Raw genomic sequence first — 54876 nt, forward strand, 5'->3', positions numbered from 1 at the left:
ACGCCACGCTGCGCTTCGTGCAGGATGGCGACAATGCCACAACGGCGGCCAAAATCGCCCTCGCGCGGGCCGTCGGCGTTGCGATCGCGGCGGGCCTGGGTATCCTCGGCGTGACTCCGGCACGAGAAATGCGCTGAACCAACAGCCGTCCGTCCGGGGTGCGAGCAGTCACGAAAAACCGGGTCAACCGGCAGGAAGCAGGCAGGCAGCGATGACAGTGATCGATTTCCGTTCCGGCGGCTATGACGACGGCTATGGCGAGCAGGGTTATGCGCAGGGCCATGCCGCCTGGGAGGCGCAGGACGACGCCCGCTATCCGCAGGACCGCGACGATCTGCACCGCTACGCCACCGACCCCGCGCCGGCCGGCCTCAGTTTCGCGGGCCGTGTTGCGCGGCTGCTGAATTATCTGGGCGCGCTGGTTTCCGTCGCGCTGATGGTGGGCCTCGCCGTCTGGGGCTACCGGCTCGTGACCCGCGACGTCTCGGGCGTGCCGGTAATCGTCGCGCTCGAGGGCGAGGCGCGGGTCGCGCCGGAAAATCCCGGCGGCGACATGGGCGACGGCAAGGGCCTCGCCGTCAACGCCGTGGCTGCCGGGACCGGCCCGGCCGAGGTCGGGCAGGTGGCGATCGCGCCGCCCTCGGCCAGCCTGACCGACGAGGACGTGGCGATGGGCGAGCTTGGCGCGACCGAGCGCGCGCCCGGCGTGCTGTCCGAACTCGCGCCCGAGGCGCCCTTCACCCCGGTCGTGGCGCTCGCCGATGCCGAGGCCGCGCGGCTGGCAGCGGAAGCTGAAGCGGAGGCGGTTGCCCTCACCGAAACCGCGCCGATCGACGCCGACGAGACCGGGGCGCTCGCCCTTCTCGGGCCGGATGGCGAGCCGCTGACCGAGACCCCGACCCAGGCCGAGGCGATCGAGCTGGCGGTGGCCGAGGCCGCGACGCCGGTGGTCGCCGCCTCGCCGCGCCCGGTGCCGCGCCCGATGCGCATGACCCGCGTGGCCTCGGCCGATCCCGCCGTGGCGCTCGCCGCTTCCACGCCGCCGCCGCCGCCGGCCGCCGCCGCCGAGCCCGCGCCCGCCGCTGCCCCCGCCGCCGCGCCGGTGATCCGCCAGTCGGATCTCCCCTCCGGCGCCATGGTGGTCCAGATCGGCGCCTTCGACAGCGACGCCATCGCGCGCAGCGAATGGGATCGCGTTGCCGGACGCAACGGCGGGCTCTTCTCCGGCAAGAGCCAGCTGGTCCAGCAGACCGAGAAGGGCGGCCGCACCTTCTGGCGCCTGCGCGTGGCCGGGTTCGACACCCCTGCGGATGCGCGCGGCTTCTGCGAGAGCCTGAAGGCCGCCGGCACCGACTGCATCCCGACGCAGGCCAACTGACCCCATGCCCGCCGGGGCCACGATCCTCGGCGGCATCGCCGGGCCCGTCCTCACGCCGGACGAGCGCGCCTTCTTCCGCGAGGCCGACCCCTGGGGCTTCATCCTCTTCGGCCGCAACGTCGCCGATCCCGATCAGCTGCGCCGCCTGACCGCGGGCCTGCGCGAGGCGGTCGGCCGCGACGCCGTGGTGATGGTGGACCAGGAGGGCGGCCGGGTGCAGCGCCTGCGCGGCCCGCACTGGACCGACTGGACGCCGCCGCTGACCGCTGCCGCTGCGGGACCGCGCGCCACCTTCCTGCGCTACCGACTGATCGGCGCGGAACTGGCGGCGGTCGGCATCGACGGCAACTGCGCGCCGACGCTGGACCTGCGGGGCGAGACGACGCACCCCTTCCTGCGCGACCGCTGCTTCGGGTCTGACGTTGCGTCCGTCGCCGCCCACGGCCGCGCTTGCGCCGAGGGGCTGCTGGCCTCGGGCGTGCTGCCGGTGATGAAGCACATGCCGGGGCATGGGCGGGCGAACGCCGACACGCACCTGAACCTGCCGGTGGTGGAGGCCGCGCTTCAGGAGTTGGAGGCCACCGATTTCGCCCCGTTTCGCGCCCTCGCCAACCTGCCGATCGGCATGACCGCGCATATCGTCTTCACCGCCCTCGACCCCGTCCGCCCCGCGACCCAGTCGCCCGCCGCGATCCGCGCCATCCGCGAGCGGATCGGCTTCGACGGGCTGCTGACGACCGACGACATCACCATGGAGGCGCTGCCCGGCACCCATGCCGAGCGTGCCGCCGCGGCCATCGCGGCGGGCTGCGACGTGGTGATGCACTGCAACGGCGACATCGCGGCGATGGCGCCGGTGGCCGAGGCCGCGGGCCGCCTGACCGCGGCGGCCGAGGCCCGCGCCGTCCGCGCCCTCGCCGCGCGGCACGCGCCCGAGGCGGCCGATCTCGCCGCGCTCCGGGCTGAATACGCGAGCCTCACCGCCTGAACCCGCCTTGCCGCACCGGCCCCGCTGTGGTCCATTCCGCGCGGCCGCGAGGGGCCGGAGGGGTCGGCATGACATCGAAACGCATCCGGGCGATGATCGCCGCCGTCGGCAGCCCGCGCGAACTGAACTACACCACTCATGTCTCGCCCGAACTCGGCTTCATCTACTTCGCGACCCCCATCGTCGCCTGCTCGACCATCAAGGCCACGCTGAACCTCGCCGTGGCACGGCGCCTCGGCTTGGCCGTCCCCGGGGCGGACTTCCGCACCATCCACAACCGCGACGCTAACCCCCTTAAGCGCCCGCGGGATATCGGCATGGACCGCTTCGAGGCGATGCTGGCCGACCCCGCGGTGGTGAAGTTCGCGTTGGTCCGCGATCCGGCCGACCGGCTGGTCTCGGCCTTCGCCAAGAAGCTGCGCGGGCAGGGGCCCTTCGTGCGAAAGCTCCTCGCCCATCTCGGCCTGCCGCCCCAGGGGCCATCGCCCTTCGCCACGCCCGACGACTTCGCCGCCGCCCTCGCCGCCGATCCGGCCCTGCTGATGCTGGACGAGCACTGGCGGCCACAGCGGCGGCAGGTGTTCTTCGACCACATTCCCGACCTTCGCGTGGTGCTGCTGGATGACCTCGAGGCGGAGTTGCCGAACCTGCTCGATCCGATCTTCGGCGGGGGGCGGTGGCACCTGGTGGACAGCGTCGCGCTGAAGCCGGGCAACAGCGCCGCGAACCGCCGTCCGGCGACGTTGACCGAGGCCGGGCGGGAGGCCGTAGCGCAGGCCTATACCGAGGATGTGGCGATGCTGTCCGAGGTCCGCGACCGTCAGACCGCACCCGCGCCCGTTCCGGCGGCGAAGCCTCGCGCGGCGGACGGCACCCGCCCGCAGCTGATCCTCCATATCGGCATGGGCAAGACCGGCACGAGCGCCGTTCAGGCCGCGCTTGCGGAGGGCGGCGCCGCACTTGCCGCGCAGGGTGCGGCCTATCTCGGCATGTGGTTCGCGCTGCCGGGCGAGGACCGCGCCGGATGGGAGGACAATGCCGCCTTTCTGCGCCAGCCTCTCGAGGCGCTCGCCCGGTTCGGGGCCGCCTGGCGCGATGCGCTGCTGGCTCGGGTTCGTTCCGAAGGACTGCAGAGCCTCGTTCTCTCCAACGAAAGCCTCGTGGGAGCCCCCGCGGCGCTGCAGGCGCTGCTCGGCCCAGTCCGCGAGGCGTTCGATGTCCGCGCCATCTGCTACGCCCGCGATCCCTTCGCCTGGCTGCCCTCGGCCTATGCCCAATGGGGGCTGCGCGACCGCCACAAGGGCGGCGAGCCGGACGACTACGCCACCGGCGCGCGACGCGTGGTGCGGCACTATCGCGGGGTGGTGGAGTGGGCCGAGCGGATGCCGGAACTGCTGGAACTGCGCCCCTACGACGGCGTGACCGACATCGTCGCCGACTTCGCCGCCGCCGCCGGGCTGGAGCTCCCGCCGCTGACGGACCGCGTCTGGCCCTCGCCCGAGCCGGCCGAGCTGATCGCCCGCGCCCGCTACTCGGCCGGCTTCCCCGAGCGGATCGAGGCCGACCGCTTCGACCGCCGGGTGCTGGCGGAAGGCCGCGCAGTGCCGAGCATCGAGGCCCTCGCCGCGCGCCATCTCGACACCTCCGCCACCGCGGCAATCGTGGCCGAGAACGCCGCGATCTTCGACCGCATCGCGCGCGACTGCGGGCTCGAGCTGCGCGGCGCCGCGGGGCCGCGTTCGGGTGCGCCCGACAGGGCCGCCCTGCGCGACCGGCTGCTCGACTACCTGCTGGAACTGACGCTCGATCAGGCGCGGCGGATCGAGGCGCTCGAGGCGCGGCTCGCTGGCGGTTGACAGCCGCCCCGCTGCGTCCTCAGGCTTCCGCCATGACCCTGCCCCACCTGACCCTCGTGGAAGACACTCCCTCGCCAGCCCCGGCGGAGGAGGCGCTGATCCTCGATCTGGACGGGTTCGAGGGGCCGCTGGACCTGCTGCTGACGCTCGCGCGGACGCAGAAGGTGGACCTGATGCAGATCTCGGTCCTGTCGCTGGCCGAGCAATACCTGAGCTTCATCGAGGAGGCCGGCGCGCTTCGCATCGAACTCGCCGCCGACTGGCTGGTCATGGCAGCGTGGCTGGCGTTTCTCAAGTCGCGGCTGCTGCTGCCGCCCGACCCCGAGGCCGAGGGGCCGTCCCCCGACGAGCTGGCCGCCGACCTCGCCTTCCGGCTGGAGCGGCTCGATGCCATGCGCCGCGCCGCGGCCTCGCTGATGGGGCGCGACCGGCTGGGGCAGGACCGCTTCGCCCGCGGCGCGCCGGAGGCGGTGACGGTGGCGCAAGAGGTCCGCTGGACCGCCGGGCTGATGGACTTGATGGCCGCTCATGCCCGGCTGCAGACCCGCGACGAGTTCCGCCCCTTCGCCTTCGACCGCACCGGCATCCTCAGCATGGAGCAGGCGCTCGACCGCCTGCGGCGGCTGGTGGGGTTCGTGCCGGACTGGACCGACCTCTCGCGCTTCCTGCCGGAGGGCTGGGAGGCCGCCCCGGCCCGCCGCCGCTCGGCCACCGCCGCGACCTTCGCGGCGACGCTGGAACTGGCGAAGCAGGGGGTGGTGGAGATCCGGCAGGAGACTAGTTTCGCCCCCATCTCGATCCGGGGCCGCAAGGCGTGAGTGGTGAACCCTTCGCGCCGCCGCCACTGGAGGAGCAGGAGCGGATGGTGGAGGCGATGCTGTTTGCCTCGGCCGAGCCGCTGTCGGTCGCCGCGCTTGCCGCGCGCATGCCGCGGGGCTGCGATGCGGCCGAGGCGGTGGCGCGGCTCAGGCGGCGCTACGAGGGCAGGGGAGTGGAACTGGCCCGCGTCGGCGACGGCTTTGCCTTCCGCACCGCCGCCGACCTCGGCTACCTCATGCAGGACCAGCGCATCGAGACCCGCCGCCTCAGCCGCGCGGCGATCGAGACGCTGGCGATCGTGGCCTATCACCAGCCGGTGACGCGGACCGAGATCGAGGAAATCCGCGGCGTGGCGGTCGGCAAGGGGACGCTGGACCAGCTGATCGAGATCGGCTGGGTGCGCCTCGGCCGGCGGCGGATGACGCCCGGGCGGCCGGTGACCTTCGTGGTGACGGAGGGGTTCCTCGACCACTTCGGGCTGGAGAGCACGCGAGACCTGCCGGGCCTGGCGGAACTGCGGGCCGCGGGGCTGCTCGATCCGCGCAGCGGTCCGGCGGCGGGCCTTGCGGCGGTCCCGGACGCGCCCGATATCGAGGACAATGACGGGCCGGCAGGGGATCTGTTCGGCGCCGATTGACGGAAAACACGGGGGAGTAACGCATGAACATCATGAACATGCTCACGCGGCTGCTGATGCGGCAGGCGATGAACTGGGCGACGCGGAAGGGCAGCTCGGCCAGGGCGCGCCGCGGCGGCGTGGTCGCGGGCGGGGCGGCGAAGCCGAAATCCGCAGCCGAGCGCAAGGTTCAGACGGACAACCGCAAGAACGTCAAGCGCGCGCGGATGGCCGCCCGCATGGCGCGGCGGATGATGCGGTAGCCTGCTCATCGAAACTTCTGCGAAGTTTCGGATCGATCCTTCGCAGAAGAATCGGGTTCAGGCGCGGAACTGCTTGGCGAGCTTCAGGCCCTGCCCCTGGTAGTTGGACGCGATTCCGGCGCCGTAGAGGCGGCGCGGGGGTGAGGCCATGCGCTCATAGACCAGCCGGCCGACCGACTGTCCGTGTTCGAGCGCGAAGGGCGCCTCGTGGCAGCGGACCTCCAGCACGCCGCGCGCGCCGCGGCCCTCGGCGCCGATGCCGAAGCCGGGGTCGAAGAAGCCCGCGTAATGCACCCGGAACTCACCCACCATCGCCAGGTAGGGCGACATCTCGGCCGCGTGGGTGGCGGGGATCGCCACCGCCTCGCGGCTGACGAGGATGTAGAAGGCGCCGGGGTCGAGGATCAGCCGGCCCGCCTCGGCCTCGAGCGGGTCCCAGAAGTCGCGCGCCGGATAGGCGCCGATGCGGTCGAGGTCCACGACGCCCGCATGGGGCCGCGCGCGCCAGCCGACGAGGCCCGCGCCGCTGAGGTCAACCGAGAAGCCGAGGCCGCCGTCGATCAGCGCCTCGCCATCCACGAGGCCCTCGCGCGCGTGCAGGGCGGCAAGCTCGGCATCGTCCAGCGGTGCACCCGCCCCCTTCAGCCTCAGCTGGTTCAGCCGCATGCCCGGCCGCACGAGGACCGAGAAGCTGCGCGGGCAGATCTCGGCAAAGAGGGGGCCGTCGTAGCCCTCGGGCAGGCGGTCGAACTCGGTCCCGTCATCGGTCACGAGTCGGGTCAGGAGGTCGAGGCGGCCGGTGGAGCTTTTCGCATTGGCGACGCCCTCGAGGCCGGCGGGCAGGCGCACCCGTTCCATCAGCGGGACGAGATAGACGCAGCCCTTCTCCAGCACCGCGCCCTGCGTAAGGTCCATGCGGTGCATCTGGAAATCGGCGAGGCGGTCCTCGACCCGGTGGCCGCGCCCGGCGAGGAACGAAGCCCGCAGCCGCGCGGCCCAGGGGCCGAGGCGGAGGTCTAGGCTCGCGGGCTGGATCTGGTCAGGGGCGATCGGCGCGGCCGCCGTCAGCGCCCCCGACGCCACGAGCCTTTCGAGCGCATGGTCGGGCAGCACGCCGGTCGGTTCGTCCTGCGCCATCGCCGCCTCCTCAATGACGAACGCCCGCCCCCGGGAAGGAGCGGGCGTTTCGATGATGGTCGGGCCGGCGAGATTCGAACTCGCGACCTTCCGCCCCCCAGACGGACGCGCTAACCAGACTGCGCCACGGCCCGACGCCGGCCATATAGAGGGGTCCGGCGGCCCAGCACAAGGGCGGTTCTGCGCGAAATCGGGGCGTCAGACGCGGGGTTCCAGCAGCCGCCGCAACTCGCCCGTGAGACGGTGAAGCGCAGCCGGCGGGAGCGCGCGCCCGCTGCCGTCGCGGAGGCTGCCGGAGAGGAGGGCGAGGCGGGTCAGCCATTCGCCGGAGGTGGGGGCAGCAGAGATGTCGCCCTCTGCGATCCCGATGACCTCATCGACGGCGGTGAGCGTCAGGGTGGTTTCCGGCGCGGGCGCTTGCGCGAGCATCTCCGCGTCAGCGACGGCTGTTTCCGCCTGCATCGGTTCGGCAGCCGCGTCAGGGCCGTCGAACAGCGGCAACTCGCGCCCGTCCGTTCCGGTCGCCGCTGCCTCTCGCCCCCGCCGCGCGGGCGTCGTCCTCGGGGCAGCCTCCTGCGCCGGTGCTGTCTCCGGGTCCGGCGCCTCGCCGCCGAAATGCGCCGGCAGCCGCTTCAGCCCGCGCGCGCGCACCGTCGCGCCCTTGTCCTGCGCGATCAGCTTGGCCGCGCCGCGCGTGGTCAGCCCCTCCTCGCGCATCACCTCGGCCAGACCCGCCGCCAGGCGCACGTCTTCCAGCCGGTAATACCGCCGGCCGTCCGCGCGCTTCACCGGCGCGAGTTGCGGGAACTGCGTCTCCCAGTAGCGCAGCACATGGGGGGCCACGCCGATCAGCTTGGCGACCTCGCCGATGGAGCGGTAGGCGTCGGCCGATTTCTTCATCGTCAGCGCCGGTTCCCCGCCGCCACCCGCTCCTTCATCAGGTGCGAGGGACGGAAGGACAGGACGCGCCGGGGGGTGATCGGGACCTCCTCGCCGGTCTTGGGATTGCGGCCCATGCGCTCGTTCTTGTCGCGGACCGAAAAGGTGCCGAAGGACGAGATCTTCACCTGCTCGCCTGCCACGAGCGCGTCGGAAACATGCCGCAGCACGCTCTCGACCAGCTGCGAGGATTCATGGCGCGAAAGGCCGACCTCGCGGAAGACGGCTTCGGACAGATCCATCCGGGTCAGGGTCTTGTCGCTCATGGGCGTTTCCTTCCATAGGAGGCAGGATTGTCCGGCCGGGACGTTGATGTCAACGGCCGCACCGGAGACCGCGTTCCCCGCCCCGGCCCGATTTCCAAGCGGGTGGAAGCGCTTGTGCGGGTCAGTCGGCCTGCCCGGGCGCGGCCGCGTCCGGCGCGGGCGAGGCCGCGGCAGGGGCCGCTGCCGCCGGGGCGGCGTCGGGTGTCACGCGCCAGACCGTGTTGGCGAGGTCGTCGGCCACGATCACGGCGCCGTCGGGCGCCACGGTCACGCCCACCGGGCGGCCGCGCGTCTTCCCGTCCTCCTGCAGGAAGCCGGACACGAAATCCACCGGATCGCCCGCCGGCATCCCGTTCTGGAACGGCACGAAGATCACCCGGTAGCCGACCGGCGGATCGCGGTTCCAGCTGCCATGCTCGCCCACGAACACCCCGTCGGCGAAGTCCGGCCCGACGGCGGAGTTGGCGAAGTCCACGCCCAGTGCCGCCACATGCGAGCCGAGCGCGTAATCGGGGACGATGGCCGAGGCCGCCTTCCCGGCGTCGTGCGGCTGCGCGCGCGGGTCGGGGTTGGTGCCCCAGTAGCTGTAGGGCCAGCCGTAGAACTCGCCTTCCTGCACACGCGTCAGGTAGTCCGGCACGAGATTCGCGCCGATCTCGTCGCGCTCGTTCACCACTGCCCAGAGCTGGCCGGTGCCCGGCTGGATCGTCAGCGCGGTCGGGTTCCTGAGGCCGGTCGCGTATTGCCGGTGCATGCCCGACTGGGTGTCGATCTGCCAGATCATCGCCCGATCTTCCTCGGCCTCCATCCCGCGCTCGGTGATGTTGCTGTTCGAGCCGATGCCGACATAGAGGAAGCGGCCGTCCTCGCTGGCCGTCATGGCCTTGGTCCAGTGGTGGTTGATGATCGAGGGCAGCTGCGTCAGCGTCTCGGGCGGGCCGGATGCCTCGGTCTGGCCGTCGGCATAGTCGAAGCGCACCACGGCGTCCTGGTTGGCGACGTAGATCGAGCCGTTGACGAGGGCGAGGCCGTAGGGCGCGTTGAGGTTGTCTGCAAAGACGCCCTGCGCCTCGTAAATGCCGTCGCCGTCCGCATCCCGCAGCAGGGACAGGCGGTTGCCGCCCTCGACCGAACTCGTCCCCAAACCCTTGACGACACCGGCGATGATGTCCTTCGGCCGCAGCGACGGCGCATCGCCGCCGCCGCGGCCCTCGGCCACGAGGATGTCGCCATTCGGCAGCACGATGGTCTGGCGCGGGATCTTCAGGTCGGTGGCGATCGGACGGATCGTGTAGCCCGCCGGCACGGCCGGCAGCGCATCGCCCCAGAGAGCGGGGCGCGGGATGGTCATGACCGGCAGAAGGCCGCGCTGCGGCGCAGGCAGGTCGATGTTGGTGCCGTATTGCGGCGGCGCCGCGCCGCGATCGCCCGAGAGGACCGCCCAAGCGGCCACGCCCGCCAGGACGACGACCGCACCGATGAGGACGGGAGCGCGCTTCATCTCGCGTCTCCCGCGTCAAAGCCCGAATACCCGATCCACGCGGCGATGAAGGCCAGCACCGTGGTGATGGCCGAGAGCCAGATCGCCTCGGGCATGATCGCCCAGGCGTCCCGCGCATGGACGAAGGCGTTGATGAGGCCGAGGACCCACATCGCGAAAAGCGTGATGAAGTAGAGGCCCCGGCGACGCAACAGGTCCGGGCCGCGGAAGAGGTTGACGAGCGCCCAGAGCAGCGCGAGCGCACCGATCGCGAGGCCGCCTGCGTTCAGCCAGGCCGCGAAGTTTGCCCATTGAACCTGAAAGGTCGAGCGGTAGGCGAGGTCGCTGACCAGCCCGCCCAGAAACAGCGGGAAGGGAAAACCGAGGAGGATCGCGTGCAGGGGATGGATCGGCCGGACCAGTCCGGGCGTCGACAGGGCAACCACCGGCATCTCTCCCCTCGTCACGGCATCGAGGCGGAACGCGGCGGCGGCCGATAGGTTTCCGCGCCGGTCGCCGGAAGTTTGCACCGCTGCCCTCGGCTGCCTACATTCCTCGGGAACGGAGACTTTCGGGGAAGGTGGAGATGGCCGGAGGCTGGGCCCAGGACGGGGCCGTGAACGAGCAGATCGAGGTCAGCACGCAGGAGGCGATCGAGCGCATGCGCCGCCGCCGTCCGGGGCAGCGCGACAGCCGCGAGACCTGCGCCGATTGCGACGAGCCGATCCCGCAGGCGCGGCGCGAGGCGATGCCGGGGGTGCAGCTCTGTGTCGAGTGCCAGCAGGGCGCGGACCGGGCGTGGAAGCCGCAGGCCGGGATCAACCGCCGTGGCTCGAAGGACAGCCAGCTGCGCTGAGGCTTACCAGCGAAGGACGACCGAGCCCCAGGCCATGCCGCCGCCGATCGCCTCCGTCACGACCACGTCGCCACGCTCGAACCGGCCCTCGTCATCGGCCGTTGCGAGCGCCAGTGGGATCGAGGCGGCGGAGGTGTTGCCGTGCTCGGCCACGGTCAGCACCACCCGGTCCATCGGCAGCTGCATCTTCTGCGCCGTCGCGGCGATGATCCGCTGGTTGGCCTGATGCGGCACCAGCCAGTCCACATCCGCAGGCGTCAGCCCGGCCCGGTCGAGCGCCGTATGCGCGGTCTGCGCCAGCTTCTCGACCGCCTGGCGGAAGACGAGGTTGCCCTGCATCCGCAGCTTGCCCGCCGTCCCGGTGGTCGAGACGCCGCCGTCCACATAGAGCAGGTCCTTCAGCCGCCCGTCGCTGTTCAGGTCCACCCCGAGGATGCCGCGGTCGTCAGAGGTGCCCTCGCCCTCGGCGGCCTCCAGCAGCACGGCGCCGGCGCCGTCGCCGAAAAGGATGCAGGTGCCGCGGTCGGTCCAGTCCATGATGCGGCTGAAGGTTTCGGCCCCGATCAGCAGCACGCGGTCGGCCTGACCGGCGCGGATCATGGCGTCGGCATTGGCGAGGCCGAAGACGAAGCCGGCGCAGACCGCCTGCAGGTCAAAGGCAAAGCCGCTCGTGTGGCCAAGACCCGCCTGCACCATGGTGGCGACCGAGGGAAAGGTCAGGTCCGGGGTCGAAGTGGCGACGAGGATCGCGTCCACCGCATCGACCCCCATGCCCGCGCGGTCGAGCGCGGCCTGCGCGGCGCGGATCGCAAGGTCGGAGGTGCCCTGTCCCTCGGCCGCGAAATGGCGCTGCCGGATGCCGGTGCGTTCGCGGATCCAGGCATCGGTGGTGTCGAGCGTGGCCTCGAAATGGCTGTTCTCGATGACCCGCTGGGGCAGGTAGGCGCCGGTCGAGACGACGGTGGTGCGGCGGGTCACGAGATGGTCTCCGCGAGGATCACGAGGCAGCCTCCCGTTCGCCCTCGGGCGGGGCAACCGCGGCCACCCGCGCGGCGAGACGTTCGTGGAAGCCCGAGCGCGCGAGCTGAAAGGCGAGCTTCACCGCCGCCGAGACCCCGGTCGCGTCGGCCGAGCCATGCGACTTCACCACCATGCCGTTCAGCCCCAGGAACACGCCGCCGTTCACCCGCCGCGGGTCGATCCGCTTCTGCAACCGCTTGAGCGAGGTCACGGCGAGCAGCGCGGCGAACTTGGACATGACGGAGTTGGCGAAGGCGTCGCGGAGGAAATCGCCGACCATCCGCGCGGTCCCCTCGCCGGTCTTCAGCGCCACGTTGCCGGTGAAGCCGTCGGTCACAATCACGTCGGCGCGGGCAGACATCAGGTCGCCGCCCTCGACAAAGCCGACGAAGTCATAGCGTCCGGTCCCGGCCTGCGCGGCGATCAGCTCGGCCGCCTGCCGTAGCTCGGAGCGGCCCTTGTGCTCCTCGGTCCCGACGTTCAGCAGCCCGATCCGCGGCATCTCGAGGTCGAGACCGTTGCGCGCATAGGCCGCCCCCATCATCGCGTATTGCGCGAGATCCACCGGGTCCGCCTTCACATCCGCGCCCGCGTCGAGCAGGACGTTGAAGCCCTGCGGGTTGCGCGACGGCCAGAGGGCGGCAATGGCGGGGCGGTTGATGCCGGGCAGCTTGCGCAGCCGGATCATGCTCACCGCCATCAGCGCGCCGGTGTTGCCGCAGGAGACGCAGACCGAGGCCTCGCCCGCGCGCACCGCCTCGACCGCCGACCACATCGAGGTGTCCTGCCCGTTGCGCATCACCTGCGCGGGCTTGTCCTGCATGGTCACGACGCCGGGCGCATCGCGGATCTCGCAGCAGCCCGCCAGCTCGCGGCGCTTCGAGACCAGCCGCTCCAGCTCGGCCTTGGGACCGTGCAGGATGAAGCGGATGTCCGGGTTCTTGCGCGCGCTCTCGGCCAGCCCCGCGACCACCGCCGAGGGACCGCGGTCGCCGCCCATCGCGTCGACCGAGATCACCACGGGACCGCCATCGGCGGCAGGGCGCCCCGTCGGCGGCGCGGCCTCGGCTCTGGTCATGGACGCCGTCCTCGCGCGCCTGCGCTCAGGCGGCGTCGTCGTCGAGGTCGATCGCCGGACCCTGCGCCACCACTTCGCGGTCAGCGTAATGGCCGCAGGACGGGCAGACGTGGTGCGGGCGCTTCAGCTCGCCGCAATTGGTGCATTCGTTCGGGTTTCCGGCGACGAGCGAATCATGCGACCGACGCATGTTGCGCTTGGAGCGGGTGACGCGGTTCTGCGGGACGGCCATGAAACAACCTCGGGCTCTCTGGCCGGGCCGCCCGTCGAGGACCCCGGCGCTGTGGGACAGGATCGGCCGGCAGGGGACACCCCAAGGCGAGGCGGGCGGTCGGACCGCCGGTCGATGAACGGCGGAACATAGACGGAAACGCCGCCGGTGCAAGTCGAATGTCGCGCCGATCCCCGGCATGCCGGAGATCGGCGCGACCGCCGCTCAGTTCAGCGCCATGTCGGTGATGGCGTGGGTCCAGGCACCTTCGGGCGCCTTCGTGATGACCGGGTCCGATCCGCCCGACATCAGCGTCTCGACGGTGCGCTCGTAGTCGGCGGGATCAAGCTCGCCGTCCGAGCCCGCGGTCAGCTTGCCGATCTCGGTCACCATCCGGGTCTGGTGCTCGATCGTCTGGGCACCGGTCTCGTCGTTCTCGATCACGATCTCGGCCGCCTCGTCGGGGTTCTCCTCGGCGTATTTCCAGCCCTTCATGCTCGCCCGCACGAAGCGCGCCAGCCGGTCGGCCATTTCGGGATCCGCCAGCGTCGCCTCGAGCGTGTAGAGCCCGTCCTCTAGCGTCGCGACGCCCTGATCCTCGTATTTGAACGTCACCAGATCATCCTCGGCGATGCCCGCGTCCAGGACCTGGCCGTATTCGTTGTAGGTCATGACCGAGATGCAGTCGGCCTGCTTCTGTAGCAGCGGATCGACGTTGAAGCCCTGCTTGAGGACCGTGACGCCCTCCGGCCCGCCCTCGGTCGAGAGGCCGAGATGGTTCATCCAGCTGAGGAAGGGGAACTCGTTCCCGAAGAACCAGACGCCCAGGGTCTTGCCCGCGAAATCCGTCTCGGGGTTGGTGATGCCGCTTTCCTTCAGGCAGGTCAGCATCATGCCCGAGGACTTGAACGGCTGCGCGATGTTGACGATCGGCAGGCCCTTTTCGCGCGCGGCGAGGGCGGCGGGCATCCACTCGACGATCACATCGGCGCCGCCGCCGGCCAGCACCTGCGTCGGCGCGATGTCCGGGCCGCCCGGCTGGATGGTGACGTCGAGGTCTTCCTCGTCGTAGAAGCCCTTGTCCTTTGCGACATAGTAGCCCGCGAACTGGGCCTGCGTGACCCATTTGAGTTGCAGCGTCAGCGGGTCGGCGGCATTCGCGCCGCCCGCGACAAGGGCGGCCAAGGCGGTGCCGAGCATCAGCGTCTTCATTCTTCTCTCCCTGCTGGCCGCCGGGTTCGTCCCGGCGGTCCTTTTCAACTTCGCTGCGACGGGTGCCAGAACGTCGCCCGCCGCTCGATCAGCGACACGATGCCATAGAACAGCGTTCCCGCAATGGCCGCGACGAGGATCTCGGCCCAGACCAGCGGCAGGTCCAGCTGTCCGACGGAGGTCGAGATGCGGAACCCCATGCCCTGCGTCGGGCTGCCGAAGAACTCGGCCACGATGGCGCCGATCAGGGCGAGCGTGGTGGTGATCTTCAGCCCGTTGAAGAGGAACGGCAGGGCGGCGGGCAGGCGCAGCTTCCAGAGTGCCTGCCAGTAGCCCGCGCTCCAGGTCGCCATCTGGTCGCGCTGCAGCGCGTCGGTGGCGGCGAGGCCCGCCATCATGTTCACGAGGATGGGGAAGAACACCATCACCACGACCACGGCGGCCTTGGACTGCCAGTCGAAGCCGAACCACATCACGAGGATCGGCGCGATGCCGACGATCGGCAGGGCCGCGACGAAGTTGCCAATGGGCAGCAGCCCGCGTTGCAGGAAGGGCGAACGGTCGATGGCAACAGCGGTGAGGATGGCGGCGGCCGCGCCCAGCAGCCAGCCGGTCAGCGCGCCCTTGAGGATCGTCTGGACGAAATCGCCGCGCAGGATCGCGCCTTTGGCGATCAGGCTCGACCAGATCGCCGAGGGCGGGGGGAGGATCACCTGCGGCACGTTCAGCGCCCGCACCGCAAGCTCCCAGACCAGCACCACCGTCAGCCCGAAGATCGCGGCCACGACCCACCGCATCCACGGCTCGGTCCGCCCGGCGAGGCGCATGTTGACGGCCATGGCCGCAAGCCAGACGGCAAGCGCGGGCAGCAGCGCGGGCGAGGCGATCCAGGTGAAGCCGAGCAGCAGCACCACGGCCGCGAGCCGCAACAGCCCCGCGCGCCGCCTCATCGCGCCAGCCCCATGCGGCGCAACGTCAGCCGCTCGACCGCGCCGAGCAGCATCACGAGCGCGGCGGCGAGGATCGCGGCGGTGAAGAGCGCGGCCCAGATCTGCACCGTCTGGCCGTAGTAACTGCCCGAGAGCAGCCGCGCGCCGAGGCCCTGCGTGGCGCCGGCGGGCAACTCGCCCACGATGGTGCCGACAAGCGCCGCGGCGATGGCGACCTTCAGCGAGGCGAAGAGCCAGGGCAGCGACGAGGGCAGACGCAGGCGCCAGAAGACATGCGACGGCGAGGCGTTCCACGAGCGCATCAGGTCGAGTTGCATTCCGTCAGGGCTCCTCAGCCCCGCGACCATGCCGACCAGCACCGGGAAGAACGACAGCCAGGCCGAGATCACCGCCTTCGGCAGCAGTCCCTTCACGCCCAGCGAAGCCAGCACCACGATCACCATCGGCGCGATGGCGAGGATCGGGACCGTCTGGCTCGCCACCGCCCAGGGCATCACCGACTGGTCCATCACCCGGCTGTGCACGATCCCGACCGCCAACAGCATCCCCGCCGCGGTGCCGACCCCGAAGCCCGCGAGCGTGGCCGAGAGCGTGACCCATCCGTGCCAGACGAGGCTGCGCCGCGAGGTGACGGCCTGCCCGGCGATCCCGTCCCAGAGGCCAGCCCCGACTTGATGCGGGGCGGGCAGGATCGGGCGCTCCTGGCTCATCGTGCGCGGCACGATCTCGGCCCAGGTGATCGTCTCCCCCGCTCGCGCCGCCTGATCGCGCTCCCACCGCGCGTTCATGCCGATGGCGGCGGCATACCAGATCGCCACGATGACGCCGAGGACCGTCAGGACCGGGACGACATGCCTCATGCCGCGGCGCGCCAGAGGTATTCGACATCCGGCAGCGCCTCGGGATTGTCACCCTCGCTGCGCCGCCCCTCGCGGAAACCCTGGCGCAGGTAGAAGCGCCGGGCGTGAGTGTTGGCCTCAAAGGTCCAGAGCGACAGCGACCCCGCGCGCGCCTTGGCGGCGTCGAGGAGTTGCCGCCCGATTCCGCTGCCGGGGGCGGCAGCATGAAGCGCGTGGACATAACCCGTGGGATCGAGGGCAACGAAGCCCGCGACCTCGCCCTGCACCTCGGCCACCGTCACCTCGCTCCGCGGCCAGATCGCCTGCCGGAACAGCGCGGCGATGCTGCCCGGCGGATGCACCCGCGGCATCCATCGGGACGCCTCGATCCACGCCTCCACGATGGCGGCGCAGGGCGCGGCGTCAAAGGCGCGGGCGGGGCGCAGGATCGCCTCAGTCATAGGAATGCCCGGCGCGCAGCCCCTCGCGGACCCGCTGGGCGATGGCGATGAACTCGGCCGAGTCCCGGATTTCGAGCGGCCGGTGGCGGTGCAGGGGGCTCTCGATCACGTCGGTGATGCGGCCGGGGCGGGGGGACATGACCACGATCCGGGTCGAGAGATAGACCGCCTCCGGAATCGAATGGGTGACGAAGGCGATGGTCTTGCCGGTCTTCTCCCACAGCGCCAGCAGCGCCTCGTTGAGCCGGTCGCGCACGATCTCGTCGAGGGCGCCGAAGGGCTCGTCCATCAGCAGGATGTCGGCGTCGAAAGCGAGCGCGCGGGCGATCGAGGCGCGCTGCTGCATCCCGCCCGAGAGCTGCCACGGATACTTGCCGCCGAAGCCCGTGAGCTCCACAAGATCGAGCACCCGCGCGATCCGCTCGCGCCGGTCGGCCTTGCCGAAACCCATGATCTCGAGCGGAAGCGAGATGTTCCCGGCGATGCTCCGCCACGGGTAGAGGCCCGGCGCCTGGAAGACATAGCCATAGGCGCGGGCGCGGCGGGCCTCGTCGGCGCTCATGCCGTTGACGGTCAGGCTGCCGCCCGTCGGCTGCTCGAGCGCGGCGATGCAGCGCAGGAGCGTCGTCTTGCCGCAACCGGAGGGGCCGATGAAGCTGACGAAATCGCCGCGGCCTATGCTGAGGTCCACGCCCTTGAGCGCCTGCACCGGCCCGTCGCGGGTCTGAAAGGTGAGGTCGAGATTGCGCGCCGCGATCACGGCTGCTGCCGGCGCGGGTGCCGGGGCAGGGTCCATCTGGGCGGCCGTCGCGTTCACAACCCGCGCCCCAGCCCGCCATCGACGCGCAGCACCTGACCCGTGATGTAGGCCGCCTCGTCCGACAGCAGGAAGGCGACCGCCCCGGCGACCTCCTCCACCCGCCCCATCCGCGGGATCGCCGCGCCCGCGATCCGCTCCGGCGGCTGCGGGATCGACTCGATGAAGCCCGGCGCCACGCTGTTGATGCGGATGCCGCGCCCGCCCAGCTTCTCGGCGGCCAGCTTCGCCCAGGCGTGCAGCCCGGCGCGCATCGCCGAAGAGGTCGGGTAGAGCGCCGAGGGGTCCTCGGCCACGTAGCTGGTGATGTTCACGATCGCCCCGCCCGAACCCAAATGCGGCAGCGCGGTGCGGACCGGGCGGATGGCCGAGAGGAAATAGACGTCCATCGCCTTGTGCCAGTCCTCGGGCGAGAGTTGCAGCGCGTCCCCCCGCGGCCCATGCCCGGCCGAGTTCACGAGTGCGTCGATCCGCCCCCAGCGGTCCACCGCCGCCTTCACCAGCCGGGCAATATCCTCGTCGCTGTCATTCGACCCGGTGATGCCGACTCCGCCCAACTCGCGCGCGAGGGCCTCGCCCTTGCCCGAGGGCGACAGGATCGCGACCGCCCAGCCGTCCCCGGCCAGCCGCCGCGCGCAGGCGGCGCCCATGCCGGAGCCGGCGGCGGTGAGAAGCGCGACCTTCATACGCCGCTCGCCGGGATGCCGGTCCGCTCGACCGGTCGCGGCGCGGTCAGCGCCTTCCATTCCGAGAGCGCCCGGTTGACGCTGCCGCGCGGCTCACGGGCGACAAATTCGCCATGCCCCTCGGGCGTCTCGATCCTGCCCTCGCGGAATGCGACCTTGCCGCGGCTGAGGACGACGCGCGGCAGGCCCTTCACCTGATGCCCCTCGAACACGTTGTAGTCGATCGCCGACTGCTGCGTCCCGGCGCTGATCGTCTTTTCGGCCTCCGGGTCCCAGACGACCAGATCGGCGTCCGACCCGACCAGCACCGCACCCTTGCGCGGATAGCAGCCCATGATCTTGGCGACATTGGTCGAGGTCACGGCCACGAACTCGTTCGGCGTCAGCCGGCCGGTGGCGACCCCGTGCGTCCAGAGCATCGGCATCCGGTCCTCGAGGCCACCCGTGCCGTTCGGGATCTTCGTGAAATCGCCGATCCCGGTCCGCTTCTGCTCGGTCGTGAAGGCGCAGTGGTCGGTCGCCACCACCGAGAGCGAGCCCGACATCAGCCCGGCCCAGAGGCTCTCCTGATGCTTGGCGTTGCGGAAGGGCGGCGACATGACCCGGCGGGCGGCGTGGTCCCAGTCCTTGTTGAAGTACTCGCTCTCGTCGAGCGTCAGGTGCTGGATCAGCGGCTCGCCCCAGACCCGCTTGCCCTGCTGGCGCGCGCGGCGGATGGCCTCATGCGAATCCTCGCAGGAGACGTGAACGACATAGAGGGGCACGCCGGCCATGTCGGCGATCATGATGGCGCGGTTGGTGGCCTCGCCCTCCACCTGCGGCGGGCGCGAATAGGCATGCGCTTCGGGGCCGGTGTTGCCCTCGGCCAGCAGCCGGGCCGAGAGGTCGGCCACCACGTCGCCGTTCTCGGCATGGACCATGACGATGCCGCCAAGCTCGCCCACGCGGCGGAACGAGGCGAACATCTCGTCGTCGTTCACCATCAGCGCGCCCTTGTAGGCCATGAAATGCTTGAAGCTGGTGATGCCGCGCTCGATCACCTTCGGCATTTCATCGAAGATCCGCTCGCTCCACGAGGTCACGGCCATGTGGAAGGAGTAGTCGCAATGCGCGCGGGCGGTCTTGTTGTCCCAGATCTTCAGCGCGTCCAGCAGCCCCTGATCGGGCGCGGGCAGGGCGAAGTCGATCACCATGGTCGTGCCGCCGGCGAGCGCGGCGCGGGTCCCGCTCTCGAAATCATCGGCGGAATAGGTGCCCATGAACGGCATCTCGAGATGCGTATGCGGGTCGATCCCGCCCGGCATCACAAAGCAGCCGGTCGCGTCGATGACCTCGTCGCCGGTCAGCCCCTGGCCGATGGCGGCAATGCGGCCGTTCTCGATCAGGACATCGGCCTTCTGGGTGAGGTCGGCGGTGACGATGGTGCCGTTTCGTATGACCGTGCTCATCTCGCGCGCCCTTCCTCTCTTCGCCTTGATCCAAATATCCCGGGGGTGCGGGGGCAGCGCCCCCGCGGCCTGACGCTGAGCTTCACCCGACCACCTCCGCCGTCTCCAGCACCGCATTCAGCAGCACATCCGCCCCCGCCGAGGCCCACTCCTTCGAGATCTCCTCCGCCTCGTTATGCGACAGCCCGTCCACGCAGGGGCACATGATCATGACCGTCGGCGCGACCTTGTTGATCCAGCAGGCGTCGTGGCCCGCTCCGCTGACGATATCCATGTGCGAGTAGCCCAGCCGCTCGGCCGACTCGCGGACGCGCGCGACGAGGGCCTTGTCGAACTCCGGCGGGTCGAACTGGCCGACGATCCCGGTCTCCAGCGTCACCCCGATCTCCTCGCAGAGGCCAAGGCCGCGAGCCTCGAACTCCGCCACCATCGCGGTCAGCACGTCGAGCTGGTGGCTTCGGAAATCTACCGTGAAAACCGCGCGTTCGGGGATGATGTTGCGGCTGTTCGGATGGATCTCGATGTGCCCCACCGCGCCCACGGCGTTCGGCTGGTGCTTCATCGCGATCTCGTGGACCAGCTCGATCAGTCGCGCCATGCCGCGCCCGGCGTTCTTCCGCATCCGCATCGGGGTCGAGCCGGTGTGGCTGGCCTTGCCCGTCACCGTGCATTCGATCCAGCGCAACCCTTGCCCGTGGGTCACGACGCCGATCTGCTTGCCCTCGGCCTCGAGGATCGGGCCCTGCTCGATGTGATACTCGAACATCGCATGCATCGGCCGCCCGCCGACCCTAGCTTCGCCCTTCCAGCCGATCCGCTCCAGCTCGTCGCCGAAGCGCTTGCCCTCGGCGTCCTCGCGGTCGTTGGCGAAGCCCTCCTCGATCGCCCCGGCATAGACGCCGGAGGCGAGCATCGCGGGGGCGAAGCGGGTGCCCTCCTCGTTGGTCCAGTTCACCACCACGATCGGCCGCCGGGTCTTCAGGCCCATGTCCTTGATCGAACGCACCACCTCGAGGCCCGCGAGCACGCCCAGCACCCCGTCATACTTGCCCCCGGTTGGCTGGGTGTCGAGGTGGCTGCCGATATGGACCGGGTCGGCCTCGGGGTCGGCGCCCTCGAAGCGCATGAACATGTTGCCCATGCGGTCGACTTCCATCGCCATGCCCTCGGCCTCGCACCAGGACTGGAACAGCCGCCGCGCCTCGCCGTCCTCGTCCGTCAGGGTCTGGCGGTTGTTGCCGCCGGCGATGCCGGGGCCGATCTTCGCCATTTCCATGAGCGAGTCCCACAGACGGTCGGGGTTGACGCGCATGTTGGCGGCCGGCGCCGGCCCGGTGGCGGGGGTGGTCATGTCGCTCTCCTGTCGGGCCGCCGCCTCTTTTCCGGGCGGTCGGCGGGTGGTCGGTCGTCAGCCCACGGGGGCGGCGTCGGGCAGGGCCTTCAGCTCCACCTCGACGAAGCTCATCGGCGCCGCGCCCGCGTTGATGACGTTGTGTTCGGTCCCCTTCGGCCGCGTGTAGCTCGCGCCCGCGGGGATGGTGCTGTCCCTCGTCTCGCCACCCGGCAGTTCCAGCCTGAGCGGGCAGTCGGTCAGCGTGACGATCACGTATTCCATCTCGTGCACGTGCCAGCCGGTCTCGCCGCCCGGCTCGAAGTCGTAGCGGGTGACGCGCACCCGCTCGTCTTCCATCTGCAGCGTGGCCGTGCAGCCGCGCATCAGGCGATGTCCTTCAGCACCTGTCCCAGCGTGCCCACAAGCTCGTCGATCTGCGCCTCCGAGACAATCAGCGGCGGGCTCATGGCGATGGTGTCGCCGGTGATGCGGATCATGATGCCGGCCTCGAAGGCCTTGACGAAGGCGTCGAAGGCGCGCTTGCCCGGAGCGCCGTCCATCGGCTGCAGCTCCACGGCGCCGATCAGGCCCATGTTGCGGATGTCGATGACATGCGGATGGTCGGCGAGGCCGTGCAGCGCGTCCTCCCAGTGCTGCGCCAGTGTCGAGGCGCGGGTGAGCAGCCCTTCCTCGGCATAGGTTTCGAGCGTGGCGAGACCGGCGGCGGAGGCGATCGGGTTGCCGGAATAGGTGTAGCCGTGGAACAGTTCGATCACGTGCTCCGGGCCCTGCATGAAGGCGTCGTGGATCTCGGCCGTCGCCAGCACCGCGCCCATCGGGATCACGCCGTTGGTGAGACCCTTGGCGCAGGTGATGAGATCGGGCGTCACGCCGAAATGCTGCGCTGCGAAGGGCGAGCCGAGGCGGCCGAAGCCGGTGATGACCTCGTCAAAGATCAGCAGGATGCCGTGCTTGCGGGTGATCTCGCGCAGGCGCTCGAGGTAGCCCTTCGGCGGCAGCAGCACGCCGGTGGAGCCCGCCATCGGCTCGACGATCGCCGCGGCGATGGTCTCGGCCCCGTGCAGCGCCACGATCCGCTCCAGCTCGTCGGCCAGATGCGCGCCGTGCTCGGGCTGGCCGCGGGCCATGCGGTTCTCGGGCAGGTGCGTATGGGGCAGGTGGTCCACGCCGTTCAGCAGGCTGCCGAAGAAGCGACGGTTGTTCACGATCCCGCCGACCGAGATGCCGCCGAACCCGACGCCGTGATAGCCGCGCTCGCGCCCGATCAGCCGCGTCCGCTGCCCCTCGCCGCGTACGCGGTGATAGGCGAGCGCGATCTTCAGCGCCGTGTCCACCGCCTCGGAGCCAGAGTTTGTGTAGAAGACGTGCTCCATCCCCTCGGGGGCGATGTCGACGAGGCGGTTGGCGAATTCGAAGGCCGTGGGATGGCCCATCTGGAACGCGGGCGCGTAGTCGAGCGTCCCGGCCATCTCGCTGATCGCGCGGGTGATCCTGGGCCGGCAATGGCCCGCGTTGCAGCACCACAGGCCCGCGGTCCCGTCCAGCACCTGCCGCCCGTCCGCGGCCGTGTAGTGCATGTCCTTCGCCTCCACGAGCATCCGGGGCTGCGCCTTGAACTGCCGATTCGCGGTGAAGGGCATCCAGAAGGCGCTGAGGTCGTTCGGCGCCGGCTTGCGATCGAGGGCCATCTGCCCGTTCCTCCCCACAAATCTTGACCGGATGGTCAGGGGGAAGCTACCAGCGGGGCAGGGGCAGTCAAGCGCTGTCGGCGGTGCAGGGGGCGGATGGGTGCGCGATGCTGGCGAGGAGAGCGCGCCCCTGAGCCGCATCCAGCGGATGAACCGCGAGCGCATCCTCGACGCCGCCCTCGACGCCTTCTCGGAGCGCGGCTTCTCCGGCGCGACCCTCGACCGCATCGCCGAGATCGCGGGTCTGTCGAAGCCGAACCTGCTCTATTACTTCGCCTCCAAGGAGGCAATCCACGCGGCGCTCCTGACCGAACTGCTGGAGACCTGGCTCGCGCCGCTGGCGCAACTCGACCCCGAGGGCCACCCGCGCGCCGAACTGCTGGCCTATGTCTCGCGCAAGCTGCGGATGTCGCGCGACATGCCCCGCGAGAGCCGCCTCTTCGCCAGCGAGATCTTCCAGGGCGCGCCGCGTCTTGGCGACACGCTGGCCGGGCCGCTGAAGCGGATGGTGGACGACAAGGCCGCGGTGATCGCCCGCTGGCAGGCCGAGGGCCGCCTAACCCCGGATCTCGACCCGCATCACCTCGTCATGTCGGTCTGGGCGCTGACCCAGCATTATGCCGATTTCGAGGTGCAGGCGCGCGCCGTTCTCGGGCCGGAACGCGACCCCTGGGCGGAGGCGGAGGGGTTTCTGGCGGCGTTCTACGGGCGGGTGCTGGCGCGGTGAGCCTCAGACCAGCGAGGTGATCGTCCGCTTGCGCCAGACGAACCAGTACCACGCCGCCTGTCCCAGCATCAGCGCCCCGAAGCCCGCGACATAGCCCCACCAGATGCCCGGCAGGCCGATCCGGCCCGAGAGCCAGACCGCCACCGGCAGCTCGACCAGGAAGATCGAGCCCACGGCGATCAGCATCGGCGCCAGCACCGTCCCGCTCGCCCGCATGACGCCCGAGAAGATCGTCCCGGCCCCGAACATCAGCGACGACCAGATCACGATGTGCAGAAGTCGCTGCGCGAGGTCCACGACACCGGCATCGGTGATGAAAAGCGCCACCACCGGCCGCGAGAAGATCAGCGCCAGCGCCACCAGGCTGCCGGTCAGCACGAGGTTCATCACCATCGCGGTGCGGATGACCTCGCCCAGCCGGTCGCTGCGGCCGCCGCCGATCATCTGCGCGCCGAAGATCGAGGCGGCGATGGCGATCGATAGGGCCGGGAACTGGACGTAGTTCTGGACCTGGCTCACGGCGCCATAAGCCGCGGTCGCGTCCGAGCCGAAGCTGTTTACGAGCCCCACGATCACCAGCGCCGAGAGCGAACCCGCCACGATCTGCACCGCCGTCGGCAGCCCGAGCCGCAGCACCTGCCGCAGCAGCTTCGGATCGGGCCGCATCCGCGCCAGCAGCGCCCGGTTCAGCGCCAGCGGGTGACGCACGGCGCGCAGCCACAGGACCAGCGCCACGACCCCGGCGATCTGCGCGAGCCCCTGCCCGTAGGCCGCGCCGCGCACGCCGAGCGGCGTCTGCGTGATCAGCAGCCAGACCAGCACCCCGGTCAGCAGCGTCGCCAGCGCCTGGATCGCCAGCGGCCGCATCGTGTCGCCCATGCCCCGGAGAAGCGAGGCCCCGAGGACGTAGAAGAACAGCGCCGGCATCATCACGAACATCGCCCGCGCATAGGCGATGGCATCGGTGCGGATGTCGGGCGGGACGCCCAGCAGGTCGAGAATCGCGGGAGCGGCGAAGACCCCCACGCCCGCGATGACCGCGCCGAGGCCCAGCGTCACCCCGATCGAGGTGCCCGCGACGCGCTGCACCATTTCCATCCGTCCGGCGCCGAAGGCCTGGCCCACCAGCACGCTTGATCCGGCCGAGAGCCCGATCATGAAGGCGATGAAGAACATCACCACCGGCAGGAAGGTGGCGACCGCGGCGAGATCGAGGGTGCCGAGCGAGCGGCCGACGATGATCGCGCTCAACGTGGCCGAGAGGGACTGCAGGATGTTCTGCGCCATCATCGGCAGCAGGAAGACCAGGAAGGCCCGCCAGAGGGGGCCGGTCTGGAACTGCGGGCGGCGGCTCATGGCGTCGGGACCTCGCGGTGCCTTGCGGTCAGGGCGAGGCGGGGTGGGGACGGTGCCCCGGTTCATGCGGATGCTGATAGGCCCGGCGCGGCGGGACGGCAAGGCGGGGCCGAAAAGCCAAGGCCCCGCCCAAGGGGCGGGGCCGTGATGGGACCGGAGGCTGGAGGTGCCGGCGCTCAGGCGCCCCAAGTGCGGACCGGGCCGCAATCCATATGGACGAAGTTCGAGCCCGAATAGCGCCCGACCCCGCCTGCGTTGCAGGAGATCGCGGCCTTCGAGACCTGCGCGACCGAGCGCGACTTCAGCCGCAGGTCCGCCGCCTTGCCGACCATGTGCAGCGAGTTGCGCGCGACGCCGCCCGACTGGCTGCGCAGCATGTTGTTGGTCTGCGGTGAGCGGTAGCCCGACAGCATCATGTAGGGCTCATTGGTGCCCAGCAGGCGCTGCGAGGCGGTGGCGATGTCGATGGTGCGCGGGTCGATCCCCACCATCGTGCCGGTCCGCCAGTCGCGCATGAAGATGTTGATTTCATTCAGCGCGTCGCGGATGTACTTGCCGTCCACCCAGTAGACCGTGTCGATGCTTTCGCCGGTCCGGCCGGAATACATGCTGATGCGGCGGTAGTTGCCCGCGCCGCGCAGGATGCCGAAGGCGTTGGCGGCAACCGGGGCAGCCGCGACCGTGGTCGCCGCGAAGATGCCCAGAAGCCCGCGTCGGGAGATGTCGGTGGTCATGTCAGATCGCCTGTCCGCTGTTCTTCTTGGTTGCGCCACCCGCGAGCGGCTGTCCCGTTTTCGGAACTTGCACCGACTATGTCACCATTCCGTTAGCGGCGGAACCATTCGGTGGATGACCGGGCGGTCGAGCGGGTCGATCGGCATCCTTCCGCCGATCACATGGTGCAACCGGGCAACAAAATCCGGGTTTGTTGCGCCGGGAACGCAGGTGGACGGCGCAAATGCAACGCTTGGCGGAGCTGTGACTGGACCCGCCACACGCCCGGAGCGCACCCTGGGGACATGAACACGAACCGTTCCCCCTCGCACTCCACCCGTCTGCGCGATTCGAGTCGAATCATTCTGTGGTTGAGTCTTGGTCTTGGCGTTCTTGCGGCGCCCCTGCAGGCGGCGACGGCCCCGCGCCTCGACTTCACCCCGGCCGAGATCGCCTTCGCCCGCGGCGTCGCCGCCGATCCGGCCCTCGCCGCCTTCTACGGCGGCAACGACCTCGAGCCGGTCTTCACCGGCCCCGAGGCGCGCCCCCGGCGCGAGGCGCTGCTCGCGACCGTCACCCGCGCCGCCGACCACGGCCTGCCGCCCGCCCGCTACCAGCCCGAGGCGCTGCGCGGCCTTCTCGACCGCGACGGCAGCGATCCCGCGGCCGAGCGGCTGATGGCCGGGATCTTCTCGGCCTGGGTCCACGACATGTCGGCCGGGTTGCTGGACCCGCGCCGCGTCGATCCGGCGATCAAGCGGCGGGGCGAGGGGGCCGACGCCGCGGCGCTGCTGCGCGACTTCGCCGTTGCCACGAATCCGGCCGCCGTCCTCGCCCGCGCGATTCCGGCCGACCGGCGATACCTTGTGCTGCAGCAGGCGCTGAGCGAGGCTCGCGGGCTCGCCGCCCCCGAGGGAACGCCGCCGGCGCCGGAGGGCCTCTGGCGTCCGGTCACGCGCGCGCCCGAGGTCGCGGCCCTGCGCCACCGCCTCGCCGCCACCGGCTTCGCCACTGACGCGGCCGACCCGGCCCTCTACGACGACGCGCTCGCGGATGCGGTCCGCGCGTTTCAGACCGCCGCCGGCTTGCCCATCGACGGCGTCGCCGGGCCGCAGACCATCCGCCGCCTCAACGCCCCTCCCGGCCATGGCCCGCGCGAGCTGCTGATGGCGATGGAGCGGCTTCGCTGGTTGCCCGACGACCTCGATGAGGGCGGCGCGCGGCACATCTGGGTGAACACGCCTGCCTATACCGCCGAGATCGTCGAGGAGGGGCGCGAGGTGTTCCAGACCCGCGTCGTGGTCGGCACCACCGATCCCGACATGCAGACGCCCGAGTTCTCGGACCGGATGCTCTACGTCGTGGCCAATCCCACCTGGACGGTGCCGCGCTCGATGATCGTGCGCGACTACCTGCCGCGGTTGCAGGCCAACCGCCATGCGGTCGCGCATCTCGATGTCATCAACGCCTCCGGCAAGGTGATCCCGCGCGACCAGATCGATTTCAGCCGCTACACCGCCGCCAACTTCCCCTACCGCCTGCGCCAGAAGCCGAGCGACAGCAATGCCCTCGGCCTGGTCAAGTTCCTGTTCCCGAATCCGTGGAACATCTATCTCCACGACACGCCCTCGAAGGGGCTGTTCCGCGAGGGGCGGCGGGCGTTCTCGAACGGCTGCGTGCGGGTGGCCGACCCGATGGACCTCGCGCGCGCGCTGCTGTCGAAGCAGACCGACGACCCGGCGGGCATGCTCGCACGCGCGCTGCAGAGCGGGCGCGAACGCTACCTGACGCTCGAGCCGACGGTGCCGATCCACCTCGTCTATTTCACCACGCTGCCGGACGCCGATGGCACGATCCGCCACTATCGCGACGTCTATGGCCGCGACGCCGCCCTCTGGGCCGCGCTCGAGGCGGCGCTCGCGCCGCCGGACGCGGCGTCGGAGCTCGCCTCGGCCGACTGACAGGTGGCGCGGCTGGATTCGGTCGGCCGGAGGGGTTAGACGGACGCCGGATCAAGGGGACATGCGGCCATGCAGACCACGATCGGCGATCTCGCCGCCGCGCTCGGCGCGCGCCACTGGGGCGACGCCGGGGCGGTCGTGCGCGGCGCGGCCGAACCCGCCGCGGCCGCTGCCGACGAGATCGCCCTCGCGCTCGGCTCCCGCTACGCCACGGCGCTGAAACCCGGCGCCGTCGCGTTGATCGCGGAAGGGATGGACCCCGAGGCGCTCGGCCTGCGCGCGGCGGTCTTCGCGCCGCGGCCGCGGCTGGCGATGGCCGGGCTGACGCGGGTCTTCGATGCCGGCCCGGCGATCGCCCCCGGCATCCACCCGACTGCGGTCATCGACGCCTCAGCCGAGATCGGCCCCGGCGCCGCCATCGGTCCCTTCGTCGTCATCGGCGCGGGCGTGGTGCTGGGCGAGCGCGCACGGATCGCCTCCCACGCGTCCATAGGAACCGGCGCCCGCATCGGCGCCGACGCCATGATCCTCGAGGGCGCCCGTGTCGGAGCGCGCGTCACCGCGGGCGACCGGCTTATCCTCCACCCCGGCGCGGTCATCGGCGCCGACGGCTTCGCCTTCGTGACCGAGCGCGAATCGGGGGTGGAGCAGGCGCGCGGCAGCCTCGGACGGCGCGGCGAGGCGGCCACCGAGCAGCCGTGGCTGCGCATCCACTCGCTCGGGACGGTCGAGCTGGGTCGCGAGGTCGAGGTGGGCGCCAACGCGACCATTGATCGTGGCACCATCCGCGCGACGAGGATCGGCGACGGCACCAAGATCGACAATCTCGTGCAGGTCGGCCACAACTGCGAGATCGGGCGCGACTGCCTGCTGGCGGGGCAGGCGGGCATCGCCGGCTCGGTCCGCATCGGCGACCGCGTCGTGCTCGGCGGCAAGGTCGGCGTCAGCGACAACATCTTCATCGGCGACGACGTGGTCGCCGGCGGCGGCACGACCATCTATTCCAACGTGCCCGCGGGTCGGGTGATCCTCGGCAGCCCCGCCGTGCGGATGGAAACCGAGATCGCGCAACGCAAGGCGCTGCGCCGGTTGCCGCGCCTGTTCCAGCGGGTTGCCGCACTGGAGGGCAGCGCCCCGCAGGATCCGGACGACAAGGAAGACCAGTCATGAACGAACGCGAACGCATCCGGCAGCGCATCACCGCCATCATCGCCGAGCAGGCGATGCTCGACCCCAGCGAGGTGCGGATGGAGATGACGCCGCAGGACCTCGGCATCGACAGCCTCGGCCTCGTCGAGTCGATCTTCGCCATCGAGGAAGCCTTCGACGTCTCGGTGCCGTTCAACGCCAACGAGCCGGACAAGTCCGAGTTCGACATCTCCTCGGTCGGCGCCATCGTCGCGGCGGTCGAGTCGCTGGTCGAAGCGAAGGAGCGCGCGTGAGCGGGCAGGCCGGGTTGCGCCGTGTCGCGATCACCGGCGCGGGCACCATCAACGCCCTCGGCCACGACGTGCCCGCGACGCTCGAAGCCTTCCGCGAGGGGCGCTGCGGCATCGGCCAGCTGGAGTTCCGCGACGTCGAGCGGCTGACGATCCAGATCGGCGCGCAGGTCCGCGGCTACGACCCGCAGGCGCATTTCAACCGCCAGCAGATCACCCTCTACGACCGCTTCACCCAGTTCACGCTGCTCGCGGCGAAGGAGGCGGTGGCGCAGTCCGGCCTGAGCTTTCAGGGCGAGCTCGGCCTCTGCTCGGGCGTCGTCCTTGGCACCGCGGGCGGCGGGCTGAACACCTGGGACGAGAATTACCGCGTCGTCTACGAGGAGGGCAAGAACCGCGTCCATCCCTTCGTCGTGCCGAAGCTGATGAACAACGCGGCCGCCAGCCATGTCAGCATGGAGTTCGGGCTGCGCGGGCCGGCCTTCTCGGTCTCGACCGCCTGCGCCAGCGCCAATCACGCGATGGGACTGGCCTTCCAGATGATCCGCGCAGGAGCGGCGAAGGTGATGCTGACCGGCGGGTCGGAGGCGATGCTGGTCTTCGGCGGCGTCAAGGCCTGGGAGGGGCTGCGCGTCATGTCGAAGGATGCCTGCCGCCCCTTCAGCGCCAACCGCAACGGCATGGTGCAGGGCGAGGGGGCAGGGGTGTTCGTCTTCGAGGACTGGGACCACGCCCGCGCCCGCGGGGCCGAGATCCTGGCCGAGGTCGTGGGCTTCGCCATGACCGCCGACGCCGCCGACATCGTCATGCCCTCGGCCCAGGGCGCCGAGCGCGCCATCGCCGGCGCGATGGCCGACGCCCGCCTGGCCCCGGAAACCTTCGGCTACATCAACGCCCACGGCACCGGCACGGCCGCCAACGACAAGACCGAATGCGCCGCCGTAGCGCACGCCTTTGGCCCTCACGCCGACCGGGTGATGATCTCCTCGACCAAGGCCATGCACGGCCATGTCATCGGCGGCACCGGCGCGGTGGAGCTGCTGGCCTGCATCATGGCGCTGCGGGACGGTGTGATCGCGCCGACCATCGGCTACGAGGAGCCGGACCCGGAATGCGCCCTCGACGTGGTGCCGAACGAGGCCCGCGAGGCGAAGGTCGGGGCGGTGCTGTCGAACGCCTTCGCCTTCGGCGGGCTGAACGCGGTTCTGGCGCTGAAGCGCGCGTGAACCGGGGGCTTTGCGCCCCCGGACCCCCGCAGGATATTTCTGGACAGAAGAAGCGGCAGCGGAGCAACAGGCGGCGGTCAGCATCTTGTGGATGGCTGGCGGGCCTTCCCCTACGCCTCTGCCGCAGCCATAGTAATCGGGCCGGGGAGCGCGCCCCGGTCCAGATGAGGGGCTGAGATGCGCTGCCCGTTCTGCGGCAACACCGAGACACAGGTGAAGGACTCGCGCCCGGCCGAGGACAACGTCGCCATCCGCCGCCGCCGCTTCTGCCCGGCCTGCGGCGGCCGCTTCACCACCTATGAGCGGGTGCAGCTGCGCGATCTCGTGGTCATCAAGTCCACCGGCCGCCGCGAGGATTTCGACCGTGACAAGCTCTCGCGCTCGATCCGCATCGCCATGCAGAAGCGCCCGATCGAGCATGAGCGCATCGACCAGATGATCTCGGGCATTGTTCGGCGGCTCGAGTCGATGGGCGAGACCGACATTCCGAGCGCGACCATAGGCGAGATCGTAATGGAGACGCTGGCCCGGATCGACACCGTCGCCTATGTCCGCTTCGCCAGCGTCTACAAGAACTTCCAGGCGGCGGATGACTTCGACCGCTTCGTGAGCGAGCTGCGCCCGCAGACGAGCGAGTGACCGGTCTCACCGGCCCGATGGACCACGCGCTGCGCCTCGCGCGGCGGGGATTGGGGCAGGTCTGGCCGAATCCGGCGGTTGGCTGCGTGATCGTGAAGGACGGCGTCGTGGTCGGGCGCGGCTGGACCCGGCCGGGAGGGCGGCCACATGCAGAGGCGGTGGCGCTCGCGCAGGCGGGTGGGGCGGCGCGCGGGGCCACGGCGTTCGTGACGCTCGAGCCCTGCGCGCATCATGGCCGCACGCCGCCCTGCGCCGAGGCGCTGATTGCGGCCGGTGTGGCGCGGGTGGTGACGGCGCTGACCGATCCCGATCCGCGTGTGGCGGGGCGCGGCCATGCCATGCTTCGCGCTGCGGGGATCGATGTGGTCGAGGACATCCGCGCGGCGGGCGCGGCCGAGGTCAATCGCGGGTTCCTGCTGCGCGTGACCGAGGGCCGGCCGATGGTCACGCTGAAGCTCGCGCTCAGCCTCGACGGTCGCATCGCCACGTCTTCGGGCGAGAGCCGGTGGATCACCGGCGAGGCCGCGCGGCATCGCGTTCACCTGCTGCGGTTTACGCACGATGCGGTACTGGTCGGCGGCGGCACCGCGCGCGCCGATGCCCCGCGCCTGGACGTGCGCGGTTTCGGCGAGGTCGCGCAGCCGTTGCGGATCGTGCTGGCCCGCGGGGCCGTCCCGCCGCTGCCCGAGGGTGCACCGGTCTGGCATCTCCACGGCCCCGGCGGCGCGGCGATGGCCGGCTCCGGCGGAATCGCCGTGCCGGTTGCGGGCGAGGGTCTCGACCTGCGCGCCGCGCTTGCGGCGCTTGGCGCGCGGGGGCTCACGCGCGTGCTCTGCGAGGGCGGCGGGCGGCTTGCCGCGGGGCTTCTCGCGGCGGGGCTGGTGGACGAGCTGGTGGTGATGCAGGCGGGCCTCGCGCTCGGCGCCGAGGGGCGGCCGGGCGTCGGCCTGCTGGCGCTGTCGCGCCTCGCCGACGCCCGGCGCTTCCGCCTGATCCGCAGCTTCGCCGCCGGTCCCGACCTCGTCTCCGTCTGGCGCCCCGCCTGACCCTCGCCTTGCCAGCGCCCGCTGGCGGCATTACCGAACCGTCACCCGACGAAAGGACCGCCGATGGCCGAGACCGCCCCCACCGAGACCGCTCCCGTGGCGACCGAGGCCGACCTCGCGCTCATCAAGCGGCTGATCCCGCACCGCTATCCCTTCCTCTTCATCGACAAGGTCATCGGCATCGTCCCGCACGAGCGCGCGACCGGCATCAAGAACGTCACTGCCAACGAGCCCCATTTCGAGGGTCATTTCCCGGCCCGCCCGATCATGCCGGGCGTCACCATCGTCGAGGCGCTCGCGCAGACCTCGGCGGTGCTGGTCTCGCTCAGCGTCGACCTGATGGACAAGGAGGCGCTCGTCTACTTCATGGCCATCGACAACTGCCGCTTCCGCCGCATGGTCGTGCCCGGCGACGTGCTGCAGCTCGATGTCGAGGTGAAGCGCGGCGGCGGCAAGGTGTGGAAATTCGCGGGCCGGGCCAGCGTCGATGGGCAACTGGCCTGCGAAGCCGAGTTCACGGCCATGCTGGACGTCGCGGGCGATGTCGGGCGCGCGGGCTGAGATCCACCCCTCGGCGGTGATCGGCGACGGCGCGCGGATCGGCGCGGGCGTCACCATCGGCCCGTTCTGCGTGATCGGCCCGCAGGTGCGCCTCGGCGAGGGCGTCGTTCTGAAAAGCCATGTCGTGGTCGAGGGCGACACCGAGATCGGCGCGGGCACCGTCGTCTATCCCTTCACCACGCTCGGCACGGCGCCGCAGGATCTGAAATACCGCGGCGAGGCCAGCCGCCTCGTCATCGGCGCCCGCAACCGCATCCGCGAGCATGTGACGATGAACCCCGGCACCGAGGGCGGCGGCGGGCTGACGCAGGTGGGCGATGACGGGCTCTACATGGTGGGCTGCCATGTGGCGCATGACTGCCGCGTCGGCGACCGGGTGATCCTGGTGAACCATGTGGCGCTTGCGGGGCATGTCGAGGTCGGCGACGATGCGATCGTCGGCGGGCTCTCGGGCGTGCATCAGTTCGTGCGCATCGGGCAGGGGGCGATGATCGGCGCACTCAGCATGGTGACGGCGGACGTGATCCCCTACGGGCTGGTGCAGGGGCCGAGGGCACAACTGGCGGGGCTCAACCTCGTCGGCCTGCGGCGGCGCGGCACTGGGCGGGGCGAGATCGCCGCGCTGCGCGCGATGCTGGCCGGACTCGGGCAGGGCAATTTCCGCGAGGGCGCGCGCGAGCGGGCGGGGGCCGAGGACCTGACCGCGCGCGAGCGCGAGGTGCTCGACTTCATCCTCGGGCCCAGCGACCGCAGTTTTCTTACGCCCGGAGGGGGGGCGTGACCGGCCGCACCGCCATGATCGCCGGGACCGGCCGGCTGCCGCATGAGCTGGCAGCCGTGCTGGACGACCCGCTGATCGCCGCGCTCGACGGCTTCGCCCCGGACGGCCTCGCCGCCGAGAGTTTCCGCCTCGAACGGCTGGTCCCGTTCATGGATTCGCTCCTCGACCGCGGCGTCGAGCGCGTGGTCTTCGCAGGTCTCGTCCGCCGCCCGCCGCTCGACCCCGAGGCTTTCGACCCGCGCACCGCCATGCTGGTCCCGCGCATCGCCATGGCCATGCAGCAGGGCGACGACGCCACGCTACGCGAGGTGATCGCGCTCTTCGAGGAGGCGGGGCTTGCCATTGCGGGCGTGGCCGACCTCGCGCCGCATCTGGTGCCGGGCGCGGGCATGCTGGCCGGGCGGCCCGGCCCGGGGGACGACGCCGACCTCGCCCGCGCGCGCGAGATCGTGGCGGGCCTCGGCCATCTCGACATCGGCCAGGGCGCGGTCGTCGCGCGCGGCCTCTGCCTCGCGGTCGAGACGCTGCCGGGGACCGAGGCGATGCTGGATTTCGTCGCCCGCACCCGCCCCGAAGGCCGCGGCGGCGTCCTCTGGAAGGCGCCGAAGCCGGGGCAGGACCGCCGCATCGACCTGCCTGCCGTCGGCCCGGAAACAGTGGCGCAGGCCGCCGCCGCCCGCCTCGCCGGGATCGGCTGGGAGGCCGGGGGCGTGGTCCTGATCGACCGCAGGGCGACTATCGCCGCGGCCGAAGCGGCGGGGCTGTTCCTCGCCGCGGTGCCGTGACGCGCCTGTTCCTGATCGCGGGCGAGCCCTCGGGCGACGCGCTTGGCGGGGCGCTGATGGCGGGCCTGCGCGAGTTCTCGCCGGGCATCCGCTTCGACGGCATCGGCGGCGAGGCAATGGCCGCCGAGGGCCTCGCCAGCCGCTTCCCGATGGCCGAACTGACCGTCATGGGCCTCTGGGAGGTGCTGCCCCGCTACCGCGCGCTGAAGCGCCGCATCGCCGAGACCGCGACCGCCGTCGCCGAGACCCGACCCGACGCCCTTGTCACCATCGACGCCCCCGACTTCGGCCTCCGCGTCGCCCGCCGCGCCCGCGCGGCATGGCCCGACTTGCCGACGATTCACTATGTCGCCCCCTCGGTCTGGGCCTGGCGCCCCGGCCGGGCGGCGAAGATGGCCGAAGTGATCGACCACGTCCTCGCGCTTCTGCCGTTCGAGCCGCCGCTGATGCACGCCGCGGGGATGTCCTGCGATTTCGTTGGCCACCCGGTCGTGGCGCAGCCCCGCGCGACGGCCGCCGAGGCCGCCACCTTCCGCCTCGCCCACGGTATCGCCGCCGATGCGCCGCTGCTGCTGATGCTCCCCGGCTCCCGCCGCACCGAGGTCACGCGCCTCGGCCCGCGCTTCGGCGACGCTCTGCGGCGGCTGCGTTCCCGCCACCCCGGCCTGGCAGCGGTGGTGCCCACCCTGCCGGGCGTCGCATCCTTGGTCCGCGTCATGGCCGGCGACTGGGGCGCGGTGGTGGTCGAGGGCGCCGATGCCAAGCGCGCCGCCTTCGCCGCCGCCGATCTTGCCCTCGCCGCCTCCGGCACCGTCAGCCTCGAGCTTGCGGCGAACCGCGTGCCGATGGTCATCGGCTACGACTTCGCCCCGCTCACCCGCGCGATCATCGCCCGGATGCTCAGGACCGACACCGCAACGCTGGTGAACCTCGTCTCCGAGACCCGCGCCGTCCCCGAATTCCTCGGCCGCGCCTGCCAGCCCGAGGCGCTCGCCGCGGCCCTCGACCGGCTTCTGACCGACCCCTCCGCCCGCGCCGCACAGGAGGCTGCGATGCGCCTGACGATGCAGCGCCTCGGCGAGGATGGCGCGCCGCCCGGCCTGCGCGCCGCCCGATCCGTCCTCGGTTACTTGGAGCGCCGGACCGAGATCCAGCCGCCGCCCAGCACCCGCGTCCCGCCCGCCTCGTAGAACACGCAGGCCTGGCCGGGACTGACGCCTTCCTCGGGGGTCAACAACTCGACCTCGGCGGTGCGCGGGCCCGTGGGCCGCAGGATCGCCGGCGCGGGCGGCCGGGTGGAGCGGACGCGAACCGCGATCTCTCGCTCACTTGCGTCGCCGAATGCACCGTCGCCCAGCCAGTTCACCTCGCCCACCGGGACGGTCCGCGTGGCGAGTGCGGCCTTCGGCCCCACCACCACCTGCCGCCGCACCGGGTCGAGCCGCACGACATAGAGCGGCTCCGCCAGCCCGCCGATCCCGAGCCCGCGCCGCTGGCCGATCGTGTAGCGGATCACCCCCTGATGGGTGCCCAGCACAGTGCCGTCCATGTCCACGATCTCGCCCGGCTCGCCCGCGCCCGGCCGCAGCTTCTCGATCACCGAGGCATAGTCGCCGTTCGGCACGAAGCAGATGTCCTGGCTGTCCGGCTTCTCCGCCACCGCCAGGCCGTAGCGGGCGGCGAGCGCCCGCGTCTCGGCCTTCGACGCCAGCCCGCCCAAGGGGAAGCGCAGGAACTCCAGCTGCTCCGCCGTGGTCGAGAACAGGAAATAGCTCTGGTCGCGCGCGGAATCGGCGGCCATGTGCAACTCCGGCCCGCCCGGCCCGTCGAGGCGGCGGATGTAGTGGCCGGTCGCCATGCAGTCCGCGTCGAGTTCGCGCGCGGTGCCCAGCAGGTCGCGGAACTTCACCCGCTCGTTGCAGCGGATGCAGGGCACCGGGGTCGCGCCGCCCAGATAGGCTTCGGCGAACTCCTCCATCACCGATTCGCGAAAGCGGTTCTCATAGTCGAGGACGTAATGCGGGATGCCCAGCCGCTCGGCCACGCGCCGGGCGTCGTGGATGTCCTGTCCGGCGCAGCAGGCGCCCTTCTTCGCGAGCGCTGCGCCGTGGTCGTAAAGCTGCAACGTGACCCCGATCACGTCATAGCCCTGCCCGGCCAGCATCGCGGCCACGACCGAGCTGTCGACGCCGCCCGACATGGCGACGACCACCCGCGTCTCGGCCGGCGGCTTTGCGAAGCCCAGCGAATTCAGGTCGGCCGCGATGCGGCGGGGATCGGTGGCGATGGTCATGCGGGAAACCTAAGGCGCGGCCCGCCCGTTGGCGAGCGGAAGACGCCTAAAATTATAGGAAGACGGCTGCGGGAAACAAGCCGACGCGTCGAATTCTCCGGGAAATCGCAATCGCGGATTAAGCCGGCGCGGTTAGACAGGCAGGAACAGAAGATGAAAGGCCATGGCCATGTTCCTGCGACGAACGACCGCGCCCCGCGCCGTGACGCTGCCCGGCGGCCGCGTCCTGACCCTTGCCGACCTGCCGCCCCCCGACACCCGCTGGGTCGCCAGCCGCAAGGCCGCGGTGGTCGCAGCCGTCGCCAGCGGGCTTCTGACGCGCGACGAAGCGATCGCCTGCTACGATCTCTCGGAGGAGGAGTTCGACGGTTGGGCGAAAGCCTTCCAGATGCATGGCAAATCCGCCCTGCGGATCACCGCATTGCAGCGCTACAGACAACCCCTGATTGCCACCGGCGATTCTCCGTGCTCCAAGTAACCTGCTGTTAACGATTTGCGTTTATGCAGATCGGCAAGGCAGTTCTTGTGAGGGGAGGGGAAGGGTGCGTATCCTTCTGGTTGAAGACGATCCGAACACCGCGCGCAGCATCGAGCTGATGCTCACCCATGCCAGTTTCAACGTGTTCCGCACGGACATGGGCGAGGAGGGGATCGACCTCGCGCGTCTCTACGACTACGATCTGATCCTCCTCGACCTCGACCTGCCCGACATGCACGGGATGGAGGTGCTGCGCCAGCTTCGGCTCAGCCGCGTGCATACGCCGGTCCTGATCCTGACCGGCTCGGACGACACCGAGAGCAAGCTGAAGGGCTTCGGCTTCGGCGCCGACGACTACATGACCAAGCCCTTCCACCGCGACGAGCTGGTGGCCCGAATCCAGGCAATCATCCGTCGCTCCAAGGGCCACGCCCAGGCGGTGATCCGGACCGGGCGGCTGACGGTGAACATCGACGCGCGCTCGGTCGAGGTCGAGGGGCGGCCGGTGAACCTGACCGGCAAGGAATACCAGATCCTCGAGCTTCTGAGTCTGCGCAAGGGGACCACGCTCACCAAGGAGATGTTCCTCAACCATCTCTACGGCGGCATGGACGAGCCGGAACTGAAGATCATCGACGTCTTCATCTGCAAGCTACGCAAGAAGCTGGCGCAGGCGCTTGGTGGCGAGAGCCATATCGAGACGGTCTGGGGCCGCGGCTACGTCCTGCGCGACCCGAGCCCGGCGGAGGTGGAGCGGGTCGCGCTGCGCGCCTGAGGCTGGACAAGGCCGAGAGCGCGCCGCTATCCCTCGCAGGCGCGGCCCGCGCGGCGGTCCTGCCGGGGCGGACCGGGGGACTTGTCGGACGGGATGGCGGCCAATGGCGCGAGCTAAGAAGGGCGGCGCGGGCGGGGAGCACGGGGCGGCCGGGCAATCTGACGTCGCGGTATCGCCCGGCGCTGCCGATGATGAGGCGCCCGCAGGCTCGGACCACGCGCATACTGCTGGGATTGGGAATGGCGAGGGTGGGACCGGGGCGACGCAACACCAGGACGTCGAGGGGCTGACGGGCGACGCCGCGGCGGCCGAGATCGAGGCGCTGGCCGCCGCGATCGATGCCGCAAACACCGCCTACCACCAGCTCGACGCGCCAGAGATCACCGACGCCGAATACGACGGGCTGAAGCAGCGGCTGCTGTCCATCGAGGCAGCGTTCCCCGACCTCGTGCGCCCCGGTTCCCCGAGCGCGCGGGTCGGCGCCGCCGCCGCGCCCGGCTTTCGCAAGCTGCGCCACGCCCGCCCGATGCTGTCACTCGAGAACGCCTTCTCGGCGACTGAGGTCGAGGACTTCGTGGCCCGCATCCGCAGCTTCCTGGCCCTGCCGGCCGAGGCGCCGCTGGTCCTCACCGCCGAGCCGAAGATCGACGGCCTTTCGCTCAGCCTGCGCTACGAGGGCGGGCGGCTCGCCTCCGCGGCGACGCGGGGCGATGGCGAGACCGGCGAGGACGTGACCGCGAATGCCCGCACCATCGCCGACATCCCGCGCCGGATCGACGGTGCGCCGGAGGTTCTGGAGGTCCGGGGCGAGGTCTACATGACGCATGCGGATTTCGCGGCCCTGCACGATTCGGGCGCGGTCAGCGGCGCCGGAAAGCCCTTCGCCAATCCACGCAACGCCGCGGCCGGGTCCTTGCGCCAGCTCGATCCGGCCATAACCGCATCGCGCCCGCTGCGCTTCTTCGCCTATGCCTGGGGCGAGACCAGCGCGCCCTTGGCTGACACCCAGTCGGACGCCGTCGCCCGCCTCGGCGCGTTCGGCTTCCCGACCAACCCGCTCATGCGCCGGTGCCCGGACACGGCCTGCCTCCTCGGCGCGTGGGGCGAGATCGAGGCGCAGCGCGCGAATCTCGGCTATGACATCGACGGCGTCGTCTACAAGGTGGACGACCTGGCGCTGCAGCGGCGGCTCGGGCTGCGCTCGACCACACCGCGCTGGGCGCTCGCGCACAAGTTCCCGGCCGAGACGGCCTGGACCACGCTTGAGGCGATCGACATCCAGGTGGGGCGCACCGGGGCGCTGTCGCCGGTCGCGCGGCTCGCCCCGGTCACGGTCGGCGGGGTCGTGGTCCAGAACGCGACACTACACAACGAAGACTACATCGCTGGCCGCGACGCCCGCGGCGGTGCGATCCGCGAGGGGCGCGACATCCGCCTGGGCGACCGCGTGAAGGTCTATCGTGCCGGCGACGTGATCCCCAAGATCGCCGATGTGGACCTCACCGCCCGCCCGGCGGATGCCGATCCCTACGCCTTCCCGACCCGCTGCCCGTCCTGCGGGGCCGAGGCGGTGCGCGAGCCGGGCGATGCCGTGCGGCGCTGCACCGGCGGCCTCGCCTGCCCGGCGCAGGCGGTCGAGAAGCTGCGGCATTTCGTCAGCCGCGCGGCCTTCGACATCGAGGGGCTGGGCGCCAGGCAGGTCGAGGCGTTTTACGCCGCCGGCTGGATCGCCGAGCCGGCCGACATCTTCCACCTCGCCCGCGACCACCGCGACGACCTCCTCGCCACCGAGGGTTGGGGCGAGCGTTCGGTCGCGAACCTGCTCGCCGCCATCGAGGCACGGCGGACCATCCCCCTCGACCGCCTGATCTTCGCGCTCGGCATCCGCCACGTCGGCGAGGCCGCCGCGCGGCTGCTGGCCCGGCATTATCACGACTGGACGGGCTTCGCCGCCGCCCTCGACGCCGCGCATGACGAGGCCTCGCCCGCCTGGGCCGACCTCACCGCCATCGACGGTATCGGCCCGGTGCTGGCGCGGTCGCTGACGACCGCCTTCGCGCAGGAGGCGGAGCGCATGGCGATAGACCGGCTGGTCGCAGAACTCGACGTTCTGCCCGTCGAGGCCCCGCGCACCGAGGGCAGCCCGATCACCGGCCAGACCGTCGTCTTCACCGGCACGCTCGAGCGGATGACCCGGGCAGAGGCGAAGGCGCGGGCCGAGGCGATGGGGGCGAAGGTAGCCGGGTCGGTCTCGGCGCGGACGGATCTCGTCGTGGCGGGGGCGGGCGCGGGGTCGAAGGCGAAGAAGGCGGCCGAACTCGGCCTCAAGGTGATCGACGAGGATGAATGGCTGCGGATCGCGGGCAGCTGACGGCGCCGCGGGGCAGGCCGCCGCTCCTCTTCCCGCTGTTTGCCGGGATCGAGACGCTGCCCGGTGTCGGTCCGCGCGCGGCCGAGGGGTTCAAGGGCCTCGGCGTCACCCGGCCGCGCGACCTGCTCTTCACCCTGCCGCAGAACGGCGTCACCCGCCGCCGCCTCGCACGTCTCGCCGAGGCGCAGCCGCCGGAGACGGTCACCGTTGCCGTGACCGTTACCCGCCATCAGCCCTCCGCCAGCCGGGGGCGGCCGGCGCGGGTCCTCTGCTCGGACGGCGCGCAGGACCTGACGCTGGTCTTCTTCCACCCGCGCCGCGACTGGCTCGAGGCGCAGCTTCCGGCCGGTCAGCGCCGGGTGGTCTCGGGCAGGATCGAGCTCTTTGACGGCCGCGCGCAGATGGTCCATCCCGACCACATCCTGCGCGAGACCGATCCGCCCCCGCCCGATTTCGAGGCGGTCTATCCGCTCTCGGGCGCACTGACGCAGCGAGTGGTGGCGAAGGCGGCGGAGGCGGCGCTGACCCGCGCGCCGGAACTGGCCGAATGGATCGACCCCGCCGTGTTGGCCCGCGAGGGCTGGCCCGGCTGGCGCGCGGCGCTTGCCGCCGCCCATTCGCCGCCGGACCGCGCGGCACTCTCGCCTACCGATCCGGCGCGCGCGCGGCTCGCCTATGACGAGCTGTTCGCGCACCAGTTGACCCTTGCGCTGCTGCGCCGCGAGCGGCGGCGAGGCGCGGGGCGCGCGACAGAAGGCAACGGCCGGCTGCGCCAACGCGCCATTGCCGCACTGCCCTGGGGTCTCACCGGCGCGCAGGCTCGCGCCGTGGAGGAGGTCGCCGCCGACATGGCCGCGCCGCACCGGATGAGCCGGCTGCTGCAGGGGGATGTGGGCGCGGGCAAGACCCTCGTCGCCTGGCTCGCCTTGCTGGTCGCGGTCGAGGCGGGCGGGCAGGGGGTGCTGATGGCGCCGACCGAAATCCTCGCCCGCCAGCATGGCGCGGCGCTGATGCGGCTCGGCGATGCGATCGGCGTCCGGGTCGCGGTGCTGACCGGGCGCGACAAGACCGAGGCGCGCGAGCAGATCCTCGCGGACCTCGCCGCGGGCCTGATCGGGGTTCTGGTCGGCACCCATGCCGTCTTCCAGGAATCGGTGCGATTCGCCGACCTGCGCCTCGCCGTCATCGACGAGCAGCACCGCTTCGGCGTCGCGCAGCGCATGGCCCTCGGGCGGAAGGGCGAGGTGCCGCCCGACATGCTGGTGATGACCGCGACGCCGATCCCGCGCAGCCTCGCGCTGGCGCAATATGGCGACATGGACCTGTCAGTGCTTGACGAAAAGCCGCCGGGACGCCAGCCGGTCACGACGACCGTGCTGCCCGATTCGCGCCGCGAGGATGTGATCGAGCGCATCGGCGCCGTGCTCGCCGAAGGGGGCCGCGCCTACTGGGTCTGCCCGCTGGTCGAGGAGAGCGAGGTCAGCGACCTCGCCGCCGCCGAGGCGCGGTTCCAGGGCCTGCGGGCGCGGTTCGGCGATGCGGTGCGCCTGGTCCACGGCCAGATGCCGCCCGAGGCGCGCGACGCGGCGATGGCCGATTTCGCCTCCGGCCGGGCGCAACTGCTGGTCGCCACCACGGTGATCGAGGTCGGCGTGGACGTGCCGGAGGCGACGATCATGGTGATCGAGCGGGCGGAGATCTTCGGGCTGGCGCAACTCCACCAGCTGCGCGGCCGCGTCGGCCGGGGCAGCGCCGCGTCGTTCTGCGTGCTCCTCTACCAGCCGCCGCTGTCCGAGGGCGGGCAACGCCGACTCGCGATCCTGCGGGAGACCGAGGACGGCTTCCGGATCGCCGAGGAGGATTTGGCGATTCGCGGGGCGGGCGACGTGATCGGCACCGCGCAGAGCGGGCTGCCGCGGTTCCGCATCGCCGATCTCGAGCGGCAGGCGGGGCTGATGGAGGTCGCACGGGCGGATGCGCGCGCGCTCTTGGAGGCCGATCCGGGGCTGACCTCCGAGCGGGGGCGGGCTGCGCGGGTGCTGCTGTGGCTGATGGAGCAGGAGAAGGCGGTGGCGCTGATCGCCGCCGGGTAAGTTCTTAAAAAGTTCTTTACAGAATCGCGGCGACATGAGAACAAACAGGCAACCAAGCGTCGGAGGCCCCTATGACCCGCACCGTCCTCAGCGACCTTCTCGGCGTCGCCGCCCTCTCGGTCACGATGGTCACGCTGCTCTGGTTGCCCGCGCTGCTCGGCGCCTGATCTGCCCCGCGTTGCCCGGCGGCCCTGGCAGCGGCCGCCTCGTCCCTGTCCCTGTCAACGCGCACCTGGCCGGCCGCAGTCCCCGCGGCCGGCCTTTTTCACCGCCCGAGCGCCTCGTCCGCCGCCGCGAGCGCCGCGTCCCAGGCGAGCATGATCGAGGCGTGGCGATTGGGGAAATCCCGCGCCGCCGAGAGCACCGCGAGCGGCGCGAACCGCCCCCCCGGCACCGGCCCGCCGGCCAGCATTGCCGCGAGCCCGTCCCGCCCCTCGGCCAGTTCGTCCCGCGTCAGCCCCGGCATCATCTGCCCCAGCAGCCCCGCCGAGGCCTGCCCGAGCGCGCAGGCCCGCACCTCCTGCGCGAAGCGTGCGATCAGCGCCCCCTCCATCCCGACCTCGACCGCCACCGTCGAGCCGCATTGCGGCGAGCGGCGCGAGGCGGCGCCGTCGGGCGCGTCGAGCCGGCCGAGATGCGGGATCTCGGCCGCGAGCGCCAGCAGTTGGCGCGAATAGAGGCTCATCAGGTCGGTGTCGGTCATTGCGCGCGCCTCCTCGACCGCTAGATAGGGACGCCGAGCCGGAAAGGGAAACCATGTTCGACCCCGCGACCCTGCGCTACGACGACCGCGGCCTGATCCCCGCCATCGCCCAGGACGCCGGTTCGGGCGAGGTGCTGATGATGGCCTGGATGAACGCGGACGCCGTGGCCCGTACGCTGGCCGACGGGGGCGTGACCTACTGGTCGCGCTCGCGGCAGGCGTTCTGGACCAAGGGCGAGACTTCCGGCCACACGCAGCGGCTGGTCGAGATGCGCGTCGATTGCGACCGCGACTGCCTGCTGCTGCTGGTCGAGCAGACCGGCCCCGCCTGCCACACGAACCGGCGCTCGTGTTTCTATACCGCCGTGCGGGACGGGGCCGAGGTGGAGTTGTCGAAACCGATCATCTGACGGATTTTCGAGGGCGTGGCGCCCGCGTCGCGAAGCTCGCGGAGCGAGCGGGCGTCGTCGCGCTTGGCGAGGCGGCGGCCTTCGTCGTCGCGGATCAAGATGTGATGCCAGTAGGATGGCGTTGGAAGCTCCAGAAGCTGCTGCAGCAGGACATGGATCCAGGTCGCCTCGAACAGGTCCGCGCCTCGGGTGACGAGGGTGATGCCCTGCGCGGCGTCGTCCACCGTCACCGCGAGGTGGTAGGAGGTGCCCCAGCCTCGGCGGGCGAGGATCACGTCGCCGATGCCTGAAATGAAGGATTCAGTTGAAAGTTCGTGCCGCAAGCCCTTGTCCATGAACGCAAGCGCGCCAGTCACCGCAAGCGCCCGGTCCGCATTCAGGCGAATGGCATCCTCCGGCCCGGCCTCCGCCATGCGCCGCCCGCGGCAGGTGCCCGGATAGACCAGCCCGTCCGGCCCCATGACCGATGCCCCCTCCTGCGGCGCAGAGAGCGCCGCGCGAATGTCGCCCCGGCGGCAGCCACAGGGATAGAGAAGCCCCATCGCGTCGAGCCCCGCCAAGGACTGGGCATAGGCGGGCATCCGCTCCGACTGGCGCATCACCGGCACGGGCCAGTCGAGGCCGAGCCAGCGGAGGTCCTGAAAGATCGCCGCCTCGAACGCGGCCCGGCAGCGGTCGCGGTCGATGTCCTCGATCCGCAGCAGGAACTCGCCCGGATCGGCGAGGCGGGCGGCGGTCAGCGCGGCGAAGGCGTGGCCCAGGTGCAGCAGGCCCGTGGGCGAGGGCGCGAAGCGGGTGCGCGTCAGGCCGTCGCCAGCCATTCGGAGAAATCCTGCTTGGCGCGGTCGGTATAGGCCGGGTAGCGGTCCTTCCGGCCCCGACGGCCGCCGCGGCCTTCGACCGGCGGGAAGAGCCCGAAATTGACGTTCATCGGCTGGAAGGTCTTGGCCTCCGCGCCGCCCGTGATGTGGTGGACGAGGGCGCCCATGGCCGTCGTTCCTGGCGGCGCGGCGAGATCGCGGCCAAGCGCCTCCGCCGCCGCCATGCGCCCGGCCAGCAGGCCCATCGCCGCGCTTTCAACATAGCCCTCGACCCCGGTGATCTGGCCGGCGAAGCGCAGATGCGGCGCGGGGCGCAGCCGCAGGCGGTCGTCGAGCAGCCGCGGCGCGTTCAGGAAGGTGTTGCGGTGGATGCCGCCAAGGCGCGCGAAGGAGGCGTCCTGCAGGCCGGGAATGCAACGGAAAACCTCCACTTGCGCGCCATATTTCATCTTCGTCTGAAAGCCGACGATATTGTAGAGCGTGCCGAGCGCATTGTCGCGGCGCAGCTGCACGACGGCAAAAGGCTTCTCCGCGGGCCGATGCGCATTGGTCAGCCCGACCGGCTTCATCGGCCCATGGCGCAGGGTGTCGCGGCCGCGCTCGGCCATGACCTCGATCGGCAGGCAGCCGTCGAAGTAGCCGGCGGTTTCGCCCTCGCGGAACTCGGTCTTCTCGGCCGCGAGCAGCGCGTCGATGAAGCCCTCGTAATCCTCGCGGGTCATGGGGCAGTTGATGTAGGCGGTCCGCTCCGCCTCGGTCTCGCCCTTGTCATAGCGCGATTGCCGCCAGGCCACGCCCATGTCGATCGTCTCGGCATGGACGATGGGCGCGATCGCGTCGAAGAAGGCAAGCGCCTCCGCCCCGGTCTCGGCGGCGATGGCGGCGGCGAGCGCACCGGAGGTCAACGGCCCGGTGGCGATGATCCAGCGGCCCGCGCGCGGCAGTTGGGTGATCTCGCCCGGCACGATCTCGACCAGCGGATGCGCGCGCAGCGCCGCCGTCACCGCCCCCGAGAAGGCGTCCCGGTCCACCGCGAGCGCGCCGCCCGCGGGCAGGCGGTGGCGGTCGGCCATCGCCATGACGAGGCCACCGGCCGCGCGCATCTCCCAATGCAGCTGCCCGACGGCGTTCATCACGTCGTCATCGCTGCGAAAACTGTTCGAGCAGACCATCTCGGCGCAGTCGCCGGTGCGATGCGCGAAGGTGCCCACGGCCGGGCGCATCTCGTGCAGGCGCACGGCCACGCCGGCCTGCGCCACCTGCCAGGCGGCCTCCGATCCGGCGAGGCCGGCGCCGACGATATGGACGGGTTCGGTCATGCGCCCCACCTAGGCCCGGATGCCGAAAAGGAAAAGGGCGGGGCCGCTTTGGCCCCGCCCCTGATCGCTCCCGCGAAGGGAAAGGCTCAGGCCTCCTCGGCCTCGGCCGGCGCTTCGGCGGGTTCGGCCGCGGCGGCTTCCTCGGCGTCGGCCGAGACCAGACCCGACGGGGCCGCGATGTTGGCGATCACGAAGTTGCGGTCGATCGTCGGCCGCGAGCCCTCCGGCAGGGTCACGTCGCCGATATGGATCGACTCGCCGATCTGGCGGCCGCTCAGGTCCACGGTGATGTGGTCCGGAATGTCCGCCGCGCTGACCATCAGCTCGACCTCGGGGCGCACCACGACCAGCGTGCCGCCGCGCTTGAGGCCGGGCGAGGCCTCGTGATTCTCGAAGTTCACGTGGATGAACAGGTTGATGCGGCTGTTGCGGTGGACGCGCAGGAAGTCAACATGCGTCGGCAGGTCCTTGACCACGTCGCGCTGAACGCCGCGGCAGATGACGCGCACGTCGTCCTGGCCCTCGAGCTTGAGGTTCCAGAGCGTGGACATGAAACGCCCCGCCCGCAGCTTCGTCAGCAGCGGGTTAAAGTCGAGCTGCAGCGGCACCGGGTCCTTGCCGTCGCCATAAACGATGCCGGGCACCTTGCCTTGACGGCGAGCTTGACGGGCGGCCCCCTTGCCTGTCCCCGTCCGTGCCTCGGCCACCAGATCCGGGATCTCTTTGGCCATGATGGTGTTCCTTCGGTTTGAAATGCGCCGCTCCCCCTCCAAGGGTGCAGGGGCGGCGAAACCGGGCCTTTAGCAGGGCGGGAAGGGGATGGGAAGCGGCAATGTCGCGGCTTTCGGCGGTCTGCACGGGCGCCATGACCGGGGACAGCGGCCTGCGCGCGGGCTTCCTCGGGATCGCGGCGATGCTGGTGCTAATCCTCGTGGCCCTCGCCGCGCTGATGCGGCACCCGATACGGGACTAACCCCGCCGCCGCGCCTTCCAGGCCGACCAGGCGGTCCAGCCGAGCAGCGCCACCGTCGCCGCGACGAAAATTGCCGAGATCGGGCGCTCGAGGAAGATCATCGGGTCGCCCCGGCCGACCAGCATGGCGCGCCGCAGGTTGGTCTCGATCAGCGGGCCGAGGACAAAGCCCAGCAGCAGCAGCGCCGGGCTGAAGCGGGCGAGCGCGAGCGCGTAGCCCGCCGCGCCGATCACCGCCACCGCCAGCACGTCGAAGCTGCTGCCGCGCACGGAATAGACGCCGAGGCAGACGAAGACGATGATCGCCGGATAGAGCCAGTGGAACGGAATCCTGAGCATCGAGACCCAGATCGAGATCAGCGGCACGTTCAGGATCAGCAGGATCAGGTTGCCGATGCCGAAGCTGATGACGAGACCCCAGAACATCGCCGGCTGCGCCTCGAGCATCATCGGCCCCGGCTGGATGCCGTGGATCACCATCGCGCCCAGCATCAGCGCCATGATCGGATCGCCCGGAATCCCCAGGGTCAGGGTCGGCACGAAGGCGGTGATGGCGGCGGCGTTGTTGGCGGCCTCGGGCCCGGCCACGCCCTCGACCGCGCCCTCGCCGAAGCGCTCGGGCGTGCGGCTGACCCGTCGCTCGACCGCGTAGGCCATGAAGGACGAGAGGGTGGAGCCGGTGCCGGGCAGCACGCCGAAGAAGCTGCCGACCGCGGTGCCGCGCAGGCTCGGCGCGATCAGCGTGCGCATCTCGCCGGGGCGGGGCAGCATCTGGCGGAAGCCCATCGGCTCGGGCGTGCCCTGCCGGTCGGCGGCGCGGATGTTGCCGATCACCTCGGCCACGCCGAAAAGCCCCATCGCGAGCGCCACGAGGTTGATGCCGTCCATCAGCTGCGGCGTGCCGAAGATGAACCGCTGCGCGCCGGAGTTCACGTCGGTGCCCACGGTGCCGAGGATCAGCCCCAGGACGACCATCGCAAGCGCCTTCAGCGGCGCCCCCGCGCCGATGGTCGAGGCCGCGACCAGGCCGAGGACCATCATGGCGGCATAATCGGCGGCGCCGAAAGCCGTCGCCCAGCCGGCGAGGACCGGGGCCAGCAGCGCGAGGACCGCGATGCCCAGCATGCCTCCGATGAAGGAGGAGATCATCGAGGCGAACAGAGCCAGCCCCGCGCGGCCCTTGCGGGCCATCGGATAGCCGTCGAGCACCGTCACCGCCGACTGCGGCGTGCCGGGCAGGCGCAGCAGGATCGACGCCACCGCCCCGCCATATTGCGCGCCGTAATAGACCCCGGCCAGCATGGCGATCGCCGCCTCGGGACCGATATGGTAGGTGATCGGCAGCAGCAGCGCGATGGCCGCCATCGCGCCGATGCCGGGCAGCACGCCGATGAAGTTGCCCAGGCAGACGCCGAGCAGGCTGTAGAGCAGCACCGACGGGGTCAGCGCGACGCCCAGCCCCGCGGCGATGCCGTCCATCGCGAACATCAGCGCCCCACCGGCCAGAGTGGCACGGTCATCCGCAGCCCGGCCGAGAAGATCGCCCAGGCGATGGCCGTCACCGCGAGCGTGACCCCGATCCGCCAGACCAGGCCCGAGCGCGGGGCGGGCAGGGTGGCGATCAGCACCGCCGCCGCGGTGGTCGGAATGAGGCCGAAACGCTCCAGCCCGAGGCCGAAGACCACGATCGCGCCGAGGATCGCCCCGCTCTCGCGCCAGGCGATCGGCTGCGGGGTCCCCGTCCGGGCGAGCGCCGGGACCGCGATGCCGGCGCCGATCAGGGCGAGGACGAGCCCGAGGCCCAGCGGGAAGAAGCCCGGCCCCATGCGCCGCAGGGTGCCGAGGTCGTACTGCGCCGCGGCCCAACCGGCAACGCCGAGCCCGATGGCCGCCATCGCCGTGCCGCCCCAGAAATCATGCCAGTCACGCCGCATCGCTGCATCGGCCGCCGGGCGCGGGCCCGGCGTGCCGCCTCACTCCGCCTTGGCGTCGATCCGGTCGATCACCGCGCCCCAGAGGGCGGTGTCGGCCTCGATCCGCGCCGCAAGCTCCTCGGGCGTGCCGCCCTCGGCCTTCCAGCCCATCCCGAGCAGCCGCTCGGCCACCGCCGGATCGGCGAGGATCGCGTTGACCTCGGTGTTGAGCCGCTCGATCACCGCCGGGTCGGTGCCCGCCGGCGCGATGAAGGCGTTCCAGAGCTCGGCCGAGAAATCCGCCGGCAGCCCGGCCGCGCCGGCCAGCACCGGCGCATCGGGCGCGAGCGGCGAGGGCTCGGGCGAGGTGGTGCCGAGGATGCGCATGGTCCCCGCCTCGACCAGCGGCTGCGCGGCCGAGGGGGCCATGAAGCCCGCATCGACCTCGCCGCCGACGATCGCGGTCGTAACCTCGGCATAGGCGGTGTAGGGGACATGCAGCATCTCGACGCCCGCGGCGTCGGCGAACAGCTCCGCCGTCAGATGCGCGCCCGATCCCTGGCCCACGGAGCCGTAGGCGATCGCCTCGGGCCCGGCGGCCGCCGCGGCGATGAAGGCCTCGAGATCGGCCGGGCCGGTCTCGGCATTGACGCCGAGCACCAGCGGGCTCGTGGCGATCAGCGAGACCGGGGCGATGTCCTCGGCCACGTTGTAGCCAAGCTCAGGCGAGAGCCGCGGCGAAGTCGTCAGCGGGCCGTTGATCGTAGTGCCGAAGGTGTGCCCGCCGGTCGCCGCCGCCACCGTCTGCACGCCGATGCCGCCGCCCGCGCCGGGCTTGTTCTCGACGATCACCGGCTGGCCCAGACGCTCGGCCAGCGGCTCGGCGATGAGGCGGGCGAGGGTGTCGGGCGAGGAGCCGGCGGGGAAGCCCACGACGAGGTGCACCGGCTGGCTCGGCCAGTCCTGCGCGGCGGCGGCGCCCGAGGCGAGCGCCAGGGCGGCGGTTGCGGCGAGGAGGGTGCGGCGGGTCATGCGGGTCATGGGCGTCTCCGTATCGATTGCGGCCGGGCCGGGGTTGGCGACTGTTGGCCCTCGGGGGGGCGGGCGTCAAGCCGCCGCCACCGGAAGGCGATCGGCGGGGGCCAGCAGTCGCCCCCGCGCCGGGGTCAGCCGTGCCAGGCGGCGACGGTCTTGAGGGTGGAGAAGCCGTACAGCGCCTCGAACCCCTTCTCGCGGCCGTGGCCGGACTTGCCGACGCCGCCGAAGGGAAGCTCCACCCCGCCCGCGGCGCCGTAGTTGTTGAGGAACACCTGCCCGGCGCGCAGCTTTCGGCTCATGCGCATCATGCGGCCGAAATCGCGGGTCCAGACGCCGGCCACGAGGCCGTAGTCGGTGCCGTTGGCGATCGCCGCGGCCTCCTCCTCGCCCTCGAAGGGGATGACGACCTGCACCGGGCCGAAGATCTCCTCGCGGGCGAGGACGTGATCGGGCGCGGCCCCCGCCAGCAGGCGCGGCGGGACGTAGAAGCCGCCTTCGGGCGCGTCGGCGGCGATGGTCCCCTCACCCGCGAGTTCGAGGTCGGACCCGCGGGCGAGCCAGCCCTCGATGGCGGATTTCTGCCGCGCCGAGATGATCGGCCCGAGGTCGAGGTCGGCCATCGCCGGGCCTGCGGTGAGCGCGCGGTAGCGCTGCGAGAGCCGGGCGACGACCTCGTCATAGGCGCCGCGCTCGACGAGGATGCGCGCGCCGCAGGAGCAGGTCTGGCCGGCGTTCTGGATGCCCGAAGTGACCAGCGACGGCAGCGCGGCGTCGAGATCGGCATCGGCGAACACGATCTGCGGGCTCTTGCCGCCGAGTTCCAGCGTCACCGGGATCACGTTCTGCGCCGCCGCTGCCTGGATCGCGCGGCCGGTGCCGACCGAGCCGGTGAAGCTGATGTGGTCGATGCCGGGATGGGAGGCCAGCGCCGCGCCCGCCTCGGCGCCGAGGCCGGTCACGATGTTGATCGCGCCCGCCGGGAATCCCGCGGCCTCGGCCAGCCGCCCGAGGGCAAGCGCGGTGAGGCAGGCGTCCTCGGCCGGCTTCACCACGCAAGCGTTCCCCATCGCCAGCGCCGCCCCGACCGAACGGCCGAGGATCTGCATCGGATAGTTCCAGGGCACGATATGGGCGGTGACGCCATGCGGCTCGCGCAGGGTCCAGACGGTGTAGCCCTGCTGGAAGGGGATGGTCTCGCCCATCAGCTTGTCGGCGGCGCCGCCATAGAACTCGAAATAGCGCGCCATGGCACGGGCGTCGGCGCGGGCCTGCGAGAGGGGTTTTCCGACATCCCCCGCCTCGATCCGGGCGAGGTCCTCGGCCCGCTCGAGGATCAGGCCCGAGAGGCGCAGCATCAGCCGCCCCCGTTCGGCCGCGGTGAGCCGGCCCCAGGCGCCACTGAGCGCCTCGCGGGCGGCGGCAACGGCGGCGTCGATCTCGGCCGCGCCGCCGCGCCCGATGGCCCCGGCCTCGCGGCCGGTCGAGGGGTCGATCAGCGGCAGGCGGTCGGCGGTGGCCAACCACTGACCGCCGATCAGGATCTCGTCGGCGGGGAACCACGGGGTCGTGGGGTTGGCGGTCATGGCGTGAGCCTCGCAGCTTCGGGGACGGCGGACTTCAAGGCGCGGGCGCGGGCGCTGTCAACCGCCCCGCTGCCAGCCGCGGCCCGATCGAAGCGGCGCCGCTCGATCGGACGCGGCCTGAAGGGGGCGGCGGCTCCCCCGAAACGGGAGCCGGTCGCGCCACCGCGACAGCCGCAAGGCGCCATCGCCGCTCAGTGCCAGAGGGAACCCTGAGGCCGACCGCGCGCGTCCCCTTGCGCCTCGGCACTGGCCACGGCGACGGTCTGCGCCCCGCCGATGAGCGGCGCGGCGGGACCCGTGAAAAGCATCCGCGCCGGCTGTCCCAGCGGCGCGAGGGATCCGGCCTGCGCCTCCGCCTCGGTGCCGGCGACCGCGCCGAGGATCGTCCGCGGGTCGCGGACGCGGGGTGCGCGGCGGCCGGACGGGTCCGGGAAGCCCACCCCCTCCATCCCGCCGCCGCCGAGGGCAATGTCGACGGGCGCATGGACTGCATGGACATCGGGCACCGGCACCTCCCGCGGCGGGCCGCCCTCGCCGATCAGGTCTTCCAGCGTGACCCATGAGCCGCCCGCGAACGGGTCCGACCCGCCGCTCGCCGCCGCGAACCGGTTATAGGTCTCCGGCGCCTCCGCGCCACCGCCGCCCTGCATCACGACCGACCGCAACTCGTCGAACCGCGCGAGATACCGCCGCGCCATCGCCGGGCTGCGCGAGTGGAACGCCCCCGCCGCGGCGCGCCAGTCGCCGGTTTCGGCATGCAGGTCGCTCAGGAAACGCGCCGCGTAGCGGGCGTTGGTCAGCGGGTCGAGCATCGCCCCGAGCGAGGAGAAATGCTCGCCATGCCAGCGGTAGTTGATCTGGAAGCAGCCGAGATCGACATTCGGGCGGCCCTGCCGGATGCGCTCCTCGGCGAGCGCGAGGGCGCTCTGCGGGTCGTCGAACCAGCTGCCCTGACCGGCGGCATTCACGCTCCAGGCCCAGGGGCGGACGGCGCCGCCGCGCCTTCGCCCGGTTTCGGTCAGCGCGACGGCGGCGAGGATGTCGTGGGGGACCCCGGTCTCGGCCGCCACCTGCGCCGTCGCCGCCTCGCAAAGGGCGGCGGCGTCGAGGCTGGCCGCCGCGAACCGCGGCAGCAGCAGCCCGATGAGAAGAACGAGAAGCCTGAACATGATGACGCCGCCGGAAGGGTCCTCCCCTTCTAGCGGCGGCGTCTTAACATCCGGTTATCGCAGACCTCAGCGCGGCAGCTGCGCGGTGATGCCCTCGACGTAGAAGTTCATCGAGGCGAGGTCCTTGTCGCTCGCGGTCTCGCCCTCGGCCAGCCAGACGCTGCCGTCCTGCTTGTTCAGCGGGCCGGTGAACGGGTGATACTCGCCCGCGCCGATCCGGTCGCGCAGCGCTTCGGCCTCGGCCTTCACCTCGGGCGGGACCGCCTCGGTGATCTCGCCGATCTCGACCGCGCCGTCGCCGATCCCCAGCCAGACGGCGTGGGGCTCCCAGGTGCCGTCAAGGACCTGTCCCACGCGCTCGACGTAGTAGGGCGCCCAGTTGTCGATGATCGAGCTGACCCGCGGCGTGGGCTTGAACGCCGCCATGTCCGACGCCTGCCCGAAGGCAATGATGCCGGCCTCCTGCGCCTTGGCCTGCGGCGCGGTCGAGTCGGTGTGCTGCAGGATCACGTCCACGCCCTCGGCGATCAGCGCGGCGGCCGCGTCGGCCTCCTTGGCCGGGTCGAACCAGGACGAGGCCCAGACGACGCGCATCTCGACATCCGGGTTCACCTTGCGGGCATGGATGAAGCTGCTGTTGATGCCCTGAACGACCTCGGGGATCGGGAAGCTGCCGATATAGCCGATCTTGTTCGACTTGGTCATGCGGCCCGCGATGGTGCCGATGACCGCGCGGCCCTCGTAGAAGCGGGCGTCGTAGGTGGCGACGTTGTCAGCGCGCGTGTAGCCGGTCGCGTGCTCGAACCTCACGTCCGGGAACTTCGCCGCCGTGTTGATGACCGCGTCCATGAAACCGAAGGAGGTAGCGAAGATCAGCTTGTTGCCGGCGAGCGCGAGCTGCGTCAGCGCGCGCTCGGCATCGGCGCCCTCGGGCACGCTCTCGATATAGGTGGTCTGGACCCGGTCGCCGTATTCCGCCTCGATCGCCTGCCGGCCCTGATCGTGCTGGTAGGACCAGCCGCCGTCGCCCACCGGGCCGACATAGATGAAACCGACCTTCAGTGGCTCGTCCTGCGCGAAGGCGGGCATGGCGAGGGTTGCCGCAAGGGCGGTGGCCGAGGCGAGAAGGGTACGGCGATGCATGGGGCAGGCTCCTGTCAGGTGTCGGGGTGGAAGGTCTGGCCGAGAGAGCCGGGGGCGGCCCCGGCGCCGCGGCGCAAGTACTTGTGCTGGGCGGATATCAGCACGAGGACGATGATCGTGGCAATATAGGGCGATGCGGCGAGGAGCTGGACGGGCAGGTGGAACCCGGCCGCCTGGGCGCGAAGCTGCAGCACGGTGACGCCGCCGAAGAGCGCCGCCCCGGCGAGGACGCCGATCGGGCTCCACCCGGCGAAGACGACGATGGCGAGCGCGATCCAGCCCGCGCCCGCGGTCATCCCTTCTGTCCATTGCAGCACGCGCGCGATCGAGACATAGGCGCCGCCCACCCCGGCAAGCGCGCCGCCGACCGCGATGGCGCCGAGGCGCACGAGGCGCACCGGCGTGCCGAGCGCATGCGCCGCGTCATGGTTGTCGCCCACCGACCGCAGCGTGAGGCCTGCGCGCGTGCGGTTCAGCCACCACCAGAGCGCAGGGACCAGCAGGAGGCCCATCCAGACCACCCAGTCGAAGCCCATTGCCGGGGCCTTCATCCCCTCATAGGCCTTGCCGAACATCGCCGTCAGCCCGAGGCCGAAAAGCGTCAGCGCAAGGCCGGTCGCCACCTGGTTGGCGAGGAAGACCAGCGTCACGAGCGAGAAAATCAGCGACAGCGCCGCGCCCGCGACCGCCGCGCCGATGAAGCCCGCGCTCGGGCTGCCGGTCGCATGGGCCACGGCGAAACCGGCGAGCGCGCCGGTGATCATCATGCCCTCGACGCCGAGGTTCAGCACGCCGGCGCGCTCGGCCACCATCTCGCCCAGGGCGGCCCAGAGGATCGGGGTCGAGGCAGTCAGCAGCAGCCAGACGAGGTCGGTCATGCGCGCGGCCTCCGGCGGATGCGGTAGCGGGTGAGGATGTCGAAGGCGAGCAAGAAGAACAGCAGCATCCCCTGGAACACCTGCACCGAGGCTGCGGGCAGGCCCAGCATCAGCTGCGCGAGTTCGCCGCCGATATAGGTCAGCGCCAGCAGCAGCCCGGCAAGCAGGATGCCGAACGGGTGCAGCCGCCCCAGGAAGGCCACGATGATCGCGGTGAAGCCGTAGCCGGTGCCGAAGCTGTCGGTGATCTGGCCCGCGGGTCCGGCGACCTCGAAGAGGCCGGCCACCCCAGCGAGGGCGCCCGAGAGGCCAAGGCAGAAGGCCACCATGACACCGGGGCTGACGCCCGCGAAGCGCGCGGCGCGGGGCGCGAGGCCGGCGACGCGGATGTGGAAGCCGCGCAGCGACTTCGACATCAGCACCCAGGTCGCCACCACGGCCACCGCGGCGGCCACCACGCCCCAGTGGATACCGGTCCCGGCGATCAGCTCGGGGTTCGCGGCCGGGGGATAGTGCTGCAGGTTGCGCGAGCCGGGCATGCCGAAGCCCTCGGGGTTGCGCATCGGGCCAAAGGCCATCCAGGCGGCGATCCTCTGCGCCACATAGACCAGCATCAGCGAGACGAGGATCTCGGAGGCCCCGACCCAGTTCTTCAGCAGCGCCGGGATCATCCCCCAGACCCAGCCGCCCAGAAGGCCCGCGGCGACCATCGCGGGAAAAATCCAGAGGCCCTCGGCGGGATGGGCGGCGAGCGCGACGGCGGCGCCGCAGATGCCGCCGACGATGTATTGCCCCTCGGCGCCGATGTTCCAGATGCCGGCGCGGAAGCCGATGGCCAGGCCGCAGGCGATCAGGATCAGCGGCCCGGCCTTCACCAGCAGCTGCGGGCGCGAATAGCCCGAGGCGGCACCGAAGAGCGGGTCCCAGAAGATCGTGCCGATCGCCGCGACCGGGTCGTGCCCCATGAGCGCAAAGAGGACGCCGCCCGCGAGCATGGTGGCCGCGACCGCCATGACCGGCGTGGCGACCTGCCAGAGGAGGGGCGCGGAGGCGCGCGGCTCAAGCCTGAACACGGCGGCTCCCGGCTTCTTCTGTCTGAAAATATCCCGCGGGGGTCCGGGGGCGCGAAGCCACCGGCTTCCGGCGCCGCTCACGCCACATGCGCCGCCTCCATCCCATGCGCGCCGCCGAGCATCAGGCCGATGCGCTCGAGCGTCAGCCCCTCGGTCGGCAACGGGTCCGACAGCCGCCCTTCATTCAGCGCCGCGAAGCGGTCGGAGAGTTCCAGCAGCTCGTCGAGATCCTGGCTGATGACCACGA

The 54876-nt window shown here is 71.3% G+C and carries 58 protein-coding genes and 1 tRNA gene (2 of these 59 running past the window's edge); 24 read left to right on the top strand and 35 right to left on the bottom strand.

The features are described from left to right. From argS to GI374_RS10205, 7 genes are all read left to right on the top strand, one after another. Positions 1 to 137: the final stretch of an arginine--tRNA ligase gene (gene argS, locus GI374_RS10175; protein ID WP_154336958.1), read on the top strand. It extends 1609 nt beyond the left edge of the window; the window shows 137 of its 1746 coding nt (coding positions 1610-1746); the start codon falls outside the window, past its left edge; it ends in the stop codon at positions 135 to 137. A 74-nt stretch (positions 138 to 211) separates the two neighbouring features. After that, positions 212 to 1378 (top strand): SPOR domain-containing protein, encoded by a 1167-nt coding sequence (locus tag GI374_RS10180; RefSeq protein WP_154336959.1) that lies wholly within the window; start codon positions 212 to 214, stop codon positions 1376 to 1378. A 4-nt stretch (positions 1379 to 1382) separates the two neighbouring features. Continuing rightward, positions 1383 to 2366: a glycoside hydrolase family 3 N-terminal domain-containing protein gene (locus GI374_RS10185; RefSeq protein WP_154336960.1), complete on the top strand. Its 984-nt coding sequence runs from the start codon at positions 1383 to 1385 to the stop codon at positions 2364 to 2366. A gap of 68 nt (positions 2367 to 2434) precedes the next feature. Next, positions 2435 to 4222, top strand: coding sequence for a sulfotransferase family 2 domain-containing protein (locus tag GI374_RS10190; protein WP_154336961.1), 1788 nt, complete (start codon positions 2435 to 2437; stop codon positions 4220 to 4222). Positions 4223 to 4254: 32 nt separating this feature from the next. Continuing rightward, complete coding sequence (locus tag GI374_RS10195; protein ID WP_154336962.1) at positions 4255 to 5040, top strand: ScpA family protein; 786 nt, start codon at positions 4255 to 4257, stop codon at positions 5038 to 5040. 44 nt (positions 5041 to 5084) lie between these two features. Next, on the top strand, positions 5085 to 5678 hold the full coding sequence (gene scpB / locus GI374_RS10200) for an SMC-Scp complex subunit ScpB (RefSeq protein ID WP_154337053.1): 594 nt from the start codon (positions 5085 to 5087) through the stop codon (positions 5676 to 5678). 23 nt (positions 5679 to 5701) lie between these two features. Continuing rightward, positions 5702 to 5920, top strand: a complete 219-nt coding sequence (locus GI374_RS10205; protein WP_154336963.1) for a hypothetical protein — start codon at positions 5702 to 5704, stop codon at positions 5918 to 5920. A 57-nt stretch (positions 5921 to 5977) separates the two neighbouring features. Here GI374_RS10205 and GI374_RS10210 read toward each other — a convergent pair whose 3' ends face one another. The 6 genes from GI374_RS10210 to GI374_RS10235 form a co-directional block, all read right to left on the bottom strand. Beyond that, a complete protein-coding gene (locus GI374_RS10210) occupies positions 5978 to 7057 on the bottom strand; it encodes a 2'-deoxycytidine 5'-triphosphate deaminase (RefSeq protein WP_154336964.1) in 1080 nt (359 codons plus the stop codon). Between the two features lie 56 nt (positions 7058 to 7113). Beyond that, positions 7114 to 7191 (bottom strand) — tRNA-Pro (locus tag GI374_RS10215). 64 nt (positions 7192 to 7255) lie between these two features. Then, positions 7256 to 7957 carry a MerR family transcriptional regulator gene (locus GI374_RS10220; RefSeq protein WP_154336965.1) on the bottom strand — a complete coding sequence of 234 codons (702 nt, stop codon included), beginning with the start codon at positions 7955 to 7957 and terminating at the stop codon, positions 7256 to 7258. A gap of 2 nt (positions 7958 to 7959) precedes the next feature. Beyond that, complete coding sequence (ihfA, locus tag GI374_RS10225; RefSeq protein ID WP_154336966.1) at positions 7960 to 8262, bottom strand: integration host factor subunit alpha; 303 nt, start codon at positions 8260 to 8262, stop codon at positions 7960 to 7962. Positions 8263 to 8383: 121 nt separating this feature from the next. After that, the gene (locus GI374_RS10230; protein ID WP_154336967.1) at positions 8384 to 9763 is read right to left on the bottom strand and encodes a sorbosone dehydrogenase family protein; all 1380 of its coding nucleotides are present in this window, start codon (positions 9761 to 9763) and stop codon (positions 8384 to 8386) included. After that, a complete protein-coding gene (locus GI374_RS10235; protein WP_154336968.1) occupies positions 9760 to 10194 on the bottom strand; it encodes a DUF2231 domain-containing protein in 435 nt (144 codons plus the stop codon). Before GI374_RS10235 ends, GI374_RS10230 begins: the two co-directional genes overlap by 4 nt. A gap of 134 nt (positions 10195 to 10328) precedes the next feature. Between GI374_RS10235 and GI374_RS10240 the strand changes: the two genes are divergently transcribed. Further along, positions 10329 to 10598 (top strand): DksA/TraR family C4-type zinc finger protein, encoded by a 270-nt coding sequence (locus GI374_RS10240; protein WP_154336969.1) that lies wholly within the window; start codon positions 10329 to 10331, stop codon positions 10596 to 10598. Positions 10599 to 10601: 3 nt separating this feature from the next. On the opposite strand, the gene GI374_RS10245 is transcribed toward GI374_RS10240, so the two are convergent. The 13 genes from GI374_RS10245 to GI374_RS10305 all read right to left on the bottom strand — a co-directional run bounded on the left by GI374_RS10245 (position 10602) and on the right by GI374_RS10305 (position 22362). After that, complete coding sequence (locus GI374_RS10245) at positions 10602 to 11576, bottom strand: beta-ketoacyl-ACP synthase III (RefSeq protein WP_370515267.1); 975 nt, start codon at positions 11574 to 11576, stop codon at positions 10602 to 10604. A gap of 19 nt (positions 11577 to 11595) precedes the next feature. Further along, the gene (gene plsX / locus GI374_RS10250) at positions 11596 to 12696 is read right to left on the bottom strand and encodes a phosphate acyltransferase PlsX (protein ID WP_154336970.1); all 1101 of its coding nucleotides are present in this window, start codon (positions 12694 to 12696) and stop codon (positions 11596 to 11598) included. 25 nt (positions 12697 to 12721) lie between these two features. Next, a complete protein-coding gene (gene rpmF, locus GI374_RS10255) occupies positions 12722 to 12928 on the bottom strand; it encodes a 50S ribosomal protein L32 (protein ID WP_154336971.1) in 207 nt (68 codons plus the stop codon). A 204-nt stretch (positions 12929 to 13132) separates the two neighbouring features. Further along, a complete protein-coding gene (locus GI374_RS10260) occupies positions 13133 to 14119 on the bottom strand; it encodes an ABC transporter substrate-binding protein (protein ID WP_154336972.1) in 987 nt (328 codons plus the stop codon). Positions 14120 to 14163: 44 nt separating this feature from the next. Further along, positions 14164 to 14958, bottom strand: coding sequence for an ABC transporter permease (locus GI374_RS10265; RefSeq protein ID WP_229583083.1), 795 nt, complete (start codon positions 14956 to 14958; stop codon positions 14164 to 14166). Between the two features lie 107 nt (positions 14959 to 15065). After that, positions 15066 to 15929, bottom strand: coding sequence for an ABC transporter permease (locus tag GI374_RS10270; RefSeq protein WP_154336974.1), 864 nt, complete (start codon positions 15927 to 15929; stop codon positions 15066 to 15068). Beyond that, positions 15926 to 16369 carry a GNAT family N-acetyltransferase gene (locus GI374_RS10275; RefSeq protein WP_154336975.1) on the bottom strand — a complete coding sequence of 148 codons (444 nt, stop codon included), beginning with the start codon at positions 16367 to 16369 and terminating at the stop codon, positions 15926 to 15928. The genes GI374_RS10270 and GI374_RS10275 overlap by 4 nt, the downstream gene beginning before the upstream one ends. Then, a complete protein-coding gene (locus GI374_RS10280) occupies positions 16362 to 17165 on the bottom strand; it encodes an ABC transporter ATP-binding protein (protein ID WP_154336976.1) in 804 nt (267 codons plus the stop codon). Before GI374_RS10280 ends, GI374_RS10275 begins: the two co-directional genes overlap by 8 nt. Before the next feature lie 17 nt (positions 17166 to 17182). Beyond that, positions 17183 to 17872, bottom strand: a complete 690-nt coding sequence (locus tag GI374_RS10285; RefSeq protein ID WP_154336977.1) for an SDR family oxidoreductase — start codon at positions 17870 to 17872, stop codon at positions 17183 to 17185. After that, entirely contained in the window at positions 17869 to 19320 is a 1452-nt protein-coding gene (hydA, locus tag GI374_RS10290; protein WP_154336978.1) for a dihydropyrimidinase, read from the bottom strand. The genes GI374_RS10285 and hydA overlap by 4 nt, the downstream gene beginning before the upstream one ends. Before the next feature lie 82 nt (positions 19321 to 19402). Further along, positions 19403 to 20671 carry a Zn-dependent hydrolase gene (locus GI374_RS10295; protein ID WP_154336979.1) on the bottom strand — a complete coding sequence of 423 codons (1269 nt, stop codon included), beginning with the start codon at positions 20669 to 20671 and terminating at the stop codon, positions 19403 to 19405. Positions 20672 to 20728: 57 nt separating this feature from the next. Beyond that, a complete protein-coding gene (locus GI374_RS10300) occupies positions 20729 to 21037 on the bottom strand; it encodes a cupin domain-containing protein (protein WP_154336980.1) in 309 nt (102 codons plus the stop codon). Beyond that, entirely contained in the window at positions 21037 to 22362 is a 1326-nt protein-coding gene (locus GI374_RS10305) for an aspartate aminotransferase family protein (protein ID WP_154336981.1), read from the bottom strand. Before GI374_RS10305 ends, GI374_RS10300 begins: the two co-directional genes overlap by 1 nt. 148 nt (positions 22363 to 22510) lie before the next feature. Between GI374_RS10305 and GI374_RS10310 the strand changes: the two genes are divergently transcribed. After that, positions 22511 to 23089, top strand: a complete 579-nt coding sequence (locus GI374_RS10310; protein WP_229583085.1) for a TetR family transcriptional regulator C-terminal domain-containing protein — start codon at positions 22511 to 22513, stop codon at positions 23087 to 23089. 3 nt (positions 23090 to 23092) lie between these two features. Here GI374_RS10310 and GI374_RS10315 read toward each other — a convergent pair whose 3' ends face one another. After that, positions 23093 to 24445, bottom strand: coding sequence for an MATE family efflux transporter (locus tag GI374_RS10315; RefSeq protein ID WP_154336983.1), 1353 nt, complete (start codon positions 24443 to 24445; stop codon positions 23093 to 23095). 176 nt (positions 24446 to 24621) lie between these two features. Next, positions 24622 to 25179 (bottom strand): DUF882 domain-containing protein, encoded by a 558-nt coding sequence (locus GI374_RS10320; protein WP_154336984.1) that lies wholly within the window; start codon positions 25177 to 25179, stop codon positions 24622 to 24624. A gap of 351 nt (positions 25180 to 25530) precedes the next feature. Between GI374_RS10320 and GI374_RS10325 the strand changes: the two genes are divergently transcribed. The 10 genes from GI374_RS10325 (at position 25531) to lpxB (ending at position 34787) form a co-directional block, all read left to right on the top strand. Then, a complete protein-coding gene (locus GI374_RS10325; protein WP_229583067.1) occupies positions 25531 to 27120 on the top strand; it encodes a murein L,D-transpeptidase in 1590 nt (529 codons plus the stop codon). A gap of 69 nt (positions 27121 to 27189) precedes the next feature. After that, positions 27190 to 28290, top strand: a complete 1101-nt coding sequence (locus GI374_RS10330) for a UDP-3-O-(3-hydroxymyristoyl)glucosamine N-acyltransferase (protein WP_154336986.1) — start codon at positions 27190 to 27192, stop codon at positions 28288 to 28290. Continuing rightward, the gene (locus GI374_RS10335) at positions 28287 to 28562 is read left to right on the top strand and encodes an acyl carrier protein (protein ID WP_154336987.1); all 276 of its coding nucleotides are present in this window, start codon (positions 28287 to 28289) and stop codon (positions 28560 to 28562) included. The genes GI374_RS10330 and GI374_RS10335 overlap by 4 nt, the downstream gene beginning before the upstream one ends. Before the next feature lie 14 nt (positions 28563 to 28576). Further along, positions 28577 to 29785, top strand: a complete 1209-nt coding sequence (locus tag GI374_RS10340; protein WP_154337055.1) for a beta-ketoacyl synthase — start codon at positions 28577 to 28579, stop codon at positions 29783 to 29785. A gap of 177 nt (positions 29786 to 29962) precedes the next feature. Beyond that, a complete protein-coding gene (nrdR, locus tag GI374_RS10345; protein WP_154336988.1) occupies positions 29963 to 30424 on the top strand; it encodes a transcriptional regulator NrdR in 462 nt (153 codons plus the stop codon). Between the two features lie 17 nt (positions 30425 to 30441). Continuing rightward, complete coding sequence (gene ribD, locus GI374_RS10350; RefSeq protein WP_154337056.1) at positions 30442 to 31470, top strand: bifunctional diaminohydroxyphosphoribosylaminopyrimidine deaminase/5-amino-6-(5-phosphoribosylamino)uracil reductase RibD; 1029 nt, start codon at positions 30442 to 30444, stop codon at positions 31468 to 31470. A gap of 63 nt (positions 31471 to 31533) precedes the next feature. Beyond that, entirely contained in the window at positions 31534 to 32031 is a 498-nt protein-coding gene (gene fabZ, locus GI374_RS10355) for a 3-hydroxyacyl-ACP dehydratase FabZ (protein WP_154336989.1), read from the top strand. Continuing rightward, positions 32012 to 32812, top strand: a complete 801-nt coding sequence (gene lpxA, locus GI374_RS10360) for an acyl-ACP--UDP-N-acetylglucosamine O-acyltransferase (RefSeq protein ID WP_154336990.1) — start codon at positions 32012 to 32014, stop codon at positions 32810 to 32812. Before fabZ ends, lpxA begins: the two co-directional genes overlap by 20 nt. Positions 32813 to 32826: 14 nt before the next feature. Next, positions 32827 to 33597, top strand: coding sequence for an LpxI family protein (locus tag GI374_RS10365; RefSeq protein ID WP_154337057.1), 771 nt, complete (start codon positions 32827 to 32829; stop codon positions 33595 to 33597). A 56-nt stretch (positions 33598 to 33653) separates the two neighbouring features. Next, positions 33654 to 34787, top strand: a complete 1134-nt coding sequence (gene lpxB, locus GI374_RS10370) for a lipid-A-disaccharide synthase (protein WP_229583087.1) — start codon at positions 33654 to 33656, stop codon at positions 34785 to 34787. On the opposite strand, the gene mnmA is transcribed toward lpxB, so the two are convergent. Beyond that, complete coding sequence (mnmA, locus tag GI374_RS10375; RefSeq protein ID WP_154336992.1) at positions 34724 to 35890, bottom strand: tRNA 2-thiouridine(34) synthase MnmA; 1167 nt, start codon at positions 35888 to 35890, stop codon at positions 34724 to 34726. The genes lpxB and mnmA overlap by 64 nt on opposite strands. A gap of 169 nt (positions 35891 to 36059) precedes the next feature. Here mnmA and GI374_RS10380 point away from each other — a divergent pair, with 169 nt between their 5' ends. From GI374_RS10380 to recG, 4 genes are all read left to right on the top strand, one after another. Beyond that, a complete protein-coding gene (locus GI374_RS10380) occupies positions 36060 to 36368 on the top strand; it encodes a DUF1153 domain-containing protein (protein ID WP_154336993.1) in 309 nt (102 codons plus the stop codon). Between the two features lie 64 nt (positions 36369 to 36432). Next, on the top strand, positions 36433 to 37143 hold the full coding sequence (gene ctrA / locus GI374_RS10385) for a response regulator transcription factor CtrA (protein WP_370515268.1): 711 nt from the start codon (positions 36433 to 36435) through the stop codon (positions 37141 to 37143). Between the two features lie 103 nt (positions 37144 to 37246). Then, a complete protein-coding gene (gene ligA, locus GI374_RS10390) occupies positions 37247 to 39514 on the top strand; it encodes an NAD-dependent DNA ligase LigA (protein WP_154336994.1) in 2268 nt (755 codons plus the stop codon). After that, positions 39490 to 41607, top strand: a complete 2118-nt coding sequence (recG, locus tag GI374_RS10395; RefSeq protein ID WP_154336995.1) for an ATP-dependent DNA helicase RecG — start codon at positions 39490 to 39492, stop codon at positions 41605 to 41607. The genes ligA and recG overlap by 25 nt, the downstream gene beginning before the upstream one ends. 265 nt (positions 41608 to 41872) lie before the next feature. Here recG and GI374_RS10400 read toward each other — a convergent pair whose 3' ends face one another. Next, the gene (locus GI374_RS10400; protein WP_154336996.1) at positions 41873 to 42310 is read right to left on the bottom strand and encodes an iron-sulfur cluster assembly scaffold protein; all 438 of its coding nucleotides are present in this window, start codon (positions 42308 to 42310) and stop codon (positions 41873 to 41875) included. 53 nt (positions 42311 to 42363) lie between these two features. Between GI374_RS10400 and hisI the strand changes: the two genes are divergently transcribed. Further along, positions 42364 to 42720, top strand: coding sequence for a phosphoribosyl-AMP cyclohydrolase (hisI, locus tag GI374_RS10405; protein ID WP_154336997.1), 357 nt, complete (start codon positions 42364 to 42366; stop codon positions 42718 to 42720). Here hisI and gluQRS read toward each other — a convergent pair. The 12 genes from gluQRS to GI374_RS10465 all read right to left on the bottom strand — a co-directional run. Then, positions 42666 to 43541 carry a tRNA glutamyl-Q(34) synthetase GluQRS gene (gene gluQRS, locus GI374_RS10410; RefSeq protein WP_154336998.1) on the bottom strand — a complete coding sequence of 292 codons (876 nt, stop codon included), beginning with the start codon at positions 43539 to 43541 and terminating at the stop codon, positions 42666 to 42668. The genes hisI and gluQRS overlap by 55 nt on opposite strands. Further along, the gene (gene trmFO / locus GI374_RS10415) at positions 43523 to 44860 is read right to left on the bottom strand and encodes a methylenetetrahydrofolate--tRNA-(uracil(54)-C(5))-methyltransferase (FADH(2)-oxidizing) TrmFO (protein ID WP_154336999.1); all 1338 of its coding nucleotides are present in this window, start codon (positions 44858 to 44860) and stop codon (positions 43523 to 43525) included. Before trmFO ends, gluQRS begins: the two co-directional genes overlap by 19 nt. 86 nt (positions 44861 to 44946) lie before the next feature. Continuing rightward, positions 44947 to 45591: a 50S ribosomal protein L25/general stress protein Ctc gene (locus GI374_RS10420; RefSeq protein ID WP_154337000.1), complete on the bottom strand. Its 645-nt coding sequence runs from the start codon at positions 45589 to 45591 to the stop codon at positions 44947 to 44949. A 238-nt stretch (positions 45592 to 45829) separates the two neighbouring features. Beyond that, positions 45830 to 47320 (bottom strand): tripartite tricarboxylate transporter permease, encoded by a 1491-nt coding sequence (locus GI374_RS10425; protein ID WP_154337001.1) that lies wholly within the window; start codon positions 47318 to 47320, stop codon positions 45830 to 45832. Next, positions 47320 to 47766: a tripartite tricarboxylate transporter TctB family protein gene (locus GI374_RS10430; RefSeq protein WP_154337002.1), complete on the bottom strand. Its 447-nt coding sequence runs from the start codon at positions 47764 to 47766 to the stop codon at positions 47320 to 47322. The genes GI374_RS10425 and GI374_RS10430 overlap by 1 nt, the downstream gene beginning before the upstream one ends. A gap of 39 nt (positions 47767 to 47805) precedes the next feature. Continuing rightward, positions 47806 to 48786: a tripartite tricarboxylate transporter substrate binding protein gene (locus GI374_RS10435; RefSeq protein ID WP_154337003.1), complete on the bottom strand. Its 981-nt coding sequence runs from the start codon at positions 48784 to 48786 to the stop codon at positions 47806 to 47808. A 125-nt stretch (positions 48787 to 48911) separates the two neighbouring features. After that, positions 48912 to 50366 carry an aldehyde dehydrogenase family protein gene (locus GI374_RS10440; RefSeq protein ID WP_154337004.1) on the bottom strand — a complete coding sequence of 485 codons (1455 nt, stop codon included), beginning with the start codon at positions 50364 to 50366 and terminating at the stop codon, positions 48912 to 48914. A gap of 191 nt (positions 50367 to 50557) precedes the next feature. After that, entirely contained in the window at positions 50558 to 51535 is a 978-nt protein-coding gene (locus GI374_RS10445; RefSeq protein ID WP_154337005.1) for a hypothetical protein, read from the bottom strand. Positions 51536 to 51601: 66 nt separating this feature from the next. Next, on the bottom strand, positions 51602 to 52678 hold the full coding sequence (locus GI374_RS10450) for a BMP family ABC transporter substrate-binding protein (protein ID WP_154337006.1): 1077 nt from the start codon (positions 52676 to 52678) through the stop codon (positions 51602 to 51604). Between the two features lie 14 nt (positions 52679 to 52692). Beyond that, complete coding sequence (locus GI374_RS10455) at positions 52693 to 53556, bottom strand: ABC transporter permease (RefSeq protein ID WP_154337007.1); 864 nt, start codon at positions 53554 to 53556, stop codon at positions 52693 to 52695. Continuing rightward, the gene (locus GI374_RS10460) at positions 53553 to 54629 is read right to left on the bottom strand and encodes an ABC transporter permease (RefSeq protein ID WP_370515269.1); all 1077 of its coding nucleotides are present in this window, start codon (positions 54627 to 54629) and stop codon (positions 53553 to 53555) included. The genes GI374_RS10455 and GI374_RS10460 overlap by 4 nt, the downstream gene beginning before the upstream one ends. Before the next feature lie 77 nt (positions 54630 to 54706). Further along, positions 54707 to 54876 carry the 3' portion of an ABC transporter ATP-binding protein gene (locus tag GI374_RS10465; RefSeq protein WP_370515270.1) on the bottom strand. 1351 nt of this gene lie beyond the right edge of the window, so the window shows 170 of its 1521 coding nt (coding positions 1352-1521); the start codon falls outside the window, past its right edge — the gene reads right to left on this strand; its stop codon occupies positions 54707 to 54709.

The organism is Paracoccus sp. S-4012 (assembly GCF_009674885.1).
Lineage (GTDB): Bacteria > Pseudomonadota > Alphaproteobacteria > Rhodobacterales > Rhodobacteraceae > Paracoccus.

Excerpts from the sequence above, each read along its gene's own strand:
- GI374_RS10180 (WP_154336959.1), top strand. The coding sequence starts at position 212 with ATGACAGTGATCGATTTCCGTTCCGGCGGCTATGACGACGGCTATGGC.
- GI374_RS10185 (WP_154336960.1), top strand. The coding sequence starts at position 1,383 with ATGCCCGCCGGGGCCACGATCCTCGGCGGCATCGCCGGGCCCGTCCTC.
- GI374_RS10190 (WP_154336961.1), top strand. The coding sequence starts at position 2,435 with ATGACATCGAAACGCATCCGGGCGATGATCGCCGCCGTCGGCAGCCCG.
- GI374_RS10195 (WP_154336962.1), top strand. The coding sequence starts at position 4,255 with ATGACCCTGCCCCACCTGACCCTCGTGGAAGACACTCCCTCGCCAGCC.
- scpB (WP_154337053.1), top strand. The coding sequence starts at position 5,085 with ATGGTGGAGGCGATGCTGTTTGCCTCGGCCGAGCCGCTGTCGGTCGCC.
- GI374_RS10205 (WP_154336963.1), top strand. The coding sequence starts at position 5,702 with ATGAACATCATGAACATGCTCACGCGGCTGCTGATGCGGCAGGCGATG.
- GI374_RS10210 (WP_154336964.1), bottom strand. The coding sequence starts at position 7,057 with ATGGCGCAGGACGAACCGACCGGCGTGCTGCCCGACCATGCGCTCGAA.
- GI374_RS10220 (WP_154336965.1), bottom strand. The coding sequence starts at position 7,957 with ATGAAGAAATCGGCCGACGCCTACCGCTCCATCGGCGAGGTCGCCAAG.
- ihfA (WP_154336966.1), bottom strand. The coding sequence starts at position 8,262 with ATGAGCGACAAGACCCTGACCCGGATGGATCTGTCCGAAGCCGTCTTC.
- GI374_RS10230 (WP_154336967.1), bottom strand. The coding sequence starts at position 9,763 with ATGAAGCGCGCTCCCGTCCTCATCGGTGCGGTCGTCGTCCTGGCGGGC.
- GI374_RS10235 (WP_154336968.1), bottom strand. The coding sequence starts at position 10,194 with ATGCCGGTGGTTGCCCTGTCGACGCCCGGACTGGTCCGGCCGATCCAT.
- GI374_RS10240 (WP_154336969.1), top strand. The coding sequence starts at position 10,329 with ATGGCCGGAGGCTGGGCCCAGGACGGGGCCGTGAACGAGCAGATCGAG.
- plsX (WP_154336970.1), bottom strand. The coding sequence starts at position 12,696 with ATGACCAGAGCCGAGGCCGCGCCGCCGACGGGGCGCCCTGCCGCCGAT.
- rpmF (WP_154336971.1), bottom strand. The coding sequence starts at position 12,928 with ATGGCCGTCCCGCAGAACCGCGTCACCCGCTCCAAGCGCAACATGCGT.
- GI374_RS10260 (WP_154336972.1), bottom strand. The coding sequence starts at position 14,119 with ATGAAGACGCTGATGCTCGGCACCGCCTTGGCCGCCCTTGTCGCGGGC.
- GI374_RS10265 (WP_229583083.1), bottom strand. The coding sequence starts at position 14,958 with ATGGCCGTCAACATGCGCCTCGCCGGGCGGACCGAGCCGTGGATGCGG.
- GI374_RS10270 (WP_154336974.1), bottom strand. The coding sequence starts at position 15,929 with ATGAGGCATGTCGTCCCGGTCCTGACGGTCCTCGGCGTCATCGTGGCG.
- GI374_RS10275 (WP_154336975.1), bottom strand. The coding sequence starts at position 16,369 with ATGACTGAGGCGATCCTGCGCCCCGCCCGCGCCTTTGACGCCGCGCCC.
- GI374_RS10280 (WP_154336976.1), bottom strand. The coding sequence starts at position 17,165 with ATGGACCCTGCCCCGGCACCCGCGCCGGCAGCAGCCGTGATCGCGGCG.
- GI374_RS10285 (WP_154336977.1), bottom strand. The coding sequence starts at position 17,872 with ATGAAGGTCGCGCTTCTCACCGCCGCCGGCTCCGGCATGGGCGCCGCC.
- hydA (WP_154336978.1), bottom strand. The coding sequence starts at position 19,320 with ATGAGCACGGTCATACGAAACGGCACCATCGTCACCGCCGACCTCACC.
- GI374_RS10295 (WP_154336979.1), bottom strand. The coding sequence starts at position 20,671 with ATGACCACCCCCGCCACCGGGCCGGCGCCGGCCGCCAACATGCGCGTC.
- GI374_RS10300 (WP_154336980.1), bottom strand. The coding sequence starts at position 21,037 with ATGCGCGGCTGCACGGCCACGCTGCAGATGGAAGACGAGCGGGTGCGC.
- GI374_RS10305 (WP_154336981.1), bottom strand. The coding sequence starts at position 22,362 with ATGGCCCTCGATCGCAAGCCGGCGCCGAACGACCTCAGCGCCTTCTGG.
- GI374_RS10310 (WP_229583085.1), top strand. The coding sequence starts at position 22,511 with ATGAACCGCGAGCGCATCCTCGACGCCGCCCTCGACGCCTTCTCGGAG.
- GI374_RS10315 (WP_154336983.1), bottom strand. The coding sequence starts at position 24,445 with ATGAGCCGCCGCCCGCAGTTCCAGACCGGCCCCCTCTGGCGGGCCTTC.
- GI374_RS10320 (WP_154336984.1), bottom strand. The coding sequence starts at position 25,179 with ATGACCACCGACATCTCCCGACGCGGGCTTCTGGGCATCTTCGCGGCG.
- GI374_RS10330 (WP_154336986.1), top strand. The coding sequence starts at position 27,190 with ATGCAGACCACGATCGGCGATCTCGCCGCCGCGCTCGGCGCGCGCCAC.
- GI374_RS10335 (WP_154336987.1), top strand. The coding sequence starts at position 28,287 with ATGAACGAACGCGAACGCATCCGGCAGCGCATCACCGCCATCATCGCC.
- nrdR (WP_154336988.1), top strand. The coding sequence starts at position 29,963 with ATGCGCTGCCCGTTCTGCGGCAACACCGAGACACAGGTGAAGGACTCG.
- ribD (WP_154337056.1), top strand. The coding sequence starts at position 30,442 with ATGGACCACGCGCTGCGCCTCGCGCGGCGGGGATTGGGGCAGGTCTGG.
- fabZ (WP_154336989.1), top strand. The coding sequence starts at position 31,534 with ATGGCCGAGACCGCCCCCACCGAGACCGCTCCCGTGGCGACCGAGGCC.
- lpxA (WP_154336990.1), top strand. The coding sequence starts at position 32,012 with ATGTCGGGCGCGCGGGCTGAGATCCACCCCTCGGCGGTGATCGGCGAC.
- GI374_RS10365 (WP_154337057.1), top strand. The coding sequence starts at position 32,827 with ATGATCGCCGGGACCGGCCGGCTGCCGCATGAGCTGGCAGCCGTGCTG.
- lpxB (WP_229583087.1), top strand. The coding sequence starts at position 33,654 with ATGGCGGGCCTGCGCGAGTTCTCGCCGGGCATCCGCTTCGACGGCATC.
- mnmA (WP_154336992.1), bottom strand. The coding sequence starts at position 35,890 with ATGACCATCGCCACCGATCCCCGCCGCATCGCGGCCGACCTGAATTCG.
- GI374_RS10380 (WP_154336993.1), top strand. The coding sequence starts at position 36,060 with ATGTTCCTGCGACGAACGACCGCGCCCCGCGCCGTGACGCTGCCCGGC.
- ligA (WP_154336994.1), top strand. The coding sequence starts at position 37,247 with ATGGCGCGAGCTAAGAAGGGCGGCGCGGGCGGGGAGCACGGGGCGGCC.
- recG (WP_154336995.1), top strand. The coding sequence starts at position 39,490 with ATGGCTGCGGATCGCGGGCAGCTGACGGCGCCGCGGGGCAGGCCGCCG.
- GI374_RS10400 (WP_154336996.1), bottom strand. The coding sequence starts at position 42,310 with ATGACCGACACCGACCTGATGAGCCTCTATTCGCGCCAACTGCTGGCG.
- hisI (WP_154336997.1), top strand. The coding sequence starts at position 42,364 with ATGTTCGACCCCGCGACCCTGCGCTACGACGACCGCGGCCTGATCCCC.
- gluQRS (WP_154336998.1), bottom strand. The coding sequence starts at position 43,541 with ATGGCTGGCGACGGCCTGACGCGCACCCGCTTCGCGCCCTCGCCCACG.
- trmFO (WP_154336999.1), bottom strand. The coding sequence starts at position 44,860 with ATGACCGAACCCGTCCATATCGTCGGCGCCGGCCTCGCCGGATCGGAG.
- GI374_RS10420 (WP_154337000.1), bottom strand. The coding sequence starts at position 45,591 with ATGGCCAAAGAGATCCCGGATCTGGTGGCCGAGGCACGGACGGGGACA.
- GI374_RS10425 (WP_154337001.1), bottom strand. The coding sequence starts at position 47,320 with ATGTTCGCGATGGACGGCATCGCCGCGGGGCTGGGCGTCGCGCTGACC.
- GI374_RS10430 (WP_154337002.1), bottom strand. The coding sequence starts at position 47,766 with ATGCGGCGTGACTGGCATGATTTCTGGGGCGGCACGGCGATGGCGGCC.
- GI374_RS10435 (WP_154337003.1), bottom strand. The coding sequence starts at position 48,786 with ATGACCCGCATGACCCGCCGCACCCTCCTCGCCGCAACCGCCGCCCTG.
- GI374_RS10440 (WP_154337004.1), bottom strand. The coding sequence starts at position 50,366 with ATGACCGCCAACCCCACGACCCCGTGGTTCCCCGCCGACGAGATCCTG.
- GI374_RS10445 (WP_154337005.1), bottom strand. The coding sequence starts at position 51,535 with ATGTTCAGGCTTCTCGTTCTTCTCATCGGGCTGCTGCTGCCGCGGTTC.
- GI374_RS10450 (WP_154337006.1), bottom strand. The coding sequence starts at position 52,678 with ATGCATCGCCGTACCCTTCTCGCCTCGGCCACCGCCCTTGCGGCAACC.
- GI374_RS10455 (WP_154337007.1), bottom strand. The coding sequence starts at position 53,556 with ATGACCGACCTCGTCTGGCTGCTGCTGACTGCCTCGACCCCGATCCTC.